At 51.7% G+C, this 57,671-nt stretch carries 48 protein-coding genes and 1 pseudogene (1 of these 49 running past the window's edge); 19 read left to right on the plus strand and 30 right to left on the minus strand.

From position 1 onward, the window contains the following. Positions 1-200: 200 nt before the first annotated feature. From AC6I8X_RS25265 to AC6I8X_RS25275, 3 genes are all read left to right on the plus strand, one after another. Positions 201-1,220, plus strand: coding sequence for a RepB family plasmid replication initiator protein (locus AC6I8X_RS25265; protein WP_084879274.1), 1,020 nt, complete (start codon positions 201-203; stop codon positions 1,218-1,220). A gap of 1,392 nt (positions 1,221-2,612) precedes the next feature. Further along, positions 2,613-3,821 carry an AAA family ATPase gene (locus tag AC6I8X_RS25270; protein WP_299451799.1) on the plus strand — a complete coding sequence of 403 codons (1,209 nt, stop codon included), beginning with the start codon at positions 2,613-2,615 and terminating at the stop codon, positions 3,819-3,821. Then, positions 3,818-4,795, plus strand: a complete 978-nt coding sequence (locus AC6I8X_RS25275) for a ParB family protein (RefSeq protein WP_313683640.1) — start codon at positions 3,818-3,820, stop codon at positions 4,793-4,795. Before AC6I8X_RS25270 ends, AC6I8X_RS25275 begins: the two co-directional genes overlap by 4 nt. Before the next feature lie 19 nt (positions 4,796-4,814). Here the strand turns inward: AC6I8X_RS25275 and AC6I8X_RS25280 are convergent, their stop codons facing one another. The 3 genes from AC6I8X_RS25280 to AC6I8X_RS25290 all read right to left on the minus strand — a co-directional run bounded on the left by AC6I8X_RS25280 (position 4,815) and on the right by AC6I8X_RS25290 (position 8,056). After that, entirely contained in the window at positions 4,815-5,594 is a 780-nt protein-coding gene (locus tag AC6I8X_RS25280) for a DeoR/GlpR family DNA-binding transcription regulator (protein ID WP_497841831.1), read from the minus strand. Positions 5,595-5,694: 100 nt separating this feature from the next. Beyond that, positions 5,695-7,038: an aspartate aminotransferase family protein gene (locus tag AC6I8X_RS25285; RefSeq protein ID WP_497841832.1), complete on the minus strand. Its 1,344-nt coding sequence runs from the start codon at positions 7,036-7,038 to the stop codon at positions 5,695-5,697. A 1-nt stretch (position 7,039) separates the two neighbouring features. Beyond that, complete coding sequence (locus AC6I8X_RS25290; protein ID WP_497841833.1) at positions 7,040-8,056, minus strand: phosphotransferase enzyme family protein; 1,017 nt, start codon at positions 8,054-8,056, stop codon at positions 7,040-7,042. 446 nt (positions 8,057-8,502) lie between these two features. Between AC6I8X_RS25290 and AC6I8X_RS25295 the strand changes: the two genes are divergently transcribed. Together AC6I8X_RS25295 and AC6I8X_RS25300 are read left to right on the plus strand one after the other, a co-directional pair. Beyond that, complete coding sequence (locus AC6I8X_RS25295; RefSeq protein ID WP_497841834.1) at positions 8,503-9,957, plus strand: amidase; 1,455 nt, start codon at positions 8,503-8,505, stop codon at positions 9,955-9,957. Positions 9,958-9,996: 39 nt separating this feature from the next. Further along, positions 9,997-11,265 carry an MFS transporter gene (locus AC6I8X_RS25300; RefSeq protein WP_313683645.1) on the plus strand — a complete coding sequence of 423 codons (1,269 nt, stop codon included), beginning with the start codon at positions 9,997-9,999 and terminating at the stop codon, positions 11,263-11,265. A 47-nt stretch (positions 11,266-11,312) separates the two neighbouring features. Here AC6I8X_RS25300 and AC6I8X_RS25305 read toward each other — a convergent pair whose 3' ends face one another. Then, positions 11,313-12,062 carry an IclR family transcriptional regulator gene (locus AC6I8X_RS25305; RefSeq protein WP_497841835.1) on the minus strand — a complete coding sequence of 250 codons (750 nt, stop codon included), beginning with the start codon at positions 12,060-12,062 and terminating at the stop codon, positions 11,313-11,315. A gap of 117 nt (positions 12,063-12,179) precedes the next feature. Here AC6I8X_RS25305 and AC6I8X_RS25310 point away from each other — a divergent pair, with 117 nt between their 5' ends. Further along, positions 12,180-13,334, plus strand: a complete 1,155-nt coding sequence (locus AC6I8X_RS25310; protein ID WP_497841836.1) for an MFS transporter — start codon at positions 12,180-12,182, stop codon at positions 13,332-13,334. Positions 13,335-13,502: 168 nt separating this feature from the next. After that, entirely contained in the window at positions 13,503-14,837 is a 1,335-nt protein-coding gene (locus tag AC6I8X_RS25315; RefSeq protein ID WP_497841837.1) for a Fic family protein, read from the plus strand. 2 nt (positions 14,838-14,839) lie between these two features. Here AC6I8X_RS25315 and AC6I8X_RS25320 read toward each other — a convergent pair whose 3' ends face one another. The 3 genes from AC6I8X_RS25320 to AC6I8X_RS25330 all read right to left on the minus strand — a co-directional run bounded on the left by AC6I8X_RS25320 (position 14,840) and on the right by AC6I8X_RS25330 (position 16,728). Then, entirely contained in the window at positions 14,840-15,400 is a 561-nt protein-coding gene (locus AC6I8X_RS25320) for a hypothetical protein (RefSeq protein WP_313683649.1), read from the minus strand. Between the two features lie 139 nt (positions 15,401-15,539). Next, positions 15,540-15,977, minus strand: coding sequence for a 6,7-dimethyl-8-ribityllumazine synthase (locus AC6I8X_RS25325; RefSeq protein ID WP_084879286.1), 438 nt, complete (start codon positions 15,975-15,977; stop codon positions 15,540-15,542). A 160-nt stretch (positions 15,978-16,137) separates the two neighbouring features. Beyond that, entirely contained in the window at positions 16,138-16,728 is a 591-nt protein-coding gene (locus tag AC6I8X_RS25330; protein WP_313683650.1) for a TetR/AcrR family transcriptional regulator, read from the minus strand. 253 nt (positions 16,729-16,981) lie between these two features. Between AC6I8X_RS25330 and AC6I8X_RS25335 the strand changes: the two genes are divergently transcribed. Next, positions 16,982-19,372, plus strand: coding sequence for a glucose/quinate/shikimate family membrane-bound PQQ-dependent dehydrogenase (locus AC6I8X_RS25335; RefSeq protein ID WP_497841838.1), 2,391 nt, complete (start codon positions 16,982-16,984; stop codon positions 19,370-19,372). 63 nt (positions 19,373-19,435) lie between these two features. Here the strand turns inward: AC6I8X_RS25335 and AC6I8X_RS25340 are convergent, their stop codons facing one another. The 4 genes from AC6I8X_RS25340 to AC6I8X_RS25355 form a co-directional block, all read right to left on the minus strand. After that, a complete protein-coding gene (locus AC6I8X_RS25340; protein WP_497841839.1) occupies positions 19,436-20,977 on the minus strand; it encodes a nucleoside hydrolase-like domain-containing protein in 1,542 nt (513 codons plus the stop codon). A 236-nt stretch (positions 20,978-21,213) separates the two neighbouring features. After that, on the minus strand, positions 21,214-22,206 hold the full coding sequence (locus AC6I8X_RS25345; RefSeq protein ID WP_497841840.1) for a sugar phosphate isomerase/epimerase family protein: 993 nt from the start codon (positions 22,204-22,206) through the stop codon (positions 21,214-21,216). Positions 22,207-22,252: 46 nt separating this feature from the next. Beyond that, positions 22,253-23,194 (minus strand): transketolase family protein, encoded by a 942-nt coding sequence (locus tag AC6I8X_RS25350; protein WP_313683653.1) that lies wholly within the window; start codon positions 23,192-23,194, stop codon positions 22,253-22,255. Next, a complete protein-coding gene (locus AC6I8X_RS25355; protein WP_299451781.1) occupies positions 23,187-24,017 on the minus strand; it encodes a transketolase in 831 nt (276 codons plus the stop codon). The genes AC6I8X_RS25350 and AC6I8X_RS25355 overlap by 8 nt, the downstream gene beginning before the upstream one ends. 278 nt (positions 24,018-24,295) lie before the next feature. On the opposite strand from AC6I8X_RS25355, the gene AC6I8X_RS25360 reads away from it, so the two are divergent. After that, on the plus strand, positions 24,296-25,246 hold the full coding sequence (locus AC6I8X_RS25360) for a sugar-binding transcriptional regulator (RefSeq protein WP_497841841.1): 951 nt from the start codon (positions 24,296-24,298) through the stop codon (positions 25,244-25,246). Here AC6I8X_RS25360 and AC6I8X_RS25365 read toward each other — a convergent pair. From AC6I8X_RS25365 to AC6I8X_RS25375, 3 genes are all read right to left on the minus strand, one after another. Further along, on the minus strand, positions 25,243-26,736 hold the full coding sequence (locus AC6I8X_RS25365; protein ID WP_497841842.1) for a DUF5605 domain-containing protein: 1,494 nt from the start codon (positions 26,734-26,736) through the stop codon (positions 25,243-25,245). The genes AC6I8X_RS25360 and AC6I8X_RS25365 overlap by 4 nt on opposite strands. Position 26,737: 1 nt before the next feature. Continuing rightward, positions 26,738-28,114: a glycoside-pentoside-hexuronide (GPH):cation symporter gene (locus tag AC6I8X_RS25370; RefSeq protein ID WP_497841843.1), complete on the minus strand. Its 1,377-nt coding sequence runs from the start codon at positions 28,112-28,114 to the stop codon at positions 26,738-26,740. A gap of 351 nt (positions 28,115-28,465) precedes the next feature. Continuing rightward, positions 28,466-29,152, minus strand: a complete 687-nt coding sequence (locus AC6I8X_RS25375) for a B3/B4 domain-containing protein (protein WP_497841844.1) — start codon at positions 29,150-29,152, stop codon at positions 28,466-28,468. Positions 29,153-29,195: 43 nt separating this feature from the next. Here AC6I8X_RS25375 and AC6I8X_RS25380 point away from each other — a divergent pair, with 43 nt between their 5' ends. Continuing rightward, positions 29,196-29,798: a helix-turn-helix domain-containing protein gene (locus AC6I8X_RS25380; protein ID WP_299451773.1), complete on the plus strand. Its 603-nt coding sequence runs from the start codon at positions 29,196-29,198 to the stop codon at positions 29,796-29,798. Between the two features lie 105 nt (positions 29,799-29,903). Here AC6I8X_RS25380 and AC6I8X_RS25385 read toward each other — a convergent pair whose 3' ends face one another. Next, positions 29,904-30,950: a bifunctional transcriptional activator/DNA repair enzyme AdaA gene (locus tag AC6I8X_RS25385; protein ID WP_313687766.1), complete on the minus strand. Its 1,047-nt coding sequence runs from the start codon at positions 30,948-30,950 to the stop codon at positions 29,904-29,906. Further along, complete coding sequence (locus AC6I8X_RS25390) at positions 30,934-31,710, minus strand: isocitrate lyase/PEP mutase family protein (protein ID WP_497841845.1); 777 nt, start codon at positions 31,708-31,710, stop codon at positions 30,934-30,936. The genes AC6I8X_RS25385 and AC6I8X_RS25390 overlap by 17 nt, the downstream gene beginning before the upstream one ends. A 645-nt stretch (positions 31,711-32,355) precedes the next feature. Between AC6I8X_RS25390 and AC6I8X_RS25395 the strand changes: the two genes are divergently transcribed. From AC6I8X_RS25395 to AC6I8X_RS25405, 3 genes are all read left to right on the plus strand, one after another. Continuing rightward, positions 32,356-33,579 (plus strand): MFS transporter, encoded by a 1,224-nt coding sequence (locus AC6I8X_RS25395; RefSeq protein ID WP_497841846.1) that lies wholly within the window; start codon positions 32,356-32,358, stop codon positions 33,577-33,579. 88 nt (positions 33,580-33,667) lie between these two features. Further along, positions 33,668-33,976, plus strand: coding sequence for a hypothetical protein (locus AC6I8X_RS25400; RefSeq protein ID WP_497841847.1), 309 nt, complete (start codon positions 33,668-33,670; stop codon positions 33,974-33,976). Between the two features lie 77 nt (positions 33,977-34,053). Next, positions 34,054-34,758, plus strand: a complete 705-nt coding sequence (locus AC6I8X_RS25405; RefSeq protein WP_313687758.1) for a hypothetical protein — start codon at positions 34,054-34,056, stop codon at positions 34,756-34,758. Positions 34,759-34,896: 138 nt separating this feature from the next. Here AC6I8X_RS25405 and AC6I8X_RS25410 read toward each other — a convergent pair whose 3' ends face one another. From AC6I8X_RS25410 to AC6I8X_RS25445, 8 genes and pseudogenes are all read right to left on the minus strand, one after another. Beyond that, the gene (locus AC6I8X_RS25410) at positions 34,897-35,379 is read right to left on the minus strand and encodes a glutathione peroxidase (protein WP_313687756.1); all 483 of its coding nucleotides are present in this window, start codon (positions 35,377-35,379) and stop codon (positions 34,897-34,899) included. A 425-nt stretch (positions 35,380-35,804) separates the two neighbouring features. Further along, a pseudogene (locus AC6I8X_RS25415) lies at positions 35,805-37,154 on the minus strand (MFS transporter). A 303-nt stretch (positions 37,155-37,457) separates the two neighbouring features. After that, positions 37,458-38,426 (minus strand): sugar-binding transcriptional regulator, encoded by a 969-nt coding sequence (locus AC6I8X_RS25420; RefSeq protein WP_299451757.1) that lies wholly within the window; start codon positions 38,424-38,426, stop codon positions 37,458-37,460. A gap of 121 nt (positions 38,427-38,547) precedes the next feature. After that, on the minus strand, positions 38,548-39,405 hold the full coding sequence (locus AC6I8X_RS25425; RefSeq protein WP_313688769.1) for a phosphogluconate dehydrogenase C-terminal domain-containing protein: 858 nt from the start codon (positions 39,403-39,405) through the stop codon (positions 38,548-38,550). Positions 39,406-39,410: 5 nt separating this feature from the next. Next, the gene (locus AC6I8X_RS25430; protein ID WP_497841848.1) at positions 39,411-40,220 is read right to left on the minus strand and encodes a sugar phosphate isomerase/epimerase family protein; all 810 of its coding nucleotides are present in this window, start codon (positions 40,218-40,220) and stop codon (positions 39,411-39,413) included. Further along, entirely contained in the window at positions 40,220-40,996 is a 777-nt protein-coding gene (locus AC6I8X_RS25435; protein WP_497841849.1) for a triose-phosphate isomerase family protein, read from the minus strand. Before AC6I8X_RS25435 ends, AC6I8X_RS25430 begins: the two co-directional genes overlap by 1 nt. Positions 40,997-40,999: 3 nt before the next feature. Further along, positions 41,000-42,748, minus strand: a complete 1,749-nt coding sequence (locus AC6I8X_RS25440) for a dihydroxyacetone kinase family protein (RefSeq protein WP_497841850.1) — start codon at positions 42,746-42,748, stop codon at positions 41,000-41,002. 2 nt (positions 42,749-42,750) lie between these two features. Beyond that, on the minus strand, positions 42,751-44,091 hold the full coding sequence (locus AC6I8X_RS25445; protein WP_497841851.1) for an MFS transporter: 1,341 nt from the start codon (positions 44,089-44,091) through the stop codon (positions 42,751-42,753). 438 nt (positions 44,092-44,529) lie between these two features. Here AC6I8X_RS25445 and rpiB point away from each other — a divergent pair, with 438 nt between their 5' ends. Continuing rightward, positions 44,530-44,988 carry a ribose 5-phosphate isomerase B gene (gene rpiB, locus AC6I8X_RS25450; RefSeq protein WP_497841852.1) on the plus strand — a complete coding sequence of 153 codons (459 nt, stop codon included), beginning with the start codon at positions 44,530-44,532 and terminating at the stop codon, positions 44,986-44,988. Between the two features lie 90 nt (positions 44,989-45,078). On the opposite strand, the gene AC6I8X_RS25455 is transcribed toward rpiB, so the two are convergent. Beyond that, a complete protein-coding gene (locus AC6I8X_RS25455) occupies positions 45,079-46,215 on the minus strand; it encodes a porin (protein ID WP_084879672.1) in 1,137 nt (378 codons plus the stop codon). 685 nt (positions 46,216-46,900) lie between these two features. Between AC6I8X_RS25455 and AC6I8X_RS25460 the strand changes: the two genes are divergently transcribed. The 4 genes from AC6I8X_RS25460 (at position 46,901) to AC6I8X_RS25475 (ending at position 49,232) form a co-directional block, all read left to right on the plus strand. Then, positions 46,901-48,025, plus strand: coding sequence for an alkene reductase (locus tag AC6I8X_RS25460; protein WP_497841956.1), 1,125 nt, complete (start codon positions 46,901-46,903; stop codon positions 48,023-48,025). A gap of 152 nt (positions 48,026-48,177) precedes the next feature. Then, positions 48,178-48,357: a type II toxin-antitoxin system HicA family toxin gene (locus tag AC6I8X_RS25465; RefSeq protein WP_313688115.1), complete on the plus strand. Its 180-nt coding sequence runs from the start codon at positions 48,178-48,180 to the stop codon at positions 48,355-48,357. A gap of 26 nt (positions 48,358-48,383) precedes the next feature. Then, positions 48,384-48,794, plus strand: a complete 411-nt coding sequence (locus tag AC6I8X_RS25470; protein WP_313688117.1) for a type II toxin-antitoxin system HicB family antitoxin — start codon at positions 48,384-48,386, stop codon at positions 48,792-48,794. Between the two features lie 129 nt (positions 48,795-48,923). Further along, the gene (locus AC6I8X_RS25475; RefSeq protein WP_084879675.1) at positions 48,924-49,232 is read left to right on the plus strand and encodes an ArsR/SmtB family transcription factor; all 309 of its coding nucleotides are present in this window, start codon (positions 48,924-48,926) and stop codon (positions 49,230-49,232) included. Positions 49,233-49,368: 136 nt separating this feature from the next. Here AC6I8X_RS25475 and aegA read toward each other — a convergent pair whose 3' ends face one another. Both aegA and AC6I8X_RS25485 read right to left on the minus strand, forming a co-directional pair. Next, positions 49,369-51,348 carry a formate-dependent uric acid utilization protein AegA gene (gene aegA, locus AC6I8X_RS25480; RefSeq protein ID WP_497841853.1) on the minus strand — a complete coding sequence of 660 codons (1,980 nt, stop codon included), beginning with the start codon at positions 51,346-51,348 and terminating at the stop codon, positions 49,369-49,371. A gap of 121 nt (positions 51,349-51,469) precedes the next feature. Then, on the minus strand, positions 51,470-52,111 hold the full coding sequence (locus AC6I8X_RS25485; protein WP_313688123.1) for an HD domain-containing protein: 642 nt from the start codon (positions 52,109-52,111) through the stop codon (positions 51,470-51,472). Positions 52,112-52,226: 115 nt separating this feature from the next. Between AC6I8X_RS25485 and AC6I8X_RS25490 the strand changes: the two genes are divergently transcribed. Beyond that, positions 52,227-53,189: a GlxA family transcriptional regulator gene (locus AC6I8X_RS25490; RefSeq protein WP_497841854.1), complete on the plus strand. Its 963-nt coding sequence runs from the start codon at positions 52,227-52,229 to the stop codon at positions 53,187-53,189. Positions 53,190-53,191: 2 nt separating this feature from the next. Here the strand turns inward: AC6I8X_RS25490 and fhuB are convergent, their stop codons facing one another. The 3 genes in view from fhuB to AC6I8X_RS25505 are tightly spaced (at most 50 nt apart) and all read right to left on the minus strand, a layout consistent with a single transcriptional unit that may run on beyond the window. Then, positions 53,192-55,186, minus strand: coding sequence for a Fe(3+)-hydroxamate ABC transporter permease FhuB (gene fhuB / locus AC6I8X_RS25495; protein ID WP_497841855.1), 1,995 nt, complete (start codon positions 55,184-55,186; stop codon positions 53,192-53,194). Between the two features lie 14 nt (positions 55,187-55,200). Further along, positions 55,201-56,082 (minus strand): ABC transporter substrate-binding protein, encoded by an 882-nt coding sequence (locus AC6I8X_RS25500; RefSeq protein WP_497841856.1) that lies wholly within the window; start codon positions 56,080-56,082, stop codon positions 55,201-55,203. A 50-nt stretch (positions 56,083-56,132) separates the two neighbouring features. Further along, positions 56,133-57,671, minus strand: partial view of a TonB-dependent siderophore receptor gene (locus AC6I8X_RS25505; RefSeq protein ID WP_497841857.1) — the 3' portion only. The gene runs 636 nt beyond the window's last position; 1,539 of the gene's 2,175 nt are visible here — the last part of the coding sequence; the start codon falls outside the window, past its right edge — the gene reads right to left on this strand; the stop codon is at positions 56,133-56,135.

The following is a 57,671-nucleotide window of genomic DNA, read 5'->3' on the forward strand; positions in this document are numbered from 1 at the left end:
CTGCAGGCCTTGATATGACTGGCTCCAGGATAGTTTAAGGTTATCAGTTATATGCAAAAGGTTTCCAGTCAGATGCAGAAAGTTTCTGTTTATATGCAAAGGGTTATCTGTCGTGTGCTCTTTGATTTCCACTCATATGCTGGTAAGGTTATCGGTTATATGCAGCGGCAAATTTAACTGTTGATAAGCGGATCTTGTTTATGGCTAAGAAAGTCAATGACTTAGACAGTATGACCGACGAGGTAAATAAAAAAACGGGTGAAGTTGTCCACTTAAACCCCTCGTCAACTGCAACAGTGCAGCCGGTTGCCCTGATGCGACTGGGATTGTTTGTTCCCAATACCGATCATGCAAAAGCAAAAGGCTCCGTCAACACCGTTAAGTCTACTGTTGATGCGACCGAAGATCTTTATCATTTAGAAGTGGTGAAGAGGGAAGGGTACAAAGATATCTCCATTCGCTCTGAACGACTCGATATGGCAACGGATTTCAGGGTCTGGCTGGGCATCATCCGTTCGATCTACGACAACGGCACGTTTGCAGGCAAGCTGAAGCTGCCATTCACTAAATTCCTGCAGAACTGTGGCTTTGACTCGAAGCGTTCGAATAAAGACATGAAGAAGCGCATTGATGACTCCCTGATGCGCCTGCGCGGTGTGACCATCCAGTTCCGTAATGATACCGGCTCGCTTACCACCGGCCTGGTGAACAGCGCCCATTACAACATGGCGAAGAACGAAGTAGAGATCGAGGGCGATCATCGGCTGGCTGACCTTTATCAGATGGATTACAAGGTCTACCTGCGACTCAAAGCTATCGACCATTTGCCCCGTAAAGAGTCCGCACAGGCTCTCTACACGTTTATTGAAAGCCTTCCCAGGAATCCTGCCCCGGTCTCTATGAAACGCCTTAGAGAACGTTTGAGGCTGAAATCGCGTATTGCTTACCAGAACCATATCGTCCGTAAGGCACTGGAAGAGCTGAAGGAAATTAACTACCTCGAATACACAGAAACCAAGCGGGGCAGGTCGGTTTATTTCAATATCACGAAGCGTAATCCAAACCTGATCCCGGATAAGTCATTAAAGATCGATAGATCGACTCACGATGAGCCACAGATTGTCGATGAAGCGATGATTTCAAAGATCAGTAAGTTAAAGGATTCCGGTTTCACAGAGGAAGAGATAGCGAAGATCCTCATCAGCCTCGATTCGAACTAAGGCGTACTTCACATCAGTGGTAACCCAACCTGCATACGACAGGAAACCTTTCTATTTTACTCTGCTTATTCAGTAAGTTATGAATAAGCAGTTTCCTGCCAAACATCTAAATTCCCCCTGTGTTCAGGTTCGTCAGCCTGAATTCACTCTGTGTGTGTCGCTCCTTCCAGCATACGACCGATAACCTTTCACATCTCTAAGCATCTCATAGCATACGACTGATAACTTTCTAATATTGGAATAGTCTTCAACAGCATATCTGCATATGGCTGATAACCTTTGGCTAATCCTGGGGGAATGGAAACCCATTTATTTAGATTAACCATATGATATAAAACAATTTCTCTTTTGATGAGTTTATGGGATTCACAGTACTCAATCGCATACCCGTTGCAATAAATGAGCATATGACCGATAACTTTAGAGCATCTGACTGCAAACCTTTCCTGATCTTTATCCCTTAAAACAGCGGATTACCTCGCCCGGGTTATATCGGGTATCTGGCATATGACCGGAAACCACTGCATACGACCGACAACCTTTGCATCTGATTGGCAACCTTCTCCTCCAGATAAATGTTCATTCTGCCAGCGATCAAAGGAACCTAACCTGGGTCCGGCATATGACGGATAACTTTTTGCATACGACCGATAACCTAACTTGATCGTAATTTGATCCATTGAGTAAATTTCCAGCACGCGTATTTTCTGACATTGTTTGCATATGACAGATAACTTTTAGCATATGACTGGAAACCTAATAAGTTGGAAGTTAACTACTCCATTGATAAATAAGAGAAAGAGAATCGTGCATACGACCGATAACTTTTTCGGGGGAGGGCGCTTCCCTGGCAACTGGTCAGGTTTGTAGGGAGGGGCGAGCAGCTGATTTTCTGCAGAAGTGCACTGAGAAGCGAATGCGAGCATACGACGGCAAACCTTTTACCCATTATTTCGTTTTACTGAGAGAAAAGAGTGGCAGGATCCATTTTGTGATCCTGTCACGTCACGATACCAGCATATGACCGATAACTCTTTCAGGGAGATGAAAATGTTTGTAAGTGCTCACATTGTAAATATATCTATGAATATACTAGATTTTTAAAGAGAAGTAACAAGCATCATCAGAAAATAACGACGTGTTTTCGGAACAGACCTCGCATACGACAGGTAACCTTTGCCTCAAAATTCACCAATCCTGTGCCGTGATCACAGCTGGATCATTAAACCCGTACGGTTCTTTGAGCAGGCCGCTCCGTTTGCCGTAAGATATTTGTCCAGGATGTGTGCAGGTTGCTTGCGCTCGTACAACTTTTATCTGAAAAACGAAAAATCTTGCACGTAGCAAAATGCCATGTACACTTAGGGAAAATTTTGCCAATGGAGTAAGGGTATGAAAAGTAACTACGGTGGCGTGGACGAGACTGCCCGCAGAGCGAATGCAATGCTGCGCAGTATGAGTGACGACATAGTTGATAAGCGTCATGAGTTCGGCCTCGATCGTTACTATCAGACCTTTACCCGAAATTCCGTTGCCAATATGCCTAAGCTCAGCCGCCGCGCTGTAGAGCAGGCGATCGATGAGATGGAAGCTGCTGGTCATGAGTTTGGCAAAAAGGATGCCGGTAACGCCAGGCATTACGCGCTGACTGTTCAGGATGTTGTTGATATCTATGCGCATCGCAAGGTGCCTAAGTATCGCGATATTCATGAAGGGAAAGGCCCTTTTGTGATTTTCGTGGTGAACCTGAAGGGTGGGGTGTCGAAGACCGTCAGTACAGTAACCCTGGCCCATGGGCTGCGCGTACACCCGGATCTGCTGCAGTATGATCTGCGTAACCTTGTCATCGATCTTGACCCGCAGGCTTCCAGCACCATGTTCCTGAACCATACCAACAGTATCGGTTCAATCATGGAAACGGCTGCTCAGGCCATGCTGAACGATCTTGATGCGGATCAGCTGCACCGTGACATCATTCAACCGACCATCATTCCTGGTGTTGATATCATTCCCGCCTCAATCGACGATGGCTTTGTCGCCAGTCAGTGGAATGACTTAGTACGCGAACATCTGCCTGGTGTCCTGCCTTCAGAGGTGCTGCGCCGCAATATCATTGACCGTGTGGGTAATGATTACGACTTCATCTTCGTTGATACCGGACCGCATTTAGATGCTTTCATGCTTAACGCTATCGCCGCGAGTGACCTGCTTCTAACGCCAACGCCGCCAGCGCAGGTGGATTTCCACTCCACGCTTAAATATCTGACGCGTCTTCCAGAGATGCTCGAGCAACTGGAAGAGGAGGGGATCAATCCGCGCATTAAAGGCAACATTGGTTTCATGTCCAAAATGACCACTAAGCGTGATCACGAAATGACCCATGGCCTGGCGCGGGATGTATTTACATCCTACATCCTTGATGCCGCTTTGCCGCGTCTTGATGGTTTCGAGCGTTGTGGTGAGACCTTTGACACGATAGTAAGTGCTGACCCACAATCTTATCCAGGCAGCGCCGAAGCACTGAAGAATGCCAAGCGAGAGGCGGAGAGATTCACTCAGGCGGTGTTTAAAAGGATCGAATTTGTGAGGGGAATTAAATGACCAAAGTCATGAAGAAAATGGGGCGTACATTAGGGAACTCAAACTTCTCTAAGATGCTGAGTGAAAACGAAGGCGCTCGTGTATTCGTACTCAAGTCTGGAAAAGAAGCCCGGTTTGTACTCACAAAGGTGCTGCATGATGATATTGAGACGCAGACCTATATCGACTCCTCGGTTAACGGACGTGATCAGTCACTGCTGACTGAAGAGTCCGTGGCTGATATCTCCCGTACGATAACGCTGCAACAATTTTTCCCTGCAATTGGCAGGGAAGTGGATGATCGCATTGAAATTCTTGATGGCTCGCGTCGTCGTGCGGCATGTATCTATAACGGTACACCCTTTGAAGTGCTGGTGACCAAAGATGAGCTGGATCTCGCCGATGCCCGTCAGTTGGCCGTTGATATCCAGACCGCGAAAGAACATACCTTGCGTGAGCTGGGTAAACGTCTGGAACTGATGTATCCCAGTGATATGAGCCAGACGGAGATTGCGAGGGCGGAAGCGTTATCTCCTGCGAAAATCACGCGTGCACTTCAGGCGGCGTCAGTGCCTGATGAGATGATCAGCGTTTTTCCTTCGCTCAGTGATCTTGCCATCGTCGATTATCAGTTCCTGCTCGACGTCGCTGACAAAGCGAAAGCCAAAAAAATTGATATCAGCGAGATTGTTGCGGGTGTGCGTGAGCGCATCGAAAAGCATGACGATATTGATATTGATGACCCTGTCACAAAAGCCAAAATTATTGGGTTCTTCCGGGCGGAAAGCAGCCGCCTGAAAACACCAAAACCGGGCAAAAAACCTGTCGCAGAAAATCTGGCCGTCTTTAAGGACAAAAAACAATTTGCCCGTAAAAAGATCGATGCCGAAAAACGCCTGGTCACCTACGAGTTCTCCCGTATCTCCGCTGAGGTACAGGCAGAGATCGATGCTGCGGTCAGAGCTGTCATGAAAAAGATGACGGGTGAAGATTAACAAGCTACCGGCCGACAAATCACCCGTGATTTGCCGCATTGCAGATAAACACCTCCACTTTTTCCTTCGTTAACGCATGGGAAAAGTGCTCAGGGGGTAAGGCATCGGTGAACAGCGCATCGACTCGCTGCCAGGCAACGTAATTATAAGGAAATGCCAGTTCGAATTTAGAATGGTCAGCCACTACAACGGTTTTATTAGATTGCAGGATCATCGCATTGAAAACCGTGCCGCAATCGATCATAGCTTCGCTCGGTCCGGCGGTGGAGAGTCCGCTGGCCCCGATAATGGCGTAATCTGCGGTAAACTGACGCAGGAAAAGTAAGGTTTGTGCCCCGGTCATTGCACCTTCTGATGCCAGGTACTCCCCCGGCGCCACAATCACCCTGATAGTGGGATTGATTGAGAGTACTGTTGCGACGCCAAATGAATGGGTGATTACCGTAATATCGTGCATTTCGGTGGCGATGCGTCGGGCGATATGGACAGTGGTCGCGCCTGAGCCGATCATCATCAGCTTGCCATCCCGGATAAACTTCACCGTTTCCCGCGCGATATGTTCACGCTGTTCGGTAAACAGTTTATGGCGATCGGTTACCGTCGGTTCCGAATTCATGGCTCTCACCGCACCGCCATAGGTGCGATTCAGCAAACCTTTTTCCGTCAGTTCATCCAGATCGCGCCTGATAGTTTCGGTTGAAACCGCATGTGAACGCGCCATATCAGCAATGCGTAAGGTTGGCAGTGCTTCCAGTTCTTCCAGAATTTTTTGCTGACGTAACTCTTTTCTTTTCGACATAACTGGCTGATTAACCCATTTAAAAAGATGTGCTGAAATGGCCTGGCGACAGGGCAATCGAGTATATCCTATGTCCGATATCCTGTGACCAGGCACAATATCAGGCGTTGCTCAATCGGCGCAAAACCTTCATCAGTTTGTCTAAGAAAAAGTCGGCATCATTGGCACTGAAGCATAACGGTGAACGAATTTTCAGACTGTTGCCATAGGCTCCCGCTGCCCCAATCAGTACCCCTTCATATCTGAGCGCGTTAATGACACTACGGGTCATTTGGGTATCGGGTTGTCCGTTTTGCGGATGGGTGAATTCAACTGCATTAAATAAACCGGCACCGCGAATGTGTGACACCGTCGCAAACTCTGCCGCAATTGCACGCAGTCCCTGACGCAGATAATCACCATTAACCCTGGCATTATTCAGCAACGATTCTTCTGCAATAACCTGCAGGACACTCAGGCCTACCGCCGCCGCAACCGGATTGCCGCCGAAGGTGTTGAAGTACTCGGTCTGCTGGCTAAACCGTGCCAGGATTTCCGAACGAGTGATGACCGCTGACATGGGATAGCCGTTCCCCATCGGTTTACCGAGAGTAACGATATCAGGCTGAATACCATGCCGCTGGAAACACCAGTAATGAGAACCGGTACGGCCGAATCCGGGCTGGACCTCATCAGCGATAAACAGTCCACCCTGCTGTTGAATAACGTTGACCGCGCCTGCCAGAAAGCCGGTGTCATCGGCAAACACACCATCGCTGGAAAAAATAGTATCCACCAGCAGAGCGGCGCAGCCAAAACCGGCCTCATCAAGTGATGCGGCCGCCAGGCGCACATCCTCAGCAAATTTATCTGCAAGCGTCTGGCCCGGTAACAGGGTGCGGGCATCAGGTGCCGGGACCGTCCGCACATAGGCAGGCAGTTGCCCGGAGTGATGCCCGGATGGTGAGACCTCCATCACCGCCGTGGTGTTTCCGTGATAGGCATTCTCAGTGACGATAATCCCTTGTTTGCCACTCACCATGCGTGCCATGCGCAGAGCGATATCATTGCTTTCGCTCCCGGTGCAGGTAAAAACAATATTGGAGAGATGTGAGGGGAATGTCGCCAGCAGCGCTTCTGAATAATTCTCCAGTACCGAAAACAGGTAGCGTGTATTGGTATTCAACGCACCGGCCTGTTTTGCCATCGCTGCAACCACCCTGGGATGGCAGTGGCCGACACTGGGCACATTGTTGTACATATCGAGATAACGGTTGCCTTGCGCATCGGTCATCCAGGTTCCCTGCGCGCTCACCATCTCAATCGGTTGCTGATAAAACAGCACTGAGCTGGCCCCCTGTGTATTCTGCCGTCTGGCGATTTGGGTCAGCAGTTGTTCATTAATCTGCTGACTGCCATCCAGCTCGAAACGGTTGAGACCCAGAATTGGTTTTTTAATAGTCATATCAGGCATCCTGCAAGGTCTCACGGTTAATCAGCTGGTTATCCAGGTATTTTTTCCCCAGTGTGAGCGTATTTTCCACCCAGCCCGGTCTCAGTTGTTGCGCTGTCGGGGTTTCCGCATGGCTGCTCATCCACGCTGTCAGCTGCAGACGGCGCAGCATCACCAGAACCGGCAGTATCTCCTCGTCACAGGATGAGAATTGGCGTACCGTTCGATAGCCTGCCACCCAGGCCTGGCAATATTCGCTCAGACGAACGTCGTCTTCGATAAAACTCACCGCCGTGGCGAAATCCCAGCCGTACCAGCAGATGCCACAATCATCAAAATCGATAACGGTCAGCTTGTCTCCGGCAACCAGCAGGTTTGCCAGTCGCATATCACAGTGAACCAGCCCGAAACGGTCAGAAGCGTGGCCATAATTCCCGAGCTTGTGTTTTATGTCGTCTTCAACCTGCGTCAGCAGAGCCCGTTCACCCGGCGTAAACGGATGCATTGCACGCCAGTCGCCCCAGAATCCCTGCGCACCGATGATGGTTTCCAGGCACCAGGTTCTGCGCGTAAAACTCTCCGGTCGTTGCCATTGCTGACTATGCTGGTGCAGATGGCCTGCTGTCTGGCCCAGACGCCGATACCAGTGATGTAAATTCACCTCACTGTTTGGTTCACTGCCAGGGATAAACTCAAAAGCGACTACCCAGGTAGAAGTGTTCCCCTCCTTCAATTCGGCAATGTGTTCACCGTTGAGCATGGCGATGGAGGCTGCAACGTTGATATCGCCTTGTGCTTTCACGGCATGGAGCCAGGCCAGCTCGGAGTTGATCTCCTGCGGTGTACTGCAGCCGGGGCGATGAGCGCGCAGGATCAGGCGCTGCGCGGTGGCCATTTCTTTCACCAGAAATGTGGCGTTTTCAGAGAACGTCAACAGCGCCAATTCTGCTGCCTTATCTATCCCCCACTGCGGGAGCAACGGCCTGAGACCCGCCTCCAGGCGTTCAAGATATGCGTTGTTATAAATCATCTCACTTTCCTTTTTGATGCAAGTACAACATTTTTATGTTGGATTTATTTTTTAATCAAGTTCTGTTTAATGGCGGCTGCGTTTTTCTCACACTAAGAATCGTTGACGGGTGATGAGGTATTGATATTTAGAGATTATTTTTGATTAACGTGTTGTTTTGTAATGTTTTATTGTGTTGTCGCGCTTCATCGCCAGTGCGGCGCACTTAAAGAGAGCATCATTGAAGGCCTTAACCACGTATTGAAGAAAAGACAGAAAGTGATTTCGATTTAATATGATGAATTTATTGATGAAAATTTAAGATATTGCGCACCTGATTGGTGCCCCATTCATGGGCATTGATAAAGCCGAAAAATCCACACAGTTAAATGTTGAAAGTGCAACATTGTTGTGATTATTCTTTGTTAACGAACTGGCAATTCACGTAAATAAAGACAGGGGATACGATGCGCGATGAAGTGAATATTTTGTTGCTCAATGCCTTTGAGCTTTCGGCAATGATAAAAAACAAGGCGATCACCTGCCGCAGGGTGATGGAAATTTATCTCGACCATATCGACAGGACCAATCCCCTCGTCAATGCCATTATCAGCCTGCGCAGCAGAGAGGCACTTTTTGCCGAAGCGGATGAAAAGGATCTGGCATTGCAGCGCGGTGATTATCAGGGCTGGCTGCATGGCTTCCCCTTTGCGGTTAAAGATCTCGCGTTCACCAAAGGGGTCACCACCACTCTGGGGTGTGCCGCCTTTGCCGATAACATTCCGTCAAAAGACTCGCTGATTGTTGAACGCATTAAATCTCAGGGGGCGATTGTGATTGGCAAAACCAACACGCCTGAATTCGGACTGGGATCGCAGACTTACAACAGCGTATTTGGTGCGACGGCGAATGCCTGGAACCACCAACTGACTGCGGGAGGGAGTAGTGGCGGAACAGCCTCTGCGCTCGCCATGTATATGCTACCCGTTGCCGATGGCAGCGATATGATGGGGTCGTTACGCAATCCGGCTGCATTTAACAATATCTATGGCTTTCGCCCCTCACAGGGGCGCGTGCCACTCAGCGAAACCAGCGAACTTTATTTCAACCAAATGGCGACGGAAGGGCCGATGGGGCGCTGCGTGCAGGATGTTGCTCTGCTGCTGGCCACGCAGGCGGGGCGGGACAACCGCGCACCGCTTTCCCTGGAGGGGGATGGTGCTGAATTCACCGCCACGCTGGAATCAGATTGTCATGGGCTGAAGGTCGGCTGGCTGGGTGACCTGGATGGCCACTTGTCGATTGAAGAGGGTGTCCTGCCATTGTGTGGCAATGCGCTCAGCACGCTGTCGGCCATTGGTTGTCATGTTACCAATGCCTCGCTGGATAGTGATTTAACGCAAGTCTGGCAGGCCTGGTGTCAGTTAAGACAGGCATCGGTGGCGCATGCTTTATTGCCCCTCTATTCCGACAGTGAAAAGAGAAAATTACTGAAACCGGAAGCTATCTGGGAAATAGAAAACGGTCTGTCACTGAGTGCCGGGCAATTAATGCAAGCGGCCTCGGTGCGAACGGACTTTTATCGCGCCATGCTGTCGCTTTTTGCAGAGTTTGATTATCTCGTGTTACCGGCGGCCCAGGTATTCCCGTTCGATAAAGCCATCCACTGGCCGACGCAGATCGCCGGGAAAAAGATGGATACCTACCACCGCTGGATGGAAGTCACTATCTACGGCAGCTTATCCGGCTGTCCGGTCGCCAGCGTCCCTGCCGGATTTAATGACGCAGGATTGCCCACAGGCATACAAATTATTGGAAAACCTCAGTGCGATATGGATGTTCTCCGGCTTGCTTACGCGTATGAGCGCGCATGGCAGGGAAAATCAAGCACATTGCCGCCCACCATTCAGTTTGTCGCGTGAGTGGGATCATTCATTCATATTATTAAGCAGGGGATTAACATGGCTAATCGTAAAAAGATTATCGCCGGGACGATTGGTAACGTTCTGGAATGGTATGACTTTCTTATTTATGGTTTCTTTTCCGCCGTCATTGCACGCGAGTTTTTTCCATTAGAAAATGAATACAGCTCATTGATGGTTTCCCTGGCGACCTTTGGTGTGGGTTTCTTTACCCGACCGATTGGTGGGATATTAATAGGGATGTTTGCTGATAAATATGGTCGTAAACAGGCATTGCAGTTAATTATCTGGATTATGTTCGCCGCCGTGTTTATTTTCGTCATTACGCCTTCATATCATCAAATCGGTATCGCCGCGCCTGTTCTGCTGATCATTGCGCGCCTGCTTCAGGGCTTTGCGACCGGGGGTGAATACGCCAGCTCCACCTCCTATCTGGTAGAAGGTTCGGACGAAAGTAAAAGAACCTATTATGGCTCGTGGCAGCTCTTCGGGCAGTGTTTTGCTGTTATCCTCGCCTCGCTGATCTCAGGTTTTATCTTCAAACTCCCGGAAGGTAGCGTCGATAGCTGGGGCTGGCGTGTCGCTTTTGCCGTCGGGCTGATTATCTGCCCGGTGGGGATCTGGATCCGCAACAACCTGGCGGAATCGGAAGAGTTTGCCATCGCTAAAAAAGCAGAAGCAAAACAGCCTGCTTCCCGTACCTATGACGTGAAGAATATTGTGAAAGGATTCGGGTTGGTGGTCAGTGGCACAGTCAGTTTTTACGTGTTGCTGATCAACATGCCAGCCTTTGCCAGCAAGCAACTGGGAATGTCTATTGGCACGGTGCTGAATATCCAGATTGCCGTGGTGGTGATGATGGCCATCCTGATTCCGTTGCTTGGCATGCTGGGAGATAAGATTGGCCGCAAACGCCTGTTTATTGTCGCGACTGTCGCTTATTTTGTGATGGTAATGCCGCTGTTCAAATGGCTGGTCGCCAGTCCGGATGCGGGTAATTTGTTTGTCATGCAATTGATTCTGGGCGTGTGTCTGGCGGGGCAGTTTGCCACCATGCCCACCATGCTGACACTGCTGTTCCCGGTAGAAAGCCGGGTGACCTCGCTTTCGATCAGCTACAACCTCGCGACCATGACCTTTGGCGGATTCTCGCCGTTTATTGTGACTTGGCTTTCTCACTCATGGGGTGTTATTGCGCCGGGATATTATATGTTTGCGGTTTCGGCCATCAGCCTGATTGCCGCGGTATTTTTCCCCAAAGACCAGAAAAGCGTCAAAATGTCCGTCGCAAGCCAGCTGGCTGAATAATATGAGGATGAGTGATGGACCCGTTTCCGGCGTCCATCACTCAGATTTCAGCTCATCAATAACTCTTCAATTTCCGCTTTGCATTGCCTGAGTGAGGCCAGCAGGGTATCGAGACTGGCTTCGAATCGCAGAGCGGGAACCGCGACAGACACGGCATAGCGTTCATTCAAAGAAGAGTGGATTGCCACGCTGACGGCGCAAACTCCCATAGCATGCTCTTCAAGATCAATGGCAAATCCCTGACGCCGGACTTTCTCCATCTCCTGCAAAATGGCCGCTCTGGAACTGAGTGAGTTTGCGGTTCTGACTTCAGGTTTTGCAGAGTACATCAGTTCAAGCTGTTCATCCGGCAGAGCTGCCAGCAGCGCTTTACCTGGCGCGGTACAGTGGCAGGGAAACGCCGTGCCCACGGAGGAAACCACGCGTAATTCCTGGTCTGAAGCAAACTGGCTGACAAGCAGGGCGTAAGATCCTCTGAAGACGCTCAGGTCGATTGTTTCCCGTGTGCGCCTGCCAAGTGTCTCAATAGCCGGACGTGATAACGACACGACATCGATGTGGGCAGAGGCAGCCATACGTGCCAGTGCGGGTCCTACCCGTACCTTTCCCGCCCCGTTCATCAGCAACTGTTCTGCCTCCAGCGCACTGACCAGACGGTGCACCGTACTGCGAGGCATACCCGTTCGGCGCGCTAATGCGGTAATGGTGACGCCATCAGGATCATCCTCAATGGCTCTGAGCAGCTGTGCTGCCCGCGCGATAACCTTGGACCCTGCATTATCAGAATCACTGTCCATCGGTTGCTCCCCCCGCTTCAGTTTACATTCTGCACATTGACATCCTCTGACTATAACACGAATACTATCCATAATATGGATATGTTATCCAAATAATGGTCATCTGGAGAATGTTACATGCAACAGATTAACCGGGTTGGCGGTGTTGTCCTGCTGGCCGTCGCTTGTCTGACCATCATGGTGGGATGCGTCATTGTTCCCGGTCTGACGGGCATCTCGGACGCTTTGGGTGTTAAGGGTGCTGAAAGCTGGCTGGTCACACTTCCGTCGCTGGGCGTTGTGGTATTTGGCCCACTGGCGGGGCGTTTTATTGAAAAAGCAGGGGTGTTTATGGCCCTTTGTCTCGGGTTGTTTCTCTACGGTTTGCTGGGGGGAGCCGGGGCTTTCCTGTCGGGATATGTACCGGTTTTTGCCGATCGTTTTTTATTGGGTGGTGCGACAGCGCTGATCATGTCTGCGGGTACTGGTCTGATATCGGTGTTTTATAACGGCACGGCGCGTATGCAAATGATTGCCCGTCAGGGGATGTCGATTGAGCTGGGCGGGGTGATTTTCCTGTTCATCGGCGGCTTACTGGCAGCGGTGGGCTGGCGCTGGCCTTTCAGCCTGTATCTGTTTGCGTGGCTGATGCTGGCGATGGTGCTGGTTTTTGTGCCGCGCCCGGGCAGGGCGGTGGTGGCTGAAGTGCCAGAGAGAAACAACGATGCAGGTCCATCGGCAGCCATGGTGCTGACGTGGGCCGCCGCGCTGTTTTCCATGATTGTGTTCTTTACCGCCATCGTTCTGCTGCCTCTGCATTTGCACGGCATGGGCGTCACTGAATCTCAGACGGGATATTTTCTGTCTTTTGTTTCGCTGGTTGCTGTCGCCGGTGCCTGGCTGATGCCAAAGCTTGTCAGCCGTCTGGGGGATTTCACCACCTTGTCAGCTGCATTTGGTTTTTACACGCTGGCGCATCTGACCTTCGCACTGGCAGCTTCGATGCCGGTTTTTGTCCTCGGTGGTATTGCGCTGGGGCTGGGTTTTGGTTTTTCGGTGCCGCTGGTCAATCACCTGATTGTTGAGTTAAGTAACCCAGACCAGCGGGGAAGAAATCTGGCCCGCCTCTCTATGGCGATTTTTCTCGGGCAGTTTCTGTCGGCGTTTATGGGTTACTTCCCCGGCACTTTGTCCGCGGTATTCAGCTTTACCGCGCTGGTGGCCCTGGTATCTGGCCTGTATATCCGGTTCCGCAGCCGCGCCATGTCTGCTTCCCGTTCCGAACAGCGATAAGGTTCAGCGTTGTAACGCCAGGCCTGTTGTTGTGGGCCGTAAAACTTCGGCCTTGGGCCGTAAAAAGCCTGTTTGGGCCGTAAATATCATGTAAGATGGGCCGTAAATAGCTTTGCCTTGGGCCGTAAATTTTCCTGGTCAGGAAAAAAGACGTCATTGGAGGATTTCATGGATTTGAAAGATGAGATTGTGGCAATTGTCGCCAGCAGTAAAATCCCACTAAGTTCAGGTGAACTCGCACAGTCACTTCATATTGGCAAATCAACGGTGAAGCGGTACCTCGAATCATTGCTGAGTGAAGGTGTTTTATTAAGGGTGGGTAATGGCAGAGGAACCCGCTACACCACAGGTACTCGTACAGTAGCAGTGAGCCTCCAAGAGGAAGAAGCAACATACCCGAATACCCCGTTAGAAGCACATGCATTACTTAATTACCTTCAGACATCTGTGGCAGCGAGGGATATTACGGGCTACCAGAGATCATTTGTTGATGATTATATTCCCAATCAAACTTCTTTGCTTCCGGCTGCTCTGGCAGAAACCCTGCGAATTGAAGGGCAGATGGCAGGGCAGCATCCTTCCGGTACCTATGCCCGAAAAGTCCTTGAGCAATTACTGATTGATTTATCATGGTCCTCATCAAAACTGGAAGGAAATACATATTCATTACTGGCGACAGAAGAGCTTTTCAGAAATGGGACTGAAGCCCGTGATTTTGATGCAGTGATGTTACTTAACCATAAGCAAGCCATTGAGTTTCTTGTGGACGCTGTTCCTGAATATGGGCTCACTGTACCGGTTATCGGTAATTTACATTCGATGCTGATGCAGGATCTTCTGCCAGACACCGAAGCATTGGGTACGATCAGAAGCAAAATTGTTAATATTAGTGGTTCAACTTACATTCCCCTGCAAGCACCCGTTTTGCTTCAGGAGATGCTGGAAAAAATTATTATTAAGTCCAGTCAGGTTAAAAATCCGGTCGAGTCGGCTTTTTTCCTTTGGGTGAATCTGGCTTATCTGCAACCGTTTGAAGACGGAAATAAAAGAACAAGCCGACTGGCAGCGAATATTCCTTTGATGATGTATAACAGTGCACCTTTGTCTTTTCTTGATGCTGATGCGGCGGATTACGCTTACGCCATGATGGGTATTTATGAGCAATGTAATGTCGCTCTGGCTGTTGACTTGTTTGAGCATTTATACCGTCGCTCAATTAATCGATATAAAGCCACTTTAGACGCACTGGGTGTGCCGGATCCGTTCAGATTGCTGCACCGGGAAGATTTAAATAGCGCCATTCGCGATATCGTTGTTGCAAGACACAACATTGAAGAGGTTATTGCATCTGCTGGCATCGAGCCTGCTGATCAAGCGCAGTTCAGAACGCTGTTGCTTAATGAACTGCGCGTGCTGCAGGTACACAATTGCGCACGTTATCGTCTGACTTTGCGGCAGGTTGATCACTGGATTAAAGCTGGTCGCCCCGTCGCTGGGCCTTGATTTTATTCATCAGTGGATTTATCGATGTTGGCATGCGTCACTGTGTAAGCAATCGATATTAATCTGATAACCTGTTCAGTGTTGTAATAATCTGCGATATTATCGAACAGCGCTTTTTCATAAGCCATTTTCCCATCGTTAGTATCAACAAAAGCGGGGGCACCATCGGGGAAGTAGCGAAACTCAATATGCCGTTTCTTCATTTCTGGCATCTGGTTATAAACTGTTCTTTGTTCATTTCTCTCTGCACCCTTCAATTGAGACCACTTCAGAAAGTCGAAGAACGGTTTTAATCTTTCATGTACGTTGTCTTTAGTGAAATGGCTTGTGCCGGCGACCAAAAGATAAACGCCTATACCATTAGTAATGAAATTAAAGCTGCCATCGATGTTCTCTGAGAGAATAACTTTATTCGTATAAGGGGTAAATTTTTCCCGGGTGTCGTTATAACGCTCAGGATGAACCTCAGCATCATAAAACTTGCTGCCTAATAGAGTGCCGCACCCTGAAAGCAGGAATATCATCATTGCCAGCAGAGGGATTTTTAATGCAAAGCCTTTCATTGCCATTCTCTTTCTTTAAAGGAGATATTATCGGCATGAAGATTGAAAACTTGAATTGCCTGATTTTAAAGGGATATGGGCAGTAGTGGCGCGATTTGTCGCGCCACTATGAAGGAATACTGAAACGCAAAGACAGGTTTTACTCAATAGACAAATTAGCAATCGCCAGCACTGCGCGGGCAGCTTCTGCGCCTTTTTTAACGAAGTGCTTTTCATAAAACTGAATAAACTCTTCCGCAGGCTGGAAATTATGCGGCGTCAGTGAGACGGAAAATACCGGAACATCGGTGCTTAACTGCACATTCATCAGTCCATCGACCACGGCCTGCGCGACAAAATCATGGCGATAAATGCCGCCATCCACCACCAGCGCGGCGCAGACGATGGCGTCATATTTGCCCGTCACCGCCAGTCGTTTAGCGAGTAATGGCATCTCAAAGGCACCGGGTACATCCAGCACTTTGATCTCAGCATCGATATTCTGCTGGGTTAACTCCTGACGGAAGCCTTCTAATGCCTGGCCGACAATCTCTTTGTGCCAGCTGGCTTTGATAAAGGCGATGTTCAATTTTTTCATTATCTCTCCAGAGCTCCACAACAAGCCCATCAATTATTTATTACTGACGGATAACCTGTGTGACGGGTACGTTGGTTTTTGCTCTGTATAACATGCAGAAATAGCAAAATCCAGCTGGTGGGTAGCCGACCTCTCCAGAATCATTCAGGGGAGGAGGTGGCTACTTTGCGGTTTTATACGTCAGGCCACCATAGAGAAACTTGCCGCGCTCGTGGCTGATATCGTCAAGCTCGCTGACGTCCGGCTCTTCAAGTAGCGTCTGGATCAGTATGCCGAGATAGCAGCCGGCAAGCACATCTACCGAGATTTCCTGACTGAAAAAACCACGCTGTTGTTCCAGATGCATGTTGCGCACAATCCATTTGTGCAGTTTGTTGCGTGTGGCATCACTCTGCGGCGGCTGAAACATGCTGATTTTTGTCAGGTGATGGTGATGGGTGAAGAAGTCGAGATATTTCCTGAAGCTGGCGGTAATGTTTTTCTGCACATCCTCTTTAGGCAGGGAGGCATCAATCAGCATTGAAACGACCAGCTCCTCAAGTTCCTCATCAAATTTGTCCAGCAGTAGCTGGTAGATCTCATCTTTCGTCTTGAAATAACTATAAAAACTGGGCTGTGTGACACCCGCAGCACTGACGATGTCACTCACACGGGTGCCGTGATAACTGTGCTCAGCAAAAAGCGCAGCTGAAACCTCCAGCAGTCGTTGGCGTGTTTTCTCACCTTTCGTGACATTACGTACTTTCTTCATTTTCATACATATCAGAGAGTTACTTGTTTTCAGAATATCATTGGCACCCCCTGCAAACAAAGTTGTTATTTCCAGATTGCGGGGTTGATCAGATAACCGCAGGGATGAAATGTGCTAACTAAAGATACTTAGTAGTAAGTTTTTGTGGAATTCGCGATGGTCACCGTGTAAAGATAAATGGGGCTTTGTAAATAAAAACCCTAAAAATTGAATGCTTTGTTGATTGATTTTTCTTTTCAATGGGATATTTATCGTGGTCGATGACAGACATGCACTGAAAGATAAGCCCGGCAGGCTTATCCGTGCCTCGGCAATATTTGCCGGGGTTGCTGGCCTGGCGCTGGCAGTGGGGGGAGGCTGGCTGGGGGTTCTGGGCGGTTCCTGGTACTATTTTGTTACAGGGTTATTGTTGCTCGTCACTGCGTGTCAGCTGTGGCGGGGTAAGCGTTCCTCGTTTGTGGTCTATGGTTTTATTGTGCTGATGACAACCGTCTGGGCGCTATGGGAAGTCGGGTTCGATTTTTTCCTACTCGCGCCTCGGTTTGATATCATTGTGCTGTTTGCCCTCTGGTTATTGCTGCCTTTTACGCTGAAATCTTTTCCGGATTCTGACAGGCCAGGCAGAGGCCTGCTCGGGGCAGCGGTTGCGCTGCCAATTCTGAGCCTGGTGATATCACTTTTCTTCAATCATCATGATATTGAAGGGAAATTGCCGGATACCGTTGGGGCAGATACCCCGCAATGGGATAGCCAGCAACTTCCGGACTCAGAATGGCATGCCTATGGTCGTACTTCATATGGCGATCACTCTTCGCCGCTGAAACAAATTAACGCGCAGAACGTCAATCAGCTGAAGGTTGCCTGGACGTTTCGCACCAATGACATCATCGGTAAAAACGATCCACTGGAGTCCACTTTTGAAGTGACGCCACTTAAGGTGGGGCACATGGTTTACCTGTGCAGTCCGCATCAGTGGGTGTTTGCGCTGGATGCGACCACAGGTAAACAGATCTGGAAATTCGATCCTCAGGTGAAAGATGACCCCACCTGGCAGCACCTGACCTGCCGTGGCGTGTCTTATCATGAGACGCCAGTGGATGCTAAAACCTCTGACGGGGCGGTACCGCCAGCGGAGTGTAAGCAGCGTATCATCCTGCCGACTAACGATGGCCGTATGTTTGCCCTCGATGCGCAGACCGGTGAAGTCTGCCATGCCTTCGGTCAGGATGGTCAGATTGACCTGAAAGACGGTATGACGGTGAAAACCAAAGGTTTCTACCAGGGGACATCACCACCGGTTGTGACCCGTCAGATGATCATCATGGCCGGAGCGGTTACGGACAACTATTCCACCAGTGAACCTTCGGGTGTGGTGCGTGGTTTTGATGTCTACACTGGCAAACTGGTATGGGCATGGGATCCGGGCGCGGCTGATGAAAACGCGCTGCCTTCTGCAACACATCATTACACACCCAACTCACCCAACTCCTGGACGTTACTGTCGGCGGATGAAAAGCTGGGCATGGTTTATGTGCCGGTAGGGATGTCAACGCCGGATATCTGGGGTGGTAATCGTACTCCATTGGGAGAACGTTATACCAGTTCACTGGTCGCGCTGGATATCAACACAGGCAAACGCATCTGGTCCTATCAGACGGTGCATCATGACCTGTGGGATATGGATTTGCCGTCTCAGCCGAGTCTGGTCGATCTGAAAACCTCACAGGGGATTGTCCCGGCAGTGTATGCTCCGGCGAAAACCGGCAACATTTTTGTGCTGGACCGTCGTACCGGTAAACTGATTGTTCCGGCACCGGAAACCCCGGTACCGCAGGGCGCGGCACGGGGTGATCGTACCTCGCCAACGCAGCCCTATTCGGAGCTGACGTTCCAGCCGAAGCAGAAGCTGACCGACAAGGATATGTGGGGCGCGACCATGTTTGATCAGATGGTGTGTCGCATCATGTTCAAAAAAATGCGCTATGACGGTCCGTTCACACCGCCGAATACCCAGGGAACGCTGGTATTCCCGGGTGATGTGGGCATGTTCGAGTGGGGGGGTATCGCGGTTGATCCACAACGTCAGATCGCGATTGCTAACCCGATGGCGTTCCCGTTTGTTTCCAAACTGATCGAACGCGGTCCGGATAACCCGGCTGCGCCGAATGCCGCTCATCCACCGGGCAGCGAGATCGGTGTTCAGCCGATGTACGGCACACCGTATGGTGTGGACCTGCATCCGTTCCTGTCACCGGTTGGTTTGCCGTGCCCGGCACCACCGTGGGGTTATATTGCTGGTATCGATCTGCGTACCCACAAAATCATGTGGCAACACAAGGTGGGCACCACGCGTGACGCCACACCGTTACCGCTGCCATTTAAAGTGGGGATGCCGATGCTGGGCGGTTCCATGGTCACATCTGGCGGGGTCGCTTTCCTGACGGCAACCATGGATGATTACATTCGCGCTTTCGATGTGACAACCGGTAAAGAGCTGTGGAGTGACAGATTGCCTGCGGGTGGTCAGTCAACGCCGATGACTTACTCTGAAGGTGGGAAACAATATATTGTGACTGCCGTAGGGGGGCATGGCAGCTTCGGTACCAAACAGGGCGATTATGTGGTGGCGTATGCGCTGCCCTGATAGCTGAGAGAGAAAAATAAAAGGCCATGAGAATGGCCTTTTTTATTGTCTGAAATCAGAGGATTAGTTAACCGTGACGATAATACGACGATAGGACACCAGCGACGGTGAACCATTATCTTTTACGGAAAGAATGATATGTTCCGTTCCCGGATGATTGGCTTTCACGGCAACCTTGCTACCCTCGCTTTGCAGCAGCGTAACGACTTCAGGCGTTGATAACATCTCTTCCCCACGCACACCTTTGACCTCAGTCACCGGCACCTGGCTGGAAATGGCGGAAGTGGCTTCAGGGTAGGTCTGCCAGTGCCAGCTGATCCGATTTTTATCCGGGTCGCTGCTTTGCGAGGCATCCAGTTCCGTCTGCTCTCCCGCTTTAAGGGTGATGGCAATATTATCGAAGCCGGTTTTGCCATTGACCACCGCGATCGGTGCGTGATTGGCATGGGCATAATCCCGGATTGTCCAGTCCATGCGCGCGGCAAAATCATGCTGGAAGTCTCCACGCCAGCGCCAGATAGTCGCCTGATTGGAGGTGTACAGTTTGCCATCGGAGCCCTTCACGGTGTCTGCCGCGTTAGGATTTCCCGGGAAGAAATCACCCCCGCTGGTCCAGATCGGGCGGGTCTCGCCGTGTGGCTGGCGCATAATATAGCGACCGCCCCAGCCACCCCAGCCCGGATTCATGTCGCTGTTCAGGCCATTTCTGATCAATCCGAGGAAGGATGGCGTGTCACCTTCCATGATAAAGGCATATTGCAGGTAGCCTTTACCCATCGGTCCCTTGCCCCGGATGTGCTTATCCAGCCACGACTGAGAAACCGTGGTGAAATCCGCCCCGGGTGCGTTGCGGTAATAACGGTCACCGCTGATGCCGGTCCAGGTGGCGCGGGCATAATCTTCGCCGTTTTCCGTCGAGGGATCGACAATGTAGGTGATCTGCGGGAACTGCGAACGGATCCAGTAACCGGCGTCATCCTGATCGGAAATGGAGTAGACAATCAGGTTGCGCGTCAGTGAGTCGATGGTATCGGGAGTGGCGTTTTTCTTCAGGTCGATCAACGCCTGGGCCAGCGTATTCGCGCCGCCCCACAGTGAGATATACAGCGGTTTTGCCGGGTCGGTGCTGTTCTGAATGGCTTTTAATAACAGGTTCGAACCCGCAGTGGCTTTGCCATCTCCGGTGGCGGCCATGCCGTATGCGGCCTGGCCTGACGCAACACGCTGGGAGAGGGTGGCAAAATCGGGGTAGTTTTTATCGTGCTTCAGCAGGTTAGGCTGTACTTCCTGGTAATGGCCTAACACCAGCTTAATCATATCCGGATGGACGACGTTTCTTTGCCAGGTTGATGTGGTTGCCACAATGCCTTCGATATTGAGTTCATTGGCATATAGCAGGAAACGGGTGAGTGACATCTGGTCATCAGGTTCGTTGCCAATATCGGTCAGCACGAACACGCGGGGTTTGTCCTGCAACGGGATGACTTTTCCGGCCTGCGCGGCATAACTATTTTCTGCGGCCAGCGCCGGTGTTAATGATGCAGAAGATAACAAAGCGACGACGGCCAGACAGCCAGCGCTTGATTTCAATGCGAATTTTTTCATCTTTCCCTTACCTGAATGATCCGTTTAGCTCGATAAAAGCCCGGTGATTCATTTTGCGAGGTACGGGTAACATCACTCCAGCTACATGAATTGATTTTGATGCCTGTATCACATTAAAACTACTTTAAAGTCATTTTAGTTATGTGGTTGTTATGGCTTTTATTATTTGTATGAATATTAATTATTACTTTACAGTAATAAATGGCCTTCTTCAGACGGAGAAGGCCATCATCTCGTTACTCGATGGAGCTTAACAGGGCGTTCTGAATAATCTTCTGCGCCCTGAGTGGGTTCTGCTCAGCCTGGGCTGCCTGTAAGGCGGCAATATCCAGCTTATCCAGCGCGCGATAGATGTGCTTGAGGAAGCGAATGGAGAGGTTGGCAGCTTCTACGTTGTCTTCGCGGAACGGGAACTGGTCCAGCTGCCACACGCCTTGCCAGTTATTGATCTTCAGCACATAGAAGAATTCGAAGATTTCCGTCATGTGCACCGTACCTACCACCAGGTCATCATCCCAGCCGCGCAGGTTGTCATTGACGTCCATACCAAACAGGCGGCCACGATCGATGATCAGCTGGGCGGAATCGGCTGGAGATTCACCGGCAAACAGCGCGTGACCGAAGTCCAGCAGGATGCCGACATTATCCAGTCCGATATCATCGATACCCAGCAAAGTACGGGCGGCGGAATCCCAGGTCATTTTCACCCGAGGTTCGCGCGGCTTATATTCAATGGCGAATTTCACATCGGGATTGGCGCTGGCGAGTTCGCGCATGCCATCCACCGCCAGCTTCCACAGGTTCTTATGGTCTACCTGGAAGGGATAGTCCCAGCCATCCTGTCCGGGCCAGACTTTCACATAATTGGCCCCCAGCTCACGCACCACTTTGGCCGCTTCGTGCATCAGTTCAAATGCCTGCTGGCGAATGGCCGGGTCCGGGTTGGTAAAGGCACCGCGTGAGAACCGGCGCAGGTAGATTTCAGGGGTGACGCCGATGGCTTTTAGTCCGGCGTTTGCCAGCGCTTCTTTGACATCACTGACGCTGACACCTTCCGTGAACGGATAGGGCACATCGACGTAAGATAAATCTTCGACGGTTCCGGCGATACGTATCTGCTCCAGCGTACTCAGCGCCGGGCCATAACCATCCACCGCATAACGATCGACATAGTTGGCAAAGTGCCACAAACCGGCACCAAATTTCGGGTAGGTATTCATTTCAGACATTCTCCTTAACAGACTGTAATTTTTTTGTGAGGTAAGAGGATGATATTTATCGCTTCAACAGGGTTAATGCGCTGCGTCTGACGCTGTCGGCATCAATGCCAAGACGCTCCCGCGTGGTCTGGCGATCGCCCGCGATAGCGTATTGTCCATCTGCCACCCCTAAGCGTTTCAGGCGGGCACGGGAGCCATTTTCCGCCAGTACCTCAGCAACGATACTGCCGACGCCACCATTGATGTTGTGCTCTTCCACCGAAATAACGCAGGGAAGATGAGCCATGGCCGCCGCCAGGGCAGACTTATCGCAGGGACGAATGGATGACAGAGAAATCACCGTGGCTGAGATGCCGAGATCGCTTAATTGTGCCGCTGCAGCGACAATCTCGTGCACCGCCGACCCCAGTCCCACCAGTGCGATATCCTCGCCTGCACGCAGTACGTCAACCTTGCCCGGTACGAACTGATATCTGTCGTCGTGTAAGATCGGCAGCTCTTTACCATCCAGGCGGATATAAACCGGGCCGACATGACGCAACGCGTAATCAATAATCTGGCGGCACTCCTGCGGACAGGAAGGGGCATAAATTTCGATGTTGCCAAAGCCACGCATCACCGCAATATCATCGGTACTGTGATGGGTACTGGCGAGCGGGCCATAGCTGGCTCCGGCGTTAAGACCAAACAGTTTGACGTTGGTATTGTTGTAGCAGACGTCTACCTTGATCTGTTCATTGGCGCGTGAAATCAGAAAAGGTGCAGCGTTGCAGGTTGCGGCGACTTTTCCGCCCAGCGCCAGACCAGCGGCGGTACCCACCAGCGACTGTTCCGCAATCCCGACATTGATGAGGCGGTCGGGAAACGCCTGGATAAACGGGCTGATTTTGGCGGTGGATGTTGAGTCAGCCACGACGGGCACCAGGTCGATACCTGCGTTAACCGCATCGATAAAGGCTTCAACCATCACGGTTGCCAGGTGCTTTTTCTCACTCATCTTGCAGCTCCTTCAGCGCCAGTTTTATCTCATCACCTTTCGGGACCCGGTGATGCCACTCCGGTTTGCCCTGAATAAAGGAAACCCCGTAGCCTTTTTCCGTGTTGGCAATGATCACGTTAGGTTTGCCATTGGCGGGCAGGGAATCCAGCGTGGAGACAACGCTGTGCATATCGTTGCCCTGACATTCCGTGACGTTCAGGCCAAACGCCTGCCACTTGGCGGCAAGCGGGTCGGTATTCATGATGTCCCGGGTTGCCCCTGCCAGCTGGAGTTTGTTTTTGTCATTGATGATGATGAGGTTATCCAGCCCGTAGTGCGCGGCAGCCAGGGCGGCCTCCCAGTTGCTCCCTTCTGCCAGTTCGCCATCCCCGGTCACGACAAAAATCTTCCTTGGGTTGTTATCCTTCTTTGCTGCCAGGGCGATACCAACCGCCACCGGTAAACCATGTCCGAGTGCGCCGGTATTCAGCTCAATGCCAGGCGTTTTATGGCGCACCGGATGGCCGGGCAGGTGAGAGTCGGCATGCTGGTATGTGGGTAACCATTCTGGCGGGATAAACCCGGCTTCAGCCAGTACGCAGTAGTAACCGCCAACGGCATGACCTTTCGACTGGATATAGATGTCACGCGTCGGGTCATCGAGCCGGTCAGGGGCACAGTTCAGGACACGAAAGTAAAGTGCGGTCAGGATTTCGACCTGCGACAGATCAGCACCCGTATGGCCGCCAGCCGGGCTATTGGCGTTCAGCTCAATGATCCGACGGCGTATCGCACGTGCTTTTTTTTGCAGGTCGCTGACCTCAAATGCGAACGGATTCATGACACACTCCTGAATACAAATTCTTTATTGAATATTTATTCTATAGGGTAGCGCTAAATCACCGGACGTACTCAGACGTCAGATGACGTTGCATTAAATCGTCATTGAATATATATTCATCTTCGATTTAATATTCATAATTGTGATGGTTTTCTGTTCTGCCAGCTATGTATGCCGCACGGAAATGGGATTCGAATCACATTTATTTCTCAGGACGATTAAATATTCAGGTGTCCGGTGGAGAGTAGCGGGGTAACGACGACCATGCGGGAAAACGAATGTTGAAACAAAATGATCTCAGGCTGGTGGTGAAGATAGCCACCTTGTATTACGGCGAAGGGATGAAGCAGACCGATATTGCGCGCGCCCTTAACCTCTCGCAGTCCTTTGTGTCACGGGCACTCAATCGCAGCATTAAAGATGGCATCGTGAAAATCAGTGTGATGCAGCCACCCAATATCTTTTCTGAGCTGGAACGTGGCATTGAGCGCCGTTACGGATTGCAGCAGGCCATTGTGGTGGATGCCACAGAAGATAACGAGGATGCCTTTATTCGTCAGGCCATAGGTACCGCCGCTGCGCATTATCTTGAAACACGCCTGCGTCCGGGGGAGTGGGTGGGGATTTCCTCCTGGAGCAGTACCATCAAAGCCATGGTGAGCGAGCTACATACGCTGACGACTGAAGCGGCGGGGGTGATTCAGCTGCTCGGTGGCGTGGGTGTTAACGGCAATGTTCAGGCCACGATTCTGACGCAGAGTCTCGCGGATATGCTCGGGTGTAAGGCGTGGCTGCTACCGGCGCAGTCAATAGAAGGCTCTGTTAATAGCCGTATCGCACTCGCCGCGAACAAAGATGTGCGCGAAGTGCTGGAAAAATTCGATGAAGTTACGCTGGCGCTGGTGGGGATTGGCGATATGGAGCCGTCGCAGCTGTTACGCTACTCCGGCAACTACTATGACAAAAATATGCTGACACGCCTTGCCGGGCAGGGAGCGGTTGGTGATATCTGCCTGCATTATTACAACGCGCAGGGGCAGCCGGTGCTGGATGAATCCGAGGATCCGGCGATCGGTATGCGCCTGGAGCAGCTTAAACGCTGCCCGCAGGTGGTGGGACTGGCGGGCGGCCGGAAAAAACTGGCCGCCATTCAGGGTGCGCTGAAGGGCTGTTATCTGAATGTGCTGATAACCGATTTCCAGACAGCGCGCCAGCTGGTGAGTGATTAACTGGCAGCGATAATACGCAAGGCCATGCCCGGCTTACCCGGCAAGGGCAGGCGATCGCCTGAGCGCCAGGTCTGCGGCAGCCGCCGGGTTTCCATCTGCCATGCGTCGATGATATCCACGTGATATTCCTTACCTTGCGGCAGCATCGTCAGTAACTTGAAACCCGGCTGGCTCTCGCCAAACCATATCAGCCAGTAGTCATCACCCATATGGCCGATGGCAGCATCCCAGTGTGAATCGGTTCTTCTCAACCAGGGCGACAGGCGTTTTGGCTCACCTTCTTCCAGCAGTTGCCGCAGATAGCCGATGCGCGGGCTGCTTTCTCCTTTCAGTTTCCCACCATGTGACCACCAGATAATGTCGTCGTCGCTGAGGTAACTTTCGCCATGGGTGACATAGCCACCCCGGCAGACACCCTGCCAGGTGAGGTCCAGCATTTTGTGCGCGGTGATATTGCCCCATCCCAGATCGACATCCCCCTCATAACGGCATTCATCAATCACCACTGGTTTACCAAAGGCTTCGCGCCAGCCGGGTACAAACCACAAATCGTGATGCTGGATGCTGGCATGGCTGACCCATGGCTGTGTCTGATCATACCAATGTGCATTACTGGTGTAGTGCAGGGGAGGGTTGTGCCAGTTATGGATAGAGATCAGATGCTGATATGGGTCTTCTGCCGTGATTTGCTGAAAAACACTGTCCCAGAACGACATCGGCTTTTTCAGCAGCAGGTCGAATTCATTGGCCAGTGACCACCAGACATTACTGAAACTCGCCAGACGCGCCACCAGATAACTGACATAGCGTTGATCCATTTCCCCAGCCATTTCCGAGAAGCCCCAGCGGTCGTACGGGTGAAAGATAATCAGATCAGCCTCAACGCCGCGGGCCTTCAGGGCATCGATCTGATTCTCCAGCTGACGGAAAAACTGACAGTCAAAGCGGGTGAAATCGAAGCCGGATGTGATGTCGCCGGGAAAAGGAAAACGTTCCGGTTCACGGAAGTTATAGGTGTAATGTTTTGGGAAAACACACATCCTGATTTTATTGAATGGCGAGTGTGCCAGTGACGCCAGCGTCTGCTCCTGTACTTCTTCAGACTGGTAGTTCCAGACATACGCTGTGGTGCCGAAGGGATAATAGGGCTGCCCGCTGGCATAACTGAAATGCCAGGTCTCAGCGGATCTCACCGGCCCGGTATCATCCTCGCCGGCCGTGATGCAAATCACTTCGCCGTGCTTATCATGCAGAGCCGGATGGTTACTGACGGTGGTGAAAGTCCAGCTGCCTTCGCGCTCAGGCATAAAGCGAATCAGGAAACGCCCGTCATCGTCATAAAATCCCCGTACCGTTTTCTCTTCCTGCTGGTGACGAAAAATGGCCGTAACCCAGGTATCGGTGAAGTGACGGGCATCGGCATTGGCCTGAAAAATGAATTCAGCGCGTCCCCACTGCGGAACATTCAGCGTTTGTGGCGAAACTAACATATCAGGGTTCCTTAATCTGATGAGCAACGGAAGGTTGTGCGGATGGAAGCGTTCCTGACGCGGCACTTTTGTCCTCAAGGGAAAAGAACATAATCAGCAGCAGGCTGATGCCGTGGAAAATAGCGGGCACTCCGGCAATGAGGAAAATAATGGCGCTCATGGTCTGCGGCGTAACTGCCGCACCGGCGTGATAACCGCTCAGGCTGAGCACCAGACCGACGAGACCACCCGCCAGCGCCAGCCCCACTTTCATCGAAAACAGCGTCCCGGCGGCGATAAATCCGGACATTTTGATGCCGGTTTTGCGTTCGCAATAGTCAGCACAATCGGAAGGCAGCGCCCAGGCCATGATCGATCCCATTTCAGCAAACAGGACTGACACCACCAGTAAGCCGACGGCGAGCCATAGCTGATCCGGGCTGACAAAGAACAGTGCCAGCGCGGCCAGGCCGCCGCCCATCTGGGCAAATTTCAGTGAGCCCAGTGCTGACAGTTTTTTGCGCTTGATAAGCTGCAACGCAATCATCGGCGCGATGATGCCAGCGATGGCGGTGGCGGAGAGCAAACCCGAGACAAAACTGTCGCCCCGGTTGAGAAAATATTTGACGAAATAGATGGTGACGCTGCCTTTGATCACAAAGGCAATCGAGCTGGTGATTTTGAAAATGTAGAAAATCACCACCGGACGGGCGCTGAGGGCCGCTTTCGCCTGTTTCATAAATGAGGTGGTGTTGGCCTGTCTGATCGGAGTGACGCGTTCTTTGGTACCAAAAAAGCAGCTCAGCATAAACAGGGTAGCCAGCAGGGCAATCATGCTCATGGCCACCCTGTAGGCCTCAGCCTCATTTTCCTTGCCGTACCATGCCACGAAAAGCGGCACGGTCAGCGAGCAGATGAGAAATGACATTTTTGCCAGCGGGAAGCGCCAGGCATTGGCACTGAGACGTTCCTGTGGATCGGAAGTCAGCGAGGCCAGCAATGCCACATAAGGCACGACGGTTGAGGCATACATCAGGATCAGGAAAAGATACGTAGCATAGGCATAGACCAGCTTGCCGCTGGGCGAGAAATCGGGGGCGATAAACACCAGCAGACAGGAAAGGCCATAAGGTATCGCCAGCCATAAAAGCCAGGGGCGGTAATGGCCGTGTCGTGTTGGGGTACGGTCCGCAACGCTGCCAATAATCGGGTCGTATACGGCATCAACCAGTCTCGCCACCACAAACAGCAGCCCCATTGCGCCGGCTGAGATACCAAGGACATCGGTATAAAAGTAGGGCAGGAACATCATGGTCATGCCCAGGAAGATGTTGGCTGAGGAATCCCCGAGACCAAAACAAATCTTCTCTCTGATAGTCAGTTTATGTACCTGTTGCATACGACCTCTGAATATATATTCAATATGGAGTATTTATTCTATTGTGCAAGCTACGGGTAACATCCTGCCAGTATGACGGTGTAAATCTGCCAGAGGAATCACAAAAAAAGACGATTTTCTACTCAAAAGGAAGATTTAAACGAATGCGTATATTGGCTGAATTTATGGATATATCGATGATGGGTTTTTATTTTTATTCTTTAAAATCAGTTGATTTTTAAGGTGTGGCGGAAATTCTGGAACATGTTTCGTGATTAAATGTACTCATTGGTAACTTTTGTTCTGAGCTCATAAAACCTCCTCACTCTCATCCCATTCCCCCACTCCTTCTCCTGAATAAAAGTAAAAGCGTTACTCGCAGATGAGGACTACTTCAAACTGCTGACCTGGCATCATTTCTTCAAGGCCGTCGGTAAGCATTTTCCCGGCTTCATGAAGTTGCTCCAGTGGCATCTGAGGCAGACTTTCCAGAACAAACCACATGTGTTCAGCTTCCACGCTTAAGCGGGTTCTGATCCCCTGTCGCCAGTTCCATCGACGGCAGGTTATACCAACATCATCACACCAGACGACTTCGCCAGGAGAAGGAAATTCCACTGCCGGCTCCCCTTCTTTTACGGTATCAAAAGGTTCAGTGCCTTCTGCCACAATCAGGCGGGGTGCTCCCTTATACGCTGAGATATTTTCGCCACCCACCGGGACGGCATACCGCAGGCTGACGGCATTATAGAGATCAACAACCGGGTCGAGAGCTGGCATGGCACCATCGCGAAGCACACGTTTACGTAGCGCATCAGCAGAACAGGGAGTGCGTTTGGGTTTAGCACCAAACATCTGGAATACATCTGCCCATGCGGCCAGATGGGATTCTGCCCAATCGGGGACACCTGCCAGCACCGCTTCACAGGCGGCTTTCAGCGCTGTTTCCCCAACCTGAGGGCTCACTACAGGCGCAGCCTGCACAGAGATGCTGAGCGCCCGAAAACCGGGAGCAATACCATAGACTTCAGGGGCAATTGACGCGGACACTGTGAACACGGGATAATCCTGTAACGACCATTTTATTTCATAATATCGACCAATGACCAAAAAAGTCAATTTAGTGACCGATGCCGGTGCAGATGTCAGCATAGTAAACGAAGCTGTATCGCTCCGGATTAAGCAGTACCGGAAACAAAAAAAAATGTCTCTCGATGAGCTATCCCGACGCGCAAATGTCAGTAAGGGCATGCTGGTAGAGATTGAAGGGTGTAAAGCCAACCCCAGTATTGCGCTGTTATGCCGCCTTGCGGCTGCAATGGGGGTTTCAGTGGCAGATTTTGTTGATGTGAGCACTCAGCCTGACGTCCATATTATTGCTGATACGGAGATCCCTGAACTCTGGAAAGGGGACAAAGGTGGGAGCGCCAGGCTTCTTGCTGGCTCAGGTGGGCCCGATATGACCGAACTCTGGCTGTGGGAAATGCAGCCCGGCGAAAAGTTTGAATCACCGGGGCATTCCTCGGGAACGCTGGAGTTACTGCATGTTCAGTCAGGGACGCTAACGCTGGGCGTGAAAGAGAGCCTGTTTCAGTTGAAGGCAGGATTCTCCGCTACAGCCAGAACTGATGTTCCGCATTTCTACGAAAACCAGGGAGAAATAACCGTGAACTTTATTATGACAGTCAATGAAAAAACCTCATAAGGGCCCTTATTTTGCGTCAAAAGTCATCCTGCATTTTGGCACGAAGCGGACAGCTCCAGGCATGTGATGCCCGTTATGAGCAGCCAGTTTTACGCATCGACTCATTTAACGGTTATCTCTTTCATGCTCGATAAGCCACTCTTTGCGTGAGATACCACCACCATACCCGGTGATGCCGCCATCTTTACCAATAATTCTGTGGCATGGAATGACAATCGCAATTCGGTTTGCTGCATTAGCTGCAGCAACTGCGTGTACAGCATCGGGTTTATGAAGGAGCAAAGAAATATCCTGATAGCGTGAGGTCTGTCCATAAGGAACAGCACGTAGCTCCTGCCAGACGGATCGTTGAAAATCACTGCCCGGAGTATCGAGTAAGAGATCAAACTGCCGGCGCGTTCCGGCAAAATATTCGTTGATTTCTTTGACTGTCTGCCGTGTATGACTGTTTTCTCCAGTGACAATTTTGGCGTTCAGTAAACGCTGGATGTCGCGAAACTCAGTTTCTAACATCCGGCGATCGGTAAACTCCAGCAGGCAGACTCCCTGATCTGTGGCGCAGACAAACATAGGCCCCAGCGTGGTAGTAAACCGGTGAATGAGAATGACCTGTGTGCTCTGAGTCGGAGCTGCGCCAGTGAGCCGCTTGTAGGTGTAACCAAACCCGCTTAAGGATTCGTAGCCACTATCCAGAGCGACATCCGTTGCCGCACGCCCACTTTTCAGCTCCTGAAGGGCGATATTTACCCGCTGCATTCGCTGAAAGGCCTGAAAAGTGATGCCGTGATGTTGCAGGAACCAGCGTCGCACCCGCTCCGGGCTGATCCCATGTCTGCGAAGGTCCGCGTCGGTTATACGGGATTTGATATCGCGCCTGACAAGCGCGAGCGCCTGTTCGACAAATAACGGCGCGCTGTGCGCATTTTCAGCTGGCCGACAGACTTTACAGGGACGAAAGCCAGCCGCCAGGGCAGATTTAGCATCTTTATAAAATTCAACGTTTTCACGTTTGGGCTTTCGCGCCCGGCATACCGAGATGCAAAATACGCCTGTCGTTTTGACGCCAACAAAAAACACACCCGTATATTCAGGAGCGCGTTCGAGTAATGCCTGATACCAGACATCACACAGATCATTATTTACAACTTTCATCGACAAAAAGTCCTTCAAACGTCTGATGCGAGCGGATCGCAGACATCAAATCAGTCAGCTTTGACTGAAGGGCCGAATGAACAAAATTACCCATAGAAATGCGGTTTACCCCTGCCAGTTTCAGCCTGCCGAACGACGGAAGATCTGGCATACACATGACATTCAGATGCAGATCAATGGCTTCAGCAATGACGCCAATGTCTATTTCGGACGTCAGGCAGGGAACAAAAAGGCCGTCAGCACCTGCAGCTTTATATAGCTGCCCGCGTAGTAACGTCTCCTGTAACGGTCTTTCATGCGCAAGCAGGTATGTGTCAGTACGGACGTTCATAAACAGGCGATAACCCTCACTTTTGAGCGCATCGCATACCGATTTTAGCGTACAGGAGAATTCAGAGGCATCATCAAGCTGACGAACTTGATTAATGACTCTGCTGTCTTCAAGGTTTACGCCGGATACGCCTATCTGAGCAAGGCGTTTGAGATTGGCTGTTATCTCCTCAGCTGAATCACCATATCCTGCTTCCATATCAACGCTCAATGGCAAGTCACTGACCGCCCGAATGCGGGTAACCACATAAAGTAATTCATCAAACGGCATGCTCTGACCGTCTTCATATCCTAATGTGGCAGCTATTGCTGCGCTGGACGTTCCCAGCGCCTGATAACCTGCTTTTTGCGCTGCGACAGCACTGACGGCATCCCATACGTTAGCGATAAGTAAAGGATGATTTTGGTTGTGGAGTTCTGCAAAGTTCATATCTACGTCCTCTCAATCAGGTCGGAAATGAATCTAAGCATTCAGTAAAAACGACACAACCGAAATTCAGACGACCATTTTTTTGCAAGGTTGGATCAGGTCAGTTTGGTATGCGGGGTTGACCTGGCCGTAACTTTTCAAGGTCTGCATCTGGTACATAGTGACCCTTCAGATGAAGTCTTCCACCTCCAAATGTGTGCGGTCAGATTTTGTTGGCGATGGTCAAGTAATTTGCGCACGGTCGCCCAAAATTATATTTAAGAGGAATCCCAGCTTATAGGTTTTGGATATTAGTGGTTCAGAATTAATGAGGTTTTTGTGAAGCTAAGCGTTGGTTAACTCTCAATGGTTAGAGTTCGTAGTAAGACATAATTAACTCTTACGTGTTAGTGGGGGGGTAATTGTAACTCTCTTTGATTTTATCTATTGTTCTTATGGTTTGTTGGTGTTTAATTTTTTTTAATTATGTTTTTGTGGTCACATGTGTCATATATGCTTCTTTTTTAGCTGAAGTTGCTGTTTTTTAATATCCTGTTAAATTTCGTTTGCTTTGAGTTAATTTATATTTAATATCTATTTCCAATTAATTTATGAATTTATTTATTTGGATTTTTTCAATATTAATCGGCTCAGGAATTGTCGAACTTGAGATTATTTACTAATGGTTTTAATAAGGACTCTGTTCTTTTACAGCATATAACTCTCGTTATTGGTCTTGTATGTGTAGGTATAGGTCAAACTCTACTCTACACGATATTGGGACCCGCTAGCAGAACAATAGGACTTTCAGAAGTTGGAGTTGGAACTATAGTCACATCTGCCGCTTTGATAATTACTGTAGCATCGGGATTATGGGGGGGGGTGATTACAAAAGTAGGAAGCAAAACGGCATATGCCGCTGGTATGGCTTGCTACACACTGGGAAGCTTTTCGTTAGCTTACGCAATTGGGTTAAGTATAGAAAATACTTTCTCGGTGACTTTAGTTTTCTATCTCCTTTTGGGGATACGGTGTGTGACTGGGTTTCTAACTGCGGGGATTCATCCCTCAGCAATGACTTACATTTCAGAGAGTACATCCCGGGAGAAGAGAAGTGCTGCGATAGCTTTAATTTCTTCAGCTTATGGTATTGGTTCTATTATAGGGCCTATGCTCGGTTCTTTCATGGGGGGTGGCTCTTTATTACTTCCGCTTTATGTAGCAGGAATAATATCATTGTTGGGTACCGTTATGGGCCTCATATTCCTTAAAGGAAAGGATGTTCATATCGAAGTAAATAAAAATAAAGTAAGGAGTGTGAAACTAACGGATACACGAACACTGCCAATATTGATCGCTATCGCACTTACATATGTAAGTTTCTCTGCATATCAACAAACTATATCATTTTACGTGCAGGATAATTTAAATGTTAGCTCAAATCAGAGTGTTGTGTTAACAGGTTATGCTGTTTCGATAATGGCAGTGTGTATGGTGGTAACTCAGTTATTTTATATCCAGGCATTTAAACCAAAGCCTAAATCTCTTTTGCTTTTCGGTCTATTTTCATGTGTGATTGGTTTTTTGCTTTTGGTGTTGTTTTCAAAAGTGTTATTGTTTATTTACGTTGGATCAGGATTTCTTGGTATTGGATTTGGAATGATGATTCCTGCTATCCAGTCCTCTGCGTCACTTGCAGTTAATGAGGATGAGCAAGGTGGCGTTGCTGGTTTTTTGTTTGGTGCCTCAGCTTTCGGATATGTCATAGGTCCTCTGCTTGCGACTTATGTTTACTCAGTTAATTCAAAGATTCTTTTTTCTGTATGTATACTGGCTTCAATGATTTCGGCTTTATCTACTCTCAAAATAATAAATAACAGGAATTTTTAACCAGGCTTGAATCTTCATTTTGTTAAAAACAAAATGGTAGATAAACGAGTGCATAAGCGCTTAATTCAGTCAGTTTAAGGATAGAACTATGCAAATTTCTTTGAGAAATAAGAGTCAACTGGCAGCAGAAACCAAGCCTGCACGCATGGCGGCAGAAACCAAGCCTGCACGCATGGCAGCAGAAACCAAGCCTGCACGCATGGCAGCGGAAACCAAGCCTGCCCGCATGGCAGCGGAAACCAAGCCTGCACGCATGGCGGCAGAAACCAAGCCTGCACGCATGGCAGCGGAAACCAAGCCTGCCCGCATGGCAGCGGAAACCAAACCTGCACGCATGGCGGCGGAAACCAAGCCTGCACGTATGGCAGCGGAAACACCGTTCACATGCACTGCGTGATATTTTGCATTAACTGAAAGGAAAAATAAAAAATCTAATCAAGGCTCTTAAAGAGCCTTTCATAAAGAGGTTTTCTTATGTCAAAAAAACAAGAATTTTTAAATGCTGGAGTTACTAAGATTTCCTTCTCTTTTGACGCTCTGGAACCTATTCGCCAGCTTTATTATAACATCATGAATGACAGCCTTGACCCCTTTGTAGATATTGGTATCAAAGCTCATGAGGATTATAGTGACGAGTTCAAAAATGTCAGCATGAGATGGTATTTCGCTAAGTCCCCAGCGGCTTTGGGCATTTTTAGAACTGTTTTAGATGGATGTGAACTTGCCTTAAGCAGAGATATCATCGGCAACAACAGACATACTATGCGTGTTGTTCAGGCAAATATTATTGAGACTATTGGAAGCTACCCTGTTGGACGATGGCACTCTGACTTCTATCATGAAAATCTTGGTAATAATGAGAGCGGGACTCTTTTGACTCCTCTTTTCCCTTTTCAGACTTATTTTGGTGGCCTTGAAACGACAGCTGCTCATCGTGACGAGTGCGATCTGTATGATGAACTCACAACCGTACATAAATATCAGGAAGGTCAGGCCATTCTTTTCGATGGAACCTCAACAATTCACAGAACCCAGTCTTATAATGCTTATCCTGGCGATAAAAGAATTCTTGTATGCTGGCAATTTGGATGTACTCGTGAAGAGTTACAGCCAGTTCTGTCAACGATTGGGAAGAATAATGGCGATCCTATGTTTTTTCACGAACATGATTATTTGTAAGGTTCAAAGAAATATCCTTTGTATTATTACTGCGGTGATTTTCTCATCGTTAATTAATATTGTCTGGAGTTAGCAATATCCTCTTCTGGCAAATAACTGACTGACGTATGGAGAAGATACCCTCTTAACCTGCAACACTTAAATTTCAAGTGCAGCAAGGATTGCGGCTTCCATTTTCTCCGGGGTGGTGATCGGCGCAAAACGCTTAAGCGGTTTGCCGTCGCGTCCGATCAGGAACTTAGTGAAGTTCCATTTGATCCGCCCACCCAGCACGCCGGGCAATTCGGTTTTCAGATAACGAAACACCGGGTGCGCTGCGGTTCCGTTGACCTCGACTTTCCCGAACATCGGGAAGCTCACACCGTAGTTAATGTGACAGGTCTGCGCGATTTCGTCGGCGCCACCGGGTTCCTGTTTACCGAACTGGTTGCAGGGGAAACCAAGCACCACCAAACCCCGGGCGGCGTATCTTCTGTAGAGCGCTTCAAGGCCGCCGTATTGTGGCGTGAAACCACAATGGCTGGCGGTATTCACGACCAGAACCACCTTACCCGCGTAATCGACCATAGAGATAAGCTGGCCGCTTAGACTGGTGGCGGTAAATTGATGAAAGGTGGTCATGTTAGAATCCTCATAACAGAATCAGTTTTACGTCGACATTGCCACGTAGCGCGCGTTACTGCCGGGGACTTTCAAGTTAATGATCCGCACAGGTGGAATATTACGGTGTAGGTAATGGGCATAGCCACTTGAGTTTCCAGAATGGCAAGAAAACTAAACGCGGGACAGTAAAAAGGTCGCTGATGCGATCTTAAGATAAAAAACATTGGATTGAGCACAGATATACGCGAGCCTGTAAATAATTCTGTGTCACTGCCTTCCTGTTAAAGGTGATCGCTCAGGCGGTCATCGAACTCGATAGTCCGGTAAGCTGGTAATGACTGCCTGTTCAGAGATGAAGACGCGATGCCTGCAACCCTTACAGCAAGCCGAAACAAATGCGTCCGGACCTGGGCGGCATACATACCGCCCCTGCCTTCATCACGCTATTTAGCATCTTCGATCAACGAGAGGTCGCGGCCACGGGTTTCCGGGGTAAAGAAGGTGGTAATAAAGCCCACCAGTGACATGCCCCCGACATAACAGGCGACAGACCACCAGGCGTTGCCGGTGTAATATAACAGGATTGATCCCACCATCGGGGCAATTCCCCCGGAAATAATCGCGCTGAACTCGCGGGCTACCGCCACGCCGAGATAGCGATTCTGGCTGCCAAACATCTCTGGTAACAGTGAGACCTTGGGGCCGAGCATACTGGGAATGCCGATACCAATGCCGATGGCGATAACCGCGACGCAGAGCGTGACATCCCCGGTCGAAAGACCGAACCAGGCAGGGAAGGCAAACAGGATCATGCCGAGGCAGGCATAGCGTGACAGCGGAACGCGGCCATATTTGTCCGACAGCCAGCCAAAGAAGGGGACGCAGACTAAACCAATAAGACAACCCAGCACAATTGCCAGTGAGCCAAGTGCCGCACTCATTCCTTTCACTGAGGTGATATAGCTCAGCGTCAGGGTGTAATAGATGTAGGAGTTACCGTTCTCCGCAATACGCAAACCAATCCCGCGCAACAGAGAAGGTTTGGATGTTCTTAGCAATTGTTTCACCGGATGCTCAACGGTGACGTCCCTGGCCTCCAGCTTCACGAACGTCGGGCTTTCCTGCAATCGATAGCGGATAAACAACGCAACGATCAGCAGGACAACTGAAGCGAGAAAAGGGATACGCTAGGCACCACCAAGCAAAACGCTGTGGTCCAGCGTTCCCAGCCAGACGTAAGCGCCTGATGCCAGCAGCAGGCCGCCAGGAATGCCGATAAAGGGGAGTGACGCATAGTATCCGCGCTTTTCAGACGGTGCATACTCTGTCATCAGAATGGCCACACCGGCCTGTTCTGCGCCTGCTCCCAGACCCTGCAGCAACCGCAGCAGGATCAGCAAAGCCGGTGCCAGCACGCCGACCTGTGCGCTGGTGGGTAGCAATCCCATCAGGGTTGATGAGGCTCCCATCAATGAAATGGTGGCGATCAGCACAAACTTTCGCCCGAGCCGATCACCTAACAGGCCAAAAAAGATGGCACCCAGTGGCCTGACAACAAAACCAATGGCCAGGGTCGCAAAGCTGGCAATCAGGCCAGCGGCGGGACCCAGAGCCGGGAAAAAAAGCTGACCGAATATCAGCGCGGATGCCATGCCATATAGCGCGTAATCATAATATTCGATAATGGTGCCAATGACGCTGGCCTGGCTTGCCCGTCTCAGGTTTTCCTTTGAAATATTCCTGTCCACTTCATTTACGGCGGCTTGCGATTCTATCGATGAAATTTCAGTCATAGGAACCTCAGGTCAACGAAAGGGTGATGTTCAAAAGATTTATAAATGATCTTTTGTTTGCTGGTTTTTATCTCATTTTGTCGAAGGTATTGCAGGGCTTTCCAGTGAAACCCAGTTTACCGGCTTAAATTCTGAGATGATCAGGCTACCATTGTTCCCGTATGGTTGATGAGAGATTGATCATATGTTTATTTAGTGTTCATAAGTTTGATGCAGGAGATAGCTTCGCAGAGACGCAATGAAGCAGATTTTAAAGGCAAGGGGAGTGACAAACAGGGGGCAGGGTTTAACCGCCCCCGGAGGTTACTGTTTCGACAGGCTGAGGATAGTACGGATGTTTTGCGCTGTGGTGGCAATGATATCAATGGCACCGGTACGCAGCGCACCGAGAATCGCCATCGCTTTGGTGTTCTCAGAGGCTACGGCAATTACGCAGGGGATCTTGCGCAATTCATCAATGCTCAGTCCAATTACGCGATCGTTCATCACGGTATCGACATGCTGCCCCTGGGCATTAAAAAAATCATACCCGGCGATGTCCCCGGTAACGCCCTGGTTCACGCTGGCGTCGATAATTTCATGTGGGGTAAACCAGCCCAGTTTCACCATATAGCTGTTTTCGTTCATATCACCGATGCCCACCAGGGCGATATCGGCTTTGCGCGCGCGATCCAGCGTTTCTTTGATGGTGCCGTTCTGCATAAACGCTTCTTTTAACGCGCGGTTTTCCACATAGGCCGGGGCATACAGGGATTCACTGGTACCACCAAACTTCTTCGCCAGACGACGGCTGATATGGTCAGCATTGATGGCATCGCCGGGGCGGTGCGTCCCGCCGATACCGCAAATGAAGTGGCAATTACGCATCGGTACCTGGCCGGGGTGATCGGCGACCGCCGCTACGTTGCTTCCCTGGCCGACAGCGACCACGGTGTTGTCCTTCAGCGATTGTGCCAGATGGGAGGAAACCAGTGCGGCGACCTGGCGGCGTTGTTCTTCCGCATCCTGGAGATCCAGCGCAATCAGCGCCCGTTGTAACTGCGGAAAACGCTCCAGCAGTTGTTGCTCCAGACGGGTACTGAACACCGGGTGGTAGCGCACGTTGATCTCGACGATGCCTTCTTCGCGTGCCCGCTTCAGCAGGCGGCCAACTTTAATACGTGAAATACCAAACTTACGCGCAATCTCTTCCTGGGTAATTTCATCCTGATAATAGGCAACGGCAATTTCCGTCAGCAGCTCGGCATCCTGAGATAGCGTGTTTTTATTCATTGGTTAACCTGCCTGGCAGCGAGATGTCTGGGTGAGTCGATATGCAATAGGGAGGAGTTATATCACTGATACGGCTCGCTTTGCCAGACAGCGGCATTGCAAGCCGTAATCATCATCACGGTTAACGGCGGATTGCGTCAATTTTCAGCATGCGGGCGATAACGATATCCAGTTCTTTCTGGTCAAAGATTTGTTTCCAGTCCGGTTTCACGATTTTCTCACGGCCATATTCCATGGCGATCATGCAGGCATCGGAGAAGGGGTTGGTGGCACGGAACGCCACCGCCAGCGCGATCTGAATATGACCATACAACATCGCTTTCGCCGCTTCCTCCGGTACGCCGCTGTGTTTGACGGTTTCGTCCAGCGCTTCTTTCATAAAGGCACCGACCATGCAGGCGACGGTTTCCACCAGTGTCGGTTCCAGATAGGCCAGCTGGGTCACGGTCACCCAGTGGACCTGCTCAACCGGGCCGTACATCACGCTGATGACTTTACTCAGCTCCGCTTTCTGTTCATCGCTGCCGGTTTCATAGGACGCAGCAACGTGCTGAACGGCGGCCACGCCACCAAAGGCATCGGCATGTTCTTCTTTGGTATAACGCGCCAGAAACACCGAAGGGTGGCAGGGGTGCGCCACGGCATATTCGATGCCATCACGATGAGCAATCAGGTTGGCATAGGCGGCGGCCGGATCGAGGGTCAGCAGCACGGCACCTTTCTTCATCTGCGGCACCACGCCTTCAGAGACTTTGCCCAGTACGATATCCGGCACTGCCAGAATCACCACGTCACTGAGCGGCACCACGGATGCCGCATCCGACAGCTCACGTCCCTGGGCAGTGACCTGCTCCTGGGCTTGCGGCGAATTTTCGCAATAAAACACCTGATAATCGCTTTTCTGGAAATTGGCGGAGATACGCATGCCCATTTTGCCGCCTGCGCCAATCACGGTGATAGTTTTCAGTGTATTGCTCATGGTTATTACTCCTGATCTTGTTTACTACGTAAGAATTCCACGGTGCGGCGCGTCCATTCGGCTTCGCGCTCGCAGGTCAGGCTGGCGTCGTCCTGCCACGGCAGCCAGTGTTCAACGATCTGATTGATACCTTTTTCCGCCGGACGCACGCTGGCGATCATGCGGTCGTAATCGAGCAGACCTTCCCCCATCGGGCAACCGGCAAAGGTAAACCCAACCCAGCCATCACGGCGGGTAAAGGCGAAATCTTTGATATGCAGATTGCCAACGCGGGCAGCGGTATTGGCAATCACCTGCTCAGGCAGTTCCAGCCCGGCCACGCAGTTGGCGGGATCGAGACACACTCCCAGCCACGGCGAGAGGAATTTGTTGATTACCGACATCATGGCGGCGCTGTTCACCTGCTCATAGGTTTCCAGGCACAGCCGCACCTGCTGGCGGGCAAAGTCCGGCAGCACGGCAGCGATCAGTTCGCTGGCCTCTCCCAGAGAGGGGCGATGATCGACGGTGTAGAACATGGAGCGCACCACGCGGGCATCGAGGATCGCGGCCATATGCAGGTAACGGCGCAGATGGGCAGTTCCCAGGCCACGGGTACCGAGTTCCAGGGTCATCCCCAGCGCATCGGCCTGCTGACGCAGCGTCTGCAACTGTTCGTCTGACCAGCTTTCAATCGCCGGGTAATCGCAAATCTGGAACACTGAAACATCCAGCTCCGCAGTCTGCTCAAGCATCTGGCTGAGCGTCAACGGGTGAGGGACTTTCGCTGACATGCGCCAGAAAAACGCATAGGTACTGAGTCCGATACGGCTCATTAACGGATCTCCTTTAAAAGCACACTGGCTTCATCAACAATCTGCGTCAGCGCGTTCGGGTCATGGGCGAAACGGCCGAGGAACAGCCCATCGACGCTGCCTCCCAGACGCTGGATCAGCCCCGGCCCGGCGCTGCCGCCATAAATCACCTGTAAGGTCACACCGGGGGGCGTGGGTAACTGGCGCAGGCCAGCGCACACCGCCCGGATGTAGTGGTCAGGTGCGGGTTGCGGTGCACCAATCGCCCACTGGGGTTCGTAAGCAAACAACAGGCTGCCGCGCAGGCCCTGTTGTTCCGCTTCTGCCAGCGCTTCTGCCAGCTGTTGTGCGCAGAGTGCAATGGCCTGATCGGGGCTACCCTCATGCTCTTCGCCAATACACAGCACCGGCGTCAGGCCATGACGTAACGACATCGCCACCTTGGCGGCGATTTGGGTTTTATCTTCATGAAAATGCCGACGACGTTCAGCGTGGCCGATTTCTGCCAGTGAGCAGCGCAGCTCCTGCAACATGCTGGCGCTTACTTCGCCGGTCCAGGCACCGTTTTCCGCCTGGCAGACATCCTGGCCGCCGAAGCGCACCGGCGTATCGGCAAAGATCTCCGCGACCGCCGGGATGGCCGGGTAAGCAGGTAATACAAACAACCCGATCTCACCGCTCTGGATCGCCGGATGGCGCTGTGCCAGCCCGGCGACATCCCGGCACCATGCCAGTGTCTGCTGATAGCCAAAGTACATTTTCAGGCTGACGCCGAGCCAGAGTTTCGGTTGCGCCATGCTTCAGGCTCCCTGCTCGGTCGTCGTGGCCGGTTCTTTCAGCAGGCCACCCACGATATTGACCACCATCGCCAGTGAAATCGCGCCGGCATCCGGTGTACCCAGGCTCTTTTCAGCCAGCGGACGTGCGCGGCCCATTTTGGGTAACAGCTGTGCGGTGGCCTGCGCTGCCTGATCGGCAACCTGGGCCGCCTCCAGCCAGGCATCCGTCAGCGTCTTGCCTTTGGCGACGGCGGCATTGAGGCTATCGCTGAACGGCACCAGTACATCCACCATGGTTTTGTCACCCGGGCGGGCTTTGCCAAAATGCATAATGCCTTCTTTGGCGTGCAATACCCCGTTGGCTACACGCTGTGCATCAGGTGTCTGCTGATCGCCAAACGCAGTACCGAGCGCCGTCAGCGCTACGCCCCACAATGCCCCGGAGGTTCCACCGGCTTTATCTGCCCAGGCATCCGCAGCACGACACAGCAGGCTGCCTGCACCGGCCCCGCGTGCCGCGACATCACGGGCTTTTGCCACCGCACCGAGGGAACCCCGTTCCATCCCGATGCCGTGGTCGCCATCACCTGCAACCGCATCAATATCGCCCAGCTGCTGCGCATTGCGTTGCAACATGGCGGCGATGGCCTCCAGCATGTGCAGCACGCGCTGCGCACTTTCCTGTGATTCCACGCTGGCCTCGGGCAGGGGTTCTTCCACGCTTTCCACACATTCGGCGGCGCTCAGTGGTTCGGCGGCGATCACGCTGCCTTTGCGGTAGGCAGGGGTATTGGCTGGGGCGCGCCAGAAGGTTTCCAGCTCATCATCCAGCCACATCAGGGTGAGGGAGGCACCGGCCATATTGAAGCTGGTGACAAACTCGCCGACATCCGGTTCCACCACCTGCAACTGCGCTTCTGCCAGCAGTTGCGCGACGCGGCGATACACCACAAACAGTTCTTCATATTTGACTGAGCCGAGGCCGTTGAGGATCACTGCAACACGTTGTCCAGCCGGGCTTCCGATGTCTGGCGGCAGTTCACCCAGCAACCGATCGACAAAGATCTCCGCCAGCACATCGGCGCGTGGAACATCGTCTTCTTTGATGCCGGGTTCACCGTGGATACCCATACCCAGCGCCATGCGTCCTTTTTCCACTTCAAACAGCGGATGCGTTGCCCCTGGCAGGCTACAGCCGGAAAACGCCACGCCAAAGGAGCGGGTACGTTCGTTAGCGTGTTGCGCCAGTTTCAGCACCGCTGCGAGGTCATAACCCGCTTCAGCTGCCGCGCAGGCTGCTTTAAATACCGTGAGATCACCGGCTACGCCGCGACGTTTCTCGCGCTCGCTGACGCTGGCGCTGGAGATATCATCAGTCACCGCCAGCACTTCGCAGGCAATGCCCTCGGCGCGCAGGCGTTCACAGGCCTGGCCGAAATGCAGTACATCACCGGCATAGTTGCCGAACATCAGCAACACGCCTGCGCCATTGTGAGCGGCGCGCGCCACGTTATAGATTTGCTGCGCTGAAGGGGAGGCGAACAGATTTCCCATCGCGGCACCGTGTGCCAGACCCTGCCCAACCAGACCGGCGAAGGCGGGATAGTGACCGGAGCCACCCCCCACCACAACGGCGACGGTATCCGGCTGGCTGCGTGTGCTGCGCACCACACCGCCGGGTACCTGACGAACTTTGTCGGCGTTAGCAGCGACAAATCCTTCAATCAGTTCAGCGGCAAAGGCTGAAGGTTGGTTAAACAGGTACGTCATTATTATTGCTCCTGTGCGAGAGAAGTTGGCTGAGGCAGGGGCTGCAAGCGGCGGCGGTTGAGCAGCAGCATCAAAATGGCGGACAGCAGCATGAATCCACCCACCACAAACATCGGCAGGGCATAGCTGCTGGTGGCGTCATGCAACGCGCCGGTGATATAGCCCGCTGAAAAACCAGCGACATTACCCAGGGTATTGATCAGGGCGATAGCCGCGGCGGCAGAAGCGCCGGTCAGGAACTGAGTCGGTAAGGTCCAGAAATTCGGTAAGGCAGCAAAAATCGAGCTGGCCGTAATCGCAATGACCAGAATGGTGGCCAGCGGTGAATCCATATACAGCGCCATCGGAACGCTGACGCCACCCGCAAGCGCGGGAATGGCGATGTGCCAGGTTTTGCAGCCGCGTCGGGTGGTATCTTTTGACCAGAAGAACATCACGACAGCGGCGATCAGATATGGCACGCCGGTGATCAACCCTTTCTGCATCACGTTAAAGGTGGTGCCGAACTGCTGCTGGAAGCCCGAGATGATGGTGGGCAGGAAGAACGCCAGCGCATACAGACCATAAATAAAGCCGAAGTAAATCAGGCACAGCATCCAGACGCGGCCATTGCCCATCACCGAACGCACGCTGTGATGTGCCTGGTGCTGTTTCGTCTGATGCTCTTTTTCCAGCTCGCTGGTGAGCCAGTTCTTTTCTTCCTCGTTTAGCCATTTGGCCTGGCGTGGGGCATCCACCAGCCAGAACAGGGCCGCGATACCGATCAGGATCGCCGGGATCGACACGCCCATAAACATCACGCGCCAGCCATCGAGGCCGAACAGGCCGTGCTGCTCAATCAGCCCTGCGGCCAGCGGTGCGCCAAATACCACGGTGAGCGGTTGTGCCAGATAAAACAGCGACAGGATTTTGCTGCGATGGCGGGCGGGTACCCACATGCTGAGATACAGAATCGCCCCCGGGAAGAAGCCCGCTTCGGCAATCCCCAGCAGCAGGCGCAGGGTATACAGGCCTTGCACGCTACTCACCCAGGTGAACAGCAATGACACGATCCCCCAGCTGATCATGATACGTGCCAGCCAGCGACGTGCGCCGAAACGATGCAGCGCCAGGTTGCTTGGTACTTCCAGCAGGATGTAACCGATAAAGAACACCCCGGAAGCGAGACCAAATTGCAGTGCGGTGATGCCCAGGTCCTGGGTCATGCCATTTGGGCCAGCAAAGGAGATCGCGGTGCGATCAAGGAAGTTAATAAAGAACATCAGGGCGACGAAGGGGACCAGTCGCCAGGATATTTTGCGGATAGCGGATTGCTCCACCGCCGCCAGATTTGGCTGACTCATAACGCACCTCCATGACGTGCGTGGTTGATCTTGATAAGCGGTGTTGGCCAGACGCAAACGGCGTGCTGGCTGCAAGTGAACGGCGAAATACAGGGCTGATTACACATGTTCGAGTCCTTCAGGGGTCTTCTTGTGCTTTAGTGTCTGTAGCGAACAAATGAACATTACACGTATAAATGAGCAGCTCTCAAGCGCCACTTCCGAAAAATGTGAGGCGGCTCATATGTTAGGAAATTGATCAATATTTCGGATTTCAGGCCCTGTTTCGGCTGGATTCCCTGCTGCAAGGGCTTCATTGTCGCAATGCGCTCAAAACTTCCGACTCAAACAAAAGAACTCATGTTGAACATATGAACGATGTTGTGGCAGGCTGTATGAGAAGAGTCGATCGCCTGTGAAGATCGCAGGCCTGAGCGCATAACCTGCTGGAGAAAATGTATGAAAACCATTGCCATTGGTGCCGATGATGCGGCCATCGATCTGAAAAACCTGATTAAACGCTATCTGGAAGAGAAGCAATACGATGTACAGGACTACAGCAATGATGCACAGAATGATCGTCCGATGTACCCGGATGTGGCGTTTGCACTGGCAACGGCTATCCAGCAGGGTGAGCACGATCGCGGCATTCTGCTGTGTGGCACCGGCATCGGTGTGGCGATAGTGGCAAACAAGGTCGCAGGCGTGCGCGCGGCGCAGTGCCATGACACCTTTTCTGCGGAGCGTGCGCGTAAAAGTAACAATGCACAGATTATGACGATGGGATCGCGTGTCATTGGACCGGAACTGGCAAAGAACATCGTCAACGCCTGGCTGGCTTCCGAGTTTGAAGGGGGTGGCTCGACGGCGAAAGTCGAAAAGATCGGTTATTACGAACAGGTCTGTCTGGCGAAGTAACTGTCTGACGTTTTTATCGGTGCTGGCCTGAGAAAAAAAAGGAGCATCGCGATGATGCTCCATTATTATTCGTTAACGACAGAACCGTTATCAGAAGTCGTAGAATAACGTAATCCAGGTTGCGTCTGCTTCATTATCTGAAGTGCTGGCAATGGTGCGTTCTACGTACAAGGATAAGCCATGGCCGAAGTTACTGCCCACACCTAAATAAGTGTGGTTAGCATGATACTCTTCATCACCTTTGAGGCGCAGTGAGTCGGCAGCAATATAAGGCTGTACCGATTTAAACCACGGTGCATCGATATTGAAGGTATAACCGACGAAACTTTCCAGACCATATCCGCTACCGGCGAAATAGTGATCGACGGTTGAATAACGCGTGCTCGGTACGAAGTCTTTGTAGTAACTTGCGGTTCCTACAATATACCAGTTGCCTGGCTGCCACGTCAGCGCAGTACCCGACAGCTGCTGATGGTATTTCTTCTCATTATAATCATTATCACGCATGGTGGCATTCGTGATGCTGTAAGCCGCACTCAGGGTCAGCGATTTAGTCAGATTATAATCGAAGCCTAAACCCTGGCCGCTATTACGACGATAGAAAAGGCCATCCCCGGCATTCAGGTTATCTTCTGGTAACAGGTAATTGGCATAAACCGTCAGGTCACCAAAAGTATTTTTATACTTGATGCTATTCTTGGCTCTGTTTGCGCCGTCGTAGTTACCGTTGATACCAATACCGGTGCCACCCGCGTGACCATCGTTGTCCCAGACGTCACTTTTCATACCCACAACTTCGTAATAAATACCGTACTGGTGGCCGTAGGTCAGGGTACCGTAACGGTCATCTTTGATGCCCGCGTACAGTTTCCTCTGCGTATCACGCTGTTTACCTTCAGGATAGTGGCTATCCCATCCGGCAGCTTTGGCCAGATCGACACCCACTTCATACATGGCAATAACCGACGTATGCTGGCTGAGTGCGTAATCGCCACTAAAGCGGAAACGGGTGCCACCGTCATGCCCATTTTTATAATAACCCGGCTCCGGACCATTATTAAAAATGAATTCAGGACGAATACTGCCGCCAAATTGCAGACTCAGCGGCGCTAACAGCGCATTGCTGTCCTTGTTCTTCTCAAGGATGGTTATTTCAGCGTGCGCTGAATTGGCTACGGCCAGCAACGTGGCTGTGGTGAGACATAGTGATGTGGTGAGTTTTTTCATAGTATCCATTTCTTATTATGATAACGCTTAGAAAAAGCGGGCTGAAATTTTTACCATGATTGAAATGTATTGAATATATAAAATTCTTATATCACTCAGCATTGATAAGAATAGTTCTCAGTAACAGGGCTAACCTGAAGAGAATATGCGCTAGAAATGATGAGGTATCGAACTTTATCAGATTGAATTACATACAGTGGGGTTATTTATTAATCTAAATTACCAATTTATGCGAAAAGATGCTTTAGGCTCGATATCATAAGACTTCCTGAGTCTGGCGGTCATCTTTCTATGTTATGCGGGTAGTTTTCTGAATAAAAACTGGTCAATCAGTGGTTGAAAAAATGTTAATTAAACAGAATGAAGTCTGTATAAATTTCACTTAATGTCGATAAATAATTTATCATAATGATAAGAGTCTCATCATGACATCAATCACAATCAGGTTTAATTGGATTAACGAATATCAGATAAATAACCCTATGGAAAACAAGGGCTAACATTTCCTTCTGATTCTTCAGCTAAATTTTGATATTGATAAATCTAGATATTGCGATTAGCATGCTTTTCACACCAGACACATAACTGCTCTGGAGCAGTGGATGATCAGCCAGGTATGTCATTCGAACTGCTCGGATTTTAATTACTCATTTATATTCAATAATATAGATATGTAGGTATCATGATGGATAACAACGCTCTCTTCACCACCACCCCTCTGGGTCCGTTTACCCTGAAAAACCGCATTGTATTGCCGCCTCTGACCCGCTCACGTAGTTCACAGCCGGGAAATATTCCCAATGAATTAATGGCGGAATACTACAGCCAGCGCAGCAGTGCGGGTTATATGGTCACTGAGGGAACGCAGATAGAGCCGCGTGGACAGGGCTATGCATGGACTCCGGGGATCCACAGTGCTGAGCAGGTTGCAGGCTGGAGCAAAGTCACCCGCGCGGTTCATGACCGTGGCGGCATCATTTTTGCCCAGTTGTGGCATGTAGGCCGGGTTTCGCATACGTCATTGCAGCCAGGGGAAGCCGCGCCCGTGGCTCCCTCCGCCATCCCTGCGGGTGATAACGTTAAAGTCTTTATTGAGACCGGGCCGGGTAGTGGCACGCTGGCACCGGCCTCTGTGCCGCGCGCGCTTGAAACCAGCGAAGTGAAAGACATTGTGAAGATGTACGCCAAAGCTGCGCAGAATGCACTGGATGCCGGTTTTGACGGCGTCGAGATTCATTGTGCTAACGGTTATCTGGTGAATCAGTTTATGTCCATCCACAGTAATCAGCGTGAAGACGAATATGGCGGCTCGCTGCAAAATCGTCTGCGTTTTCTGCGTGAAGTGGTGCAGGCGGTTGCCGATGTCGTCGGGAAAGATCGCGTGGGTGTGCGTTTTTCGCCGCTGTTCAACGACACAAAAGAAGAGCGTGTCTATCTGGGGCTGGTCGAGGACAACCCGCACGAAACCTATACTGAAGCAGTTAAAATCCTGCAGGAAATTGGCATCGCTTATCTTTCTCTCGCTGAAGCCGACTGGGATAACGCACCGGAGTTACCCGTCGCGTTTTACCAGCAAGTCCGCGATATCTTTGCTGGCACTATCATGTATGCGGGGCGTTATACCAAAGAACGCGCGGAACGCATCCTTAACGCTGGCTGGGGGGATATCTTTGGTTTTGGTCGCCCCTTCATTGCTAACCCTGATTTACCGGCGCGTTTAGCCAATGGCTGGCCGCTGAACGCTGTCGATGCTGCTACCATGTACGGTGGTACAGCGAAGGGTTATACCGACTATCCGCACTACGAATGATCTGCTGCTGATTCTTCCCCGCCATCCCTAAGGATGGCGGGGTTTTTATTGTGATATCGTGCGATAAAAATAACTCCAATAACCCTAAAACTGTTGTTGTGTGGAGTTATTGGAGTTATTATTTTTTTATCAGAACACAACAGGACAGAGGGATGGACAGCAGGAAGTTAATTGCAGAAATCAAGGATGATGGCTGGATTCTGATAAGGGTAAACGGTAGTCATCACCATTTTACCCACCCGACAAAACCGGGTCTGGTAACAATACCTCATCCCAAAAAAGATTTACCGGTTGGTACGGTAAAAAGCATCAGGAAACAAGCGGGGATCTAACCCCGCTTACTCGAAGAGGCTTAATTATGTTTTATCCCATTGCGATCGAGGCTGGCGACGACAAACACGCGTATGGCGTGACAGTTCCCGACTTACCGGGGTGCTTTTCCGCGGGTGATACCCTGGATGAAGCGATAGCAAATGCAAAAGAAGCGATAACCGGGCATATCGAATTATTAGTTGAGTTGGGGAAGGATATTCCCTCAGTGTCTAGTGTCGGAGCACTCGCTGGTCATCCTGATTATGCAGGTTACACATGGGCTGTAGTTGACGTGGATGTCACCCGTTTGCTGGGTGGCTCTGAGAAAATCAATGTTACGTTGCCTAAATCACTGATAGACCGGATTGATCGTTGTGTTGCTACGCACCCGGAGTTTAAAAGTCGTTCGGGCTTTCTGGCTCAGGCAGCTCTTGAGCATATCACCTCATCACGCTAATGCTGAAAATGCTCCCCTAAAAGTGGGGGGCATTTTACCACCGCTGCTTCAGCGCCGAAGAAGTGCATACCCCATCGGGATATTGTAATATCGTGATATATCGACGTGATAAGAGAACGAGTGCCGGGTATGTCTGAAATCAAATTAAATGATGTGCTAAAAGCGCTGAGCAATCCGGTTAGGATGGAAATCCTGCAGTGGCTCAAAGAACCCAAAAAGCATTTTGATCAGCCCTATGCGGATGCCGATGAGGTTGGCGTGTGTGTCAGCATCATTCAGGAGAAGGTGGGATTGTCGCAGTCCACGGTGTCACTCTATCTTGCAGCCCTGCAACGTGCGCAACTGGTCACCTCCCGCCGCATCGGCCCATGGACCTATTACAAACGTGATGAAGAGAAGATTGCCGAGTTTTTCCGTTTACTGGAAAAGCAGGTCTGACCGGATAGTCAGATGTCACTTTGTTCATGAATCCACACAGGGTGGTGAGGAATGGTACGAGATGATCATGGATCTCAGGTCTTAAAAAACACGGCCACTGCAGGAGAAATAACCCCCCGCAGTGGCGAGCAGAGCGTTAATGCTGATCCGCTGCTTTGATCCCCAGCCAGTCCATCATACCTTGTGCCGCATGGCGGCCTTCCGCCATTGCCGTCACCACCAGATCGGCCCCACGCACCGCATCACCCCCGGCGAAGATCTTCGGATTGGTAGTCTGATATCGATACGCGCTGTTGACACTGGCGGCGATACGTCCTCGGCTGTCCAGGCGCACGTTCTGGTCTGCCAGCCACGGCATGGCATGCGGATTGAAACCAAATGCCATAATCACGATATCGGCAGGCATCACAAACTCACTGCCTTCAATCGGCACCGGCCGACGGCGTCCCGTTGCATCCGGTTCGCCGGGTTGTGTACGTAACAGACGGATGCCACACACCTTGCCGCTGTCGTCCAGTTCCAGTTGCACTGGCTGCACATTAAATTCAAACGCTGCGCCCTCGTCGCGCGCGTTTTTCACCTCTTTACGCGAACCGGGCATGTTGGCTTCATCACGCCGATAAGCGCAGGTGACTTTGTTAGCACCGTGGCGCAACGCTGTGCGAACACAGTCCATCGCAGTATCGCCACCGCCCAGTACCACGATATTCAGACCTGCAGTATTGATAAACGGTTGCTCTGTACTCTCCGGCAGGCCCATCAGCTGTCGGGTATTGCCAATCAGAAAGGGCAACGCTTCACAGACACCGGGCGCATCCTCGTTGGGCAGGTCGGCCTTCATCGAGCGATAAGTCCCGACACCAAGAAATACCGCGTCATAGTCGTTAAGCACTTTATCCAGCGCGATATCTTTGCCAATTTCGCAGTTCAGCTCAAAACGGATGCCCATCGCACTGAAGATCTCTCGACGTCGCGCCAGCAGCGATTTATCCAGCTTGAAGGAGGGAATACCAAAGGTGAGCAGACCGCCGATTTCCGGGTGGCGATCGTAAACCGTCGCGCTGACACCATTACGTGCCAGCACATCGGCGCACGCCAGCCCGGCAGGTCCGGCACCGATAATGGCAATGCGTTTCTTCACCGGCTGCACTGCGCTGAGATCGGGCCGCCAGCCCTGTGCCAGTGCCTGATCAGAAATATAACGCTCAATATTGCCAATGGTTACCGCACCATAGTCGTCGCGTACCGTGCAGGCACCTTCACATAGCCGATCCTGCGGGCAAACACGGCCAGTGATCTCCGGCAGGCAGTTGGTCTGATGAGAAAGCTCCACGGCGGCGGCAATGTTGCCTTCTTTCACCTGCGTTACCCATTGCGGGATATGGTTATGCAGCGGGCAGGTCCATTCACAGATGCTGTGCTCGCCACAGGTCAGGCAGCGTTGCGCTTCGCGTAGCGCTTGATCGGCACGAAAGGGCAGATAGATTTCATCAAAGCCCGTTTTTCGTGCGGCCAGTGGCAATTTATCCGGTTCGCCACGCGGTGGGGTTTTACGCATTTGCTGCACTTTATGATCGTCAGGCACCGGCATTGCCGCTGCGACTTTATGCCATGGCTGTGCTTCCTGGCTGGCAGTGTGCAGGCGGCGCGCCTGCACCAGGTTTGTCAGCGTCGCGTCATTCACCAGGCGCAGTGCATCTGCCGGGCAATTTTGCGCACAGGCCGGGCCGTCCGGGCGCTCAAGGCAGAGATCACATTTGTGCGCGGTGGCTTTTACCTGTCCTGCCCCCAGCGGGTTGACCAGTACCTGCATGGTGCCGAAAGGGCAGGCAATGGCACAGGATTTACAGCCAATGCACCTTTGCTGATCAACTTGCACCGAATCACCCATGCGGCTGATGGCCCCCATCGGGCAACTGCGGGCGCAGGGTGCATCTTCACAGTGATGACAGGTGATGGCATTGCGCTGCTGCTGATGTTTAATCACCGTAATGCGCGGATGAAACTGCTCAGGGCTTAACACGTGTTGCTCATCGTTATGCGCCATCACGCAGGCGACTTCACAGGCACGACATCCTATACATTGCTGGCTATTCGCCAGCATAAACCGGTTCATTGATAACCTCCGTTTTAACGCACAAGTCCTTTCATTTTGTATGGTTATCAAATTTACCGGCTGAACATGAGACAGGCAATGTTCATTTGCCCAAACTTACAGCAGCGATGCTCGGGGACGCTCAGCTCCGCCAGCGCGACTGACGAATGACATTGCAGAAATTCATCGGTGTAAATTGCGCATCCTTGTCTTTCAGCACATCTGCCTTAACGTTACCAAATGTGGTTGCGGGCTTGTGTTTAATGCCATCGTAGAAGGCCTGGATAATATCCTCCTTAAAATCAGGCGTGCGAGGATGCTGCATAACCACCGCTTCCCGATCAGCATCGCTAAAGGTTTCGTAGCCCATTCCCAGCACATCCATTTCCACACCTGCGGTAACAAGGGCGATTTCTGGTGCCATAAACTCAGGAATGCCAGGGGTGGTATGCAGGGCGATGGCGGTCCAAACTTTGTCGATATCTTCCTGTTTCACACCATAACTTTGCATAAATTCACGCGCCGCATTGGCCCCATCGACTTCAAAACGCTTATCGCAGCTGCAATGTTCATGAGTCAGTCCGATGTCATGGAACATACACCCCACATACAGCAATTCATGGTCTACTTTGATATCCCGCTGCCTGCCCGCCAGTGCTGCCCAGTAAAAAACCCGGCTGGAGTGGTTAAACAGCAGGTCCGATTCTGTATCACGAATAAAGGTGGTGGTATCACGGGCCATTTGCGTATCGGGGATGCGGACCCCCTGAAGAGTGAAGCTCATGTTATTTCTCCGGTTGAGTGTCTGTCGCTCATTCTAAAAGAGAAACGGAATGTCTATAATAGTATTAGTTGGGCAATATCGGACATACAGACATAAACCGTCATGAGGAAAGAGGATGCTGCATCACGTCGTGATCCTGGCAGTGCCAGGCGTGCAATTGCTCGATGTTGCCGGGCCGCTGGATGTTTTTGCAGAAGCCAATCGTATCCTGCGCCGTGGAGTGTATAAAACCAGCGTCATGTCACTGGCCGGGGGGAGCGTTCAGTCTTCTTCCGGCGTCAGGATTGCAACGGATTGCGCACTGGCAACGTTTGCAACGCCAGCGGGATTAACCTTTCTGGTGGCGGGTGCGCCCGATATTCACGATCACGTATTGGATGATGGACAGATTGCCGACATAACCCAGCTGTGTGGTCAGAGTCACCGGTATGGCTCGGTTTGCACTGGTGCGCTGTTGCTGGCGCAAACCGGTTTGCTGGATGCACGGCAGGTCACCACGCACTGGTCGGTGGCGAAAGAACTGTCACTGCGTTATCCCGCGACCCGGGTTGATGCCGATGCCCTCTATATCGCCGATGGCCCGGTGCGTACCGCGGCAGGCGTGACATCGGGCATGGATCTGGCGCTGCGTTTTGTCGAGGAAGATGTCGGGCGGGAAGTTGCGCAGGAGGTAGCGGCCAACCTGGTGATGTTTTTTCGCCGGCCCGCAGGTCAGGGCCATTTTATCCGTAAACAGCAGACTTCCCTCGCTGGCCGTTCTGCGTTACAGGATTTACAGCGCTGGGCGTTGACCCATCTTGATGAAGTCAAAAATGCGACGCATCTGGCGCAGCACCTCAATCTGAGCCCCCGCCATGTAAATCGCCTGTTTAATCAGGAGATGGGTCTGGGAACCGCAGAATGGCTGGAGGGGGCGAGGATTGCCCGCGCCCAGGAACTTCTTTGTGCCGAGACCCCGATGAAATCCATCGCTTCCTTGTGCGGCTACAGCAGCAGTGATGTGATGCGCAGAGCCTTTATCAAGGTGACCGGTCTGACACCCACGGTCTATCGAAAGATCTACGGTGCGAAAAAATAAGGTCAGGCTGCCCTGCGGCCCCGCAGCATAATAATCACCAGATAGATCCCTCCAGTCAGGGACGCAATCGCCCCGGTAGCGATTTCCCTGGGAAACAGCATCCAGCGACCAATCCAGTCGGCAGCCAGCATCAGCAACGCGCCAAAAGAGGCGGAGGTGAGAAGAAAGGGCAGCGGTTTATCCGCTCCCTGCATTCTGGCCATATGCGGCGCAACCAGACCGATAAAGGATAAAGGCCCAACGATCATCGTCGCCATGGCAGTGGCTGACGCACTGAGCAGCCATAACACCAGGCGTGCAAAGCGAATGTTGATGCCCAGCCCGTAAGCAACCTGAGTGCCCAACGGCAATATCACCAGCCAGCGTTGAATCAGTGGCAGGATAGCAACCAGAGCGATAGCCGCGAGGAGCACAATTTCAGCCTGATGCGGTCTGACGCTATAAGTGGAACCGATTAACAGACTAAACAACTGCATGACGCGCAGGTCACCACTCGCCATCACCACGGTCGATACCGCTTGCAGGATAAGCGTCAGTGATACACCTGCCAGCAGCAGCGTCTCCGGGGCATAGTGCGAACGGCGGCCGAGCAGCAGCAACAGCAGTAGCACCGCGCCGCAACCCAGGGCACAGCCAATCACGATATTGCCCGTATTGGCTGGCGAGAGAAAAAGGGTGGCAATGATCCCCAGCGCGCCACCGGCGGTGATCCCCAGCAGGTCCGGGCTGGCCATCGTGTTTCCTGACAGGTTCTGGATGGTACCACCGGCAATCGCCAGCAATACTCCGACGGAAATGGCGGCGGTGAGCTGTATCAGGCGCAGCGAGACCCGGGAGGTGGAATGCCAGGGAAATTCAAGTTGCCAGCCATGTAACCCTTTCCCCAGCACCAGGAAGACCAGACTCAGCACCAGCAGGCATACCAGATTAGAAGTCAGCAGCGCCAGGGGGGACTTTTTCTTCTCTGCGGGCACCGTCATAGCGGGGAGCACACGAGTTTCACGCGGTATCACAGACGTTTTAGCGCGTGACAGATAACCCAGTATCACTGGCGCGCCAAGTAAAGTCGTGACCGCACCTACCGGGATCATCAGCCCTGACAGCCCGGACAGGCGACGTGCCAGCTCATCGGCTAACCACAGAAGGACCATGCCAAGCACTGATGCCCACAACAGGCGATCCCGTAATCGACGGGCACCGGCAAGACGCGCGAGATGCGGTGCGCCGAGACCGACAAAACCGATGATGCCCACAGAGCTGACAATCAGCGCAGTGATCAGCAACACCGAACCCATCGTCGCCGCCAGCAGCCATGGCACAGAAATGCCCAGGTTCTTTGCCTGAACGTCTCCGGTTCCATAGATGCCCATTGGCCGGGCAAACAGCAGACAAAACCCAATACAAGGCAGCAGGTGCAGGAAGAGTTGCGTGGTACTGCGCCAGTCATACTGTGCCAGAGAGCCACCACCCCATAGCGCCATAAAACTTAATTGCCGGAAGTACAGAATCGCCAGTATGACCCCGACCGCGCTGCAACACAGGTTCAGTATCATTCCTGCCAGAATCAGGGAGACCCCCGAGGTGCGCTGACGCAAAGCAATCAGCATGACAAAACACAGCGCCAGCCCGCCCCCGGCAAAAGCAATCCATTCTCTTCCGACGATGAAGAGGGCCGGGAAGAATACCGTCACTAACGACAGGACCAGATAAGACCCTGAGGCGATGCCCAGCGTCATGGGTTCCGCAAGTGGATTACGCAACATCTGCTGGCTGACCACGCCGGAAAAAGCCAGCCCGGCCCCGCAGATACCGGCCATTGCCAGGCGTGGCAGATCGTTATAAAGAAAAATAAGCCCCCCGATGCTATCGGGCCTGGGGGTTACAAGGGCGGCGTACCATAACGATAACGGCAGATAGTGGGACACTCTGAGCCAGAAAAGCGCAGCGGCCAGCGCGCAGATCATAAAGATGATGAAAATAGCGACAGGGCGCTTCATGAATTTACCCAGGATCATGGTGGTCCGGCATGGCTGCTGGCCGCCGAGGTAATGGCGCAGGCCAGTGCGTCAGTGAACGCTATTGCCGACATCACGCCGCCATTGGCCGGTGCGGGTGGAATAAAAAGATGGTGGCCGGGCTGCCGAAAAGGCAGCGCCTGCCATACCGGGTTATTTTGCAACATCAGCCTGACGGAGAGGGGCATCGGCGAAAAGGCGATCAACAAAGCTTCAGGTTCAGCGTAAAGCGCATCATAGCCGGTGGTGGCGAAACCAGAGACGGCGGTGGGTGCGTGGCAAGCGTTAGTCACCCCAAGCCTGGCAAGCAAATCACCGTACAAGCTGCCGGCACCCGCCAGGCGGACGAAGGCTTCATCAATAAATTGTACAATGAACACTTTTCGTTGTGCCGCCCCCGGCAGCATCGCGAGGCGTTTGCGGGCGGTTTCGAACAGGTGCTGCGCCCTGAAAATCACTGCCTGTGCAATTGCCACCCGGTTGAAAAAATGACCCAAAGTCATCAATGCCGCACTGGCTTGATCAAAGGAGTATCGTCCATAGGAATCGGCTTCACCCACGTTAAGAATGGGTGCGATGCGCTGCAACAGCGGAGCGATGACGCCATGAGCCGGTGTGATAATGATCAGTTCCGGGCGTAATAACGTCAGCAGCTCCAGATTAGGCTGATAAATCAACCCAACGTCAGCCACCGCCGCAGGTAATGTCACGGCGTGAAAAGTCTGTCGGAATCCATCGGGATTGGCTACCGCAATAGGGGTGATCCCTAGTAGCAACAGGGATTCTGTCAGCATCCAGTCGAGAACGACAATTCGCCTCCCGCTGGGAGGCACCTCAGCAGCACTTCCCTGTGCCAGCGTGAATTGCAGCCCGAGCAAGGCAGACAGCCGTAGAAAATTACGTCGGCCGACTGATGCGCATCCGGAACTTACCATTGGTATTTGATACCCGCCAGGACCATGCGGCCCGCACCCCAGTAGCAATAAGACTGACCGGTACAGCTGGCAATATAGTGTCGGTCAAACAGATTGCTGGCGTTCAGTGACGCCATCCACCCTTCCAGTGAAGAACTGAGCTGGCCCAAATCATAACGTAGTGCGGTGTCCACTAAAGTTGCAGAGGAGGTTTTGAAGGTGTTGTTAGTATCACCGTAAGAACCACCGATATAACGTACACCCGCCCCGAACTGCCAGCCCGCCAGTGCTCCGGAATACTGGGTGTAATCCGCCCACAGCGAGCCGGTATTATGTGGAATCCCCACCGGGGCTTTACCTTGTGCGGTGTTGCTGTTTGTATTGGTGATGTCGGTGTAGGTATAGCTACCGATTAACTGTAAGTGGTCTGTCAGGCTGGCGTGTGCCTCGGCTTCTACTCCCCGGGATCTGACTTCACCGGTCAATACGCTAAAACCTGAGTGTTCGGGATCGCTGGTCTGGACATCGGTTTTATTTATCTGGAACAAAGAAAGCGTAATGAAGCTGTTGCTGTGCTTCGGCTGGAACTTGACGCCAGCCTCATATTGTTCGCCTTTCGACGGTGTAAACGCCTTACCTTCATAATCCGTTCCCAACTGAGGCTGGAAAGACTGTGAGTAGCTGATGTAAGGGGCGATACCATTAGCAAACTGATAAACCGCACCGGTACGCCAGGTAAACGCGCGGGCCGACTGATACTGTGTCTCCTGCGTTTTAAAGGAATGCGTACTGTTGTTGGTCCAGTCTTCCCTCATGCCTAATAAAAACGACCAGTTACCGACATCAATCTGGTCCTGTCCGTAAGCACCGAGTTGCTCCAGCGTCGCCTCTGTGGAGGTGGCGTACATGAAATTGGGGGTAGGGATCGTCTGCCCATATTGCGGGTTACTGATGCTCAGCGACGGTGCGGCTGCGCTGTAAAACCAGTGGCTGAAGCGGATGTGCTGATAATCTACGCCAAACGTTGCCTTGTGAGACACCGCACCGGTGGTGAATGTTGCCAGCGCCTGATTATCGAGCGTATGCGCGTCAACATCGCCATAGTTGAGATAGGCGGTGCGATTCAGGGTTTTCCCATCAGCATTAAATCCGTCATTCCCGACATACTGTAATTTCTGGCTGTTGCGCAGGAAGCGATAGCTTTGTTTCACTGACCAGACATCATTAAATCGGTGAGTTAACTCTTCACCAATCGCACCTTGCGTCTTGCGGAAGCTGTCGAAGCTGGGATCGCCAGGGTTCAGGCTGCGTGGCACTTTGATGTCCCCATTAATGGGGACAGAATTGTAATATCCGGCATCCGGGTCGGTCTGATAATTACCGTATAGCGTGAAATGCGTGTCGTCGTTAATTTGCCAGGCGAGGCTGGGCGCGATGGAAAAGCGGCGTTCCTTAACAAAATCAGTCTGGCTGCTGGTATTAAAGCCGTCTGCTGCGATGCGGTAGAGCACAGTCTGGTCATTATTCAGCGCGCCACCAACATCAACAAAGCC

It is taken from the genome of Pantoea sp. X-Soil-TKNS-1280 (genome assembly GCF_059730475.1).

Excerpts from the sequence above, each read along its gene's own strand:
- AC6I8X_RS25265 (WP_084879274.1), top strand. The coding sequence starts at position 201 with ATGGCTAAGAAAGTCAATGACTTAGACAGTATGACCGACGAGGTAAAT.
- AC6I8X_RS25270 (WP_299451799.1), top strand. The coding sequence starts at position 2,613 with ATGAAAAGTAACTACGGTGGCGTGGACGAGACTGCCCGCAGAGCGAAT.
- AC6I8X_RS25275 (WP_313683640.1), top strand. The coding sequence starts at position 3,818 with ATGACCAAAGTCATGAAGAAAATGGGGCGTACATTAGGGAACTCAAAC.
- AC6I8X_RS25280 (WP_497841831.1), bottom strand. The coding sequence starts at position 5,594 with ATGTCGAAAAGAAAAGAGTTACGTCAGCAAAAAATTCTGGAAGAACTG.
- AC6I8X_RS25285 (WP_497841832.1), bottom strand. The coding sequence starts at position 7,038 with ATGACTATTAAAAAACCAATTCTGGGTCTCAACCGTTTCGAGCTGGAT.
- AC6I8X_RS25290 (WP_497841833.1), bottom strand. The coding sequence starts at position 8,056 with ATGATTTATAACAACGCATATCTTGAACGCCTGGAGGCGGGTCTCAGG.
- AC6I8X_RS25295 (WP_497841834.1), top strand. The coding sequence starts at position 8,503 with ATGCGCGATGAAGTGAATATTTTGTTGCTCAATGCCTTTGAGCTTTCG.
- AC6I8X_RS25300 (WP_313683645.1), top strand. The coding sequence starts at position 9,997 with ATGGCTAATCGTAAAAAGATTATCGCCGGGACGATTGGTAACGTTCTG.
- AC6I8X_RS25305 (WP_497841835.1), bottom strand. The coding sequence starts at position 12,062 with ATGGACAGTGATTCTGATAATGCAGGGTCCAAGGTTATCGCGCGGGCA.
- AC6I8X_RS25310 (WP_497841836.1), top strand. The coding sequence starts at position 12,180 with ATGCAACAGATTAACCGGGTTGGCGGTGTTGTCCTGCTGGCCGTCGCT.
- AC6I8X_RS25315 (WP_497841837.1), top strand. The coding sequence starts at position 13,503 with ATGGATTTGAAAGATGAGATTGTGGCAATTGTCGCCAGCAGTAAAATC.
- AC6I8X_RS25320 (WP_313683649.1), bottom strand. The coding sequence starts at position 15,400 with ATGAAAGGCTTTGCATTAAAAATCCCTCTGCTGGCAATGATGATATTC.
- AC6I8X_RS25325 (WP_084879286.1), bottom strand. The coding sequence starts at position 15,977 with ATGAAAAAATTGAACATCGCCTTTATCAAAGCCAGCTGGCACAAAGAG.
- AC6I8X_RS25330 (WP_313683650.1), bottom strand. The coding sequence starts at position 16,728 with ATGAAGAAAGTACGTAATGTCACGAAAGGTGAGAAAACACGCCAACGA.
- AC6I8X_RS25340 (WP_497841839.1), bottom strand. The coding sequence starts at position 20,977 with ATGAAAAAATTCGCATTGAAATCAAGCGCTGGCTGTCTGGCCGTCGTC.
- AC6I8X_RS25345 (WP_497841840.1), bottom strand. The coding sequence starts at position 22,206 with ATGTCTGAAATGAATACCTACCCGAAATTTGGTGCCGGTTTGTGGCAC.
- AC6I8X_RS25350 (WP_313683653.1), bottom strand. The coding sequence starts at position 23,194 with ATGAGTGAGAAAAAGCACCTGGCAACCGTGATGGTTGAAGCCTTTATC.
- AC6I8X_RS25355 (WP_299451781.1), bottom strand. The coding sequence starts at position 24,017 with ATGAATCCGTTCGCATTTGAGGTCAGCGACCTGCAAAAAAAAGCACGT.
- AC6I8X_RS25360 (WP_497841841.1), top strand. The coding sequence starts at position 24,296 with ATGTTGAAACAAAATGATCTCAGGCTGGTGGTGAAGATAGCCACCTTG.
- AC6I8X_RS25365 (WP_497841842.1), bottom strand. The coding sequence starts at position 26,736 with ATGTTAGTTTCGCCACAAACGCTGAATGTTCCGCAGTGGGGACGCGCT.
- AC6I8X_RS25370 (WP_497841843.1), bottom strand. The coding sequence starts at position 28,114 with ATGCAACAGGTACATAAACTGACTATCAGAGAGAAGATTTGTTTTGGT.
- AC6I8X_RS25380 (WP_299451773.1), top strand. The coding sequence starts at position 29,196 with ATGACCAAAAAAGTCAATTTAGTGACCGATGCCGGTGCAGATGTCAGC.
- AC6I8X_RS25385 (WP_313687766.1), bottom strand. The coding sequence starts at position 30,950 with ATGAAAGTTGTAAATAATGATCTGTGTGATGTCTGGTATCAGGCATTA.
- AC6I8X_RS25390 (WP_497841845.1), bottom strand. The coding sequence starts at position 31,710 with ATGAACTTTGCAGAACTCCACAACCAAAATCATCCTTTACTTATCGCT.
- AC6I8X_RS25400 (WP_497841847.1), top strand. The coding sequence starts at position 33,668 with ATGCAAATTTCTTTGAGAAATAAGAGTCAACTGGCAGCAGAAACCAAG.
- AC6I8X_RS25405 (WP_313687758.1), top strand. The coding sequence starts at position 34,054 with ATGTCAAAAAAACAAGAATTTTTAAATGCTGGAGTTACTAAGATTTCC.
- AC6I8X_RS25410 (WP_313687756.1), bottom strand. The coding sequence starts at position 35,379 with ATGACCACCTTTCATCAATTTACCGCCACCAGTCTAAGCGGCCAGCTT.
- AC6I8X_RS25420 (WP_299451757.1), bottom strand. The coding sequence starts at position 38,426 with ATGAATAAAAACACGCTATCTCAGGATGCCGAGCTGCTGACGGAAATT.
- AC6I8X_RS25425 (WP_313688769.1), bottom strand. The coding sequence starts at position 39,405 with ATGAGCAATACACTGAAAACTATCACCGTGATTGGCGCAGGCGGCAAA.
- AC6I8X_RS25430 (WP_497841848.1), bottom strand. The coding sequence starts at position 40,220 with ATGAGCCGTATCGGACTCAGTACCTATGCGTTTTTCTGGCGCATGTCA.
- AC6I8X_RS25435 (WP_497841849.1), bottom strand. The coding sequence starts at position 40,996 with ATGGCGCAACCGAAACTCTGGCTCGGCGTCAGCCTGAAAATGTACTTT.
- AC6I8X_RS25440 (WP_497841850.1), bottom strand. The coding sequence starts at position 42,748 with ATGACGTACCTGTTTAACCAACCTTCAGCCTTTGCCGCTGAACTGATT.
- AC6I8X_RS25445 (WP_497841851.1), bottom strand. The coding sequence starts at position 44,091 with ATGAGTCAGCCAAATCTGGCGGCGGTGGAGCAATCCGCTATCCGCAAA.
- rpiB (WP_497841852.1), top strand. The coding sequence starts at position 44,530 with ATGAAAACCATTGCCATTGGTGCCGATGATGCGGCCATCGATCTGAAA.
- AC6I8X_RS25455 (WP_084879672.1), bottom strand. The coding sequence starts at position 46,215 with ATGAAAAAACTCACCACATCACTATGTCTCACCACAGCCACGTTGCTG.
- AC6I8X_RS25460 (WP_497841956.1), top strand. The coding sequence starts at position 46,901 with ATGGATAACAACGCTCTCTTCACCACCACCCCTCTGGGTCCGTTTACC.
- AC6I8X_RS25465 (WP_313688115.1), top strand. The coding sequence starts at position 48,178 with ATGGACAGCAGGAAGTTAATTGCAGAAATCAAGGATGATGGCTGGATT.
- AC6I8X_RS25470 (WP_313688117.1), top strand. The coding sequence starts at position 48,384 with ATGTTTTATCCCATTGCGATCGAGGCTGGCGACGACAAACACGCGTAT.
- AC6I8X_RS25475 (WP_084879675.1), top strand. The coding sequence starts at position 48,924 with ATGTCTGAAATCAAATTAAATGATGTGCTAAAAGCGCTGAGCAATCCG.
- aegA (WP_497841853.1), bottom strand. The coding sequence starts at position 51,348 with ATGAACCGGTTTATGCTGGCGAATAGCCAGCAATGTATAGGATGTCGT.
- AC6I8X_RS25485 (WP_313688123.1), bottom strand. The coding sequence starts at position 52,111 with ATGAGCTTCACTCTTCAGGGGGTCCGCATCCCCGATACGCAAATGGCC.
- AC6I8X_RS25490 (WP_497841854.1), top strand. The coding sequence starts at position 52,227 with ATGCTGCATCACGTCGTGATCCTGGCAGTGCCAGGCGTGCAATTGCTC.
- fhuB (WP_497841855.1), bottom strand. The coding sequence starts at position 55,186 with ATGAAGCGCCCTGTCGCTATTTTCATCATCTTTATGATCTGCGCGCTG.